Origin of the sequence: Xanthomonas sp. LF06-19 (assembly GCF_034105425.1) — a bacterium.
Classification (GTDB): Bacteria; Pseudomonadota; Gammaproteobacteria; order Xanthomonadales; family Xanthomonadaceae; genus Xanthomonas_A; species Xanthomonas_A sontii.
Window position 1 is genome coordinate 283,458 of the sequence record NZ_JAXGGH010000004.1, and the last position, 56,720, is coordinate 340,177.

The 56,720-nt window shown below is 67.7% G+C and carries 45 protein-coding genes, 5 tRNA genes and 2 pseudogenes (2 of these 52 cut by a window edge); 32 read left to right on the forward strand and 20 right to left on the reverse strand.

What is annotated here, in order from left to right:
* Positions 1-256, reverse strand: the 5' portion of a protein-coding gene (locus tag SLW55_RS10495; protein WP_152236431.1) for an Nramp family divalent metal transporter. It extends 1,094 nt beyond the left edge of the window; 256 of the gene's 1,350 nt are visible here — the first part of the coding sequence; it begins with the start codon at positions 254-256; its stop codon lies beyond the left edge, outside the window.
* 147 nt (positions 257-403) lie between these two features.
* On the opposite strand from SLW55_RS10495, the gene mntR reads away from it, so the two are divergent.
* The 3 genes from mntR (at position 404) to orn (ending at position 2,038) form a co-directional block, all read left to right on the forward strand.
* The gene (gene mntR / locus SLW55_RS10500) at positions 404-868 is read left to right on the forward strand and encodes a manganese-binding transcriptional regulator MntR (protein WP_026143893.1); all 465 of its coding nucleotides are present in this window, start codon (positions 404-406) and stop codon (positions 866-868) included.
* Positions 865-1,365 carry a tRNA adenosine(34) deaminase TadA gene (tadA, locus tag SLW55_RS10505; protein ID WP_152237567.1) on the forward strand — a complete coding sequence of 167 codons (501 nt, stop codon included), beginning with the start codon at positions 865-867 and terminating at the stop codon, positions 1,363-1,365. The genes mntR and tadA overlap by 4 nt, the downstream gene beginning before the upstream one ends.
* A 100-nt stretch (positions 1,366-1,465) precedes the next feature.
* Positions 1,466-2,038 (forward strand): oligoribonuclease, encoded by a 573-nt coding sequence (gene orn, locus SLW55_RS10510; RefSeq protein WP_017917154.1) that lies wholly within the window; start codon positions 1,466-1,468, stop codon positions 2,036-2,038.
* A gap of 98 nt (positions 2,039-2,136) precedes the next feature.
* On the opposite strand, the gene SLW55_RS10515 is transcribed toward orn, so the two are convergent.
* Together SLW55_RS10515 and ppsA are read right to left on the reverse strand one after the other, a co-directional pair.
* Positions 2,137-3,087 (reverse strand): mechanosensitive ion channel family protein, encoded by a 951-nt coding sequence (locus tag SLW55_RS10515; protein WP_152237569.1) that lies wholly within the window; start codon positions 3,085-3,087, stop codon positions 2,137-2,139.
* Positions 3,088-3,092: 5 nt separating this feature from the next.
* Positions 3,093-5,468, reverse strand: coding sequence for a phosphoenolpyruvate synthase (gene ppsA, locus SLW55_RS10520; RefSeq protein ID WP_017909495.1), 2,376 nt, complete (start codon positions 5,466-5,468; stop codon positions 3,093-3,095).
* Positions 5,469-5,613: 145 nt separating this feature from the next.
* On the opposite strand from ppsA, the gene SLW55_RS10525 reads away from it, so the two are divergent.
* From SLW55_RS10525 to SLW55_RS10540, 4 genes and pseudogenes are all read left to right on the forward strand, one after another.
* A complete protein-coding gene (locus SLW55_RS10525; RefSeq protein ID WP_010342958.1) occupies positions 5,614-6,435 on the forward strand; it encodes a pyruvate, water dikinase regulatory protein in 822 nt (273 codons plus the stop codon).
* A gap of 155 nt (positions 6,436-6,590) precedes the next feature.
* Positions 6,591-7,097 carry a DUF1249 domain-containing protein gene (locus SLW55_RS10530; protein ID WP_017909496.1) on the forward strand — a complete coding sequence of 169 codons (507 nt, stop codon included), beginning with the start codon at positions 6,591-6,593 and terminating at the stop codon, positions 7,095-7,097.
* 69 nt (positions 7,098-7,166) lie between these two features.
* Positions 7,167-7,655, forward strand: coding sequence for an 8-oxo-dGTP diphosphatase (locus SLW55_RS10535; RefSeq protein WP_017909497.1), 489 nt, complete (start codon positions 7,167-7,169; stop codon positions 7,653-7,655).
* A 172-nt stretch (positions 7,656-7,827) separates the two neighbouring features.
* A pseudogene (locus SLW55_RS10540) lies at positions 7,828-7,947 on the forward strand (7,8-dihydro-8-oxoguanine triphosphatase); the annotation flags it as partial.
* 540 nt (positions 7,948-8,487) lie between these two features.
* On the opposite strand, the gene SLW55_RS10545 reads toward SLW55_RS10540, so the two are convergent.
* Positions 8,488-9,246, reverse strand: coding sequence for a 3-hydroxybutyrate dehydrogenase (locus SLW55_RS10545; protein ID WP_043092076.1), 759 nt, complete (start codon positions 9,244-9,246; stop codon positions 8,488-8,490).
* Between the two features lie 141 nt (positions 9,247-9,387).
* On the opposite strand from SLW55_RS10545, the gene SLW55_RS10550 reads away from it, so the two are divergent.
* Genes SLW55_RS10550 through SLW55_RS10575 form a run of 6 tightly spaced genes read left to right on the forward strand, consistent with a single transcriptional unit; the run spans position 9,388 to position 13,350 of the window.
* Positions 9,388-10,002, forward strand: coding sequence for a CDP-alcohol phosphatidyltransferase family protein (locus SLW55_RS10550; protein WP_017909499.1), 615 nt, complete (start codon positions 9,388-9,390; stop codon positions 10,000-10,002).
* A gap of 45 nt (positions 10,003-10,047) precedes the next feature.
* Complete coding sequence (gene phaE, locus SLW55_RS10555; protein ID WP_320745076.1) at positions 10,048-11,169, forward strand: class III poly(R)-hydroxyalkanoic acid synthase subunit PhaE; 1,122 nt, start codon at positions 10,048-10,050, stop codon at positions 11,167-11,169.
* Positions 11,166-12,242 carry a class III poly(R)-hydroxyalkanoic acid synthase subunit PhaC gene (locus SLW55_RS10560; protein WP_267085237.1) on the forward strand — a complete coding sequence of 359 codons (1,077 nt, stop codon included), beginning with the start codon at positions 11,166-11,168 and terminating at the stop codon, positions 12,240-12,242. Before phaE ends, SLW55_RS10560 begins: the two co-directional genes overlap by 4 nt.
* A 58-nt stretch (positions 12,243-12,300) precedes the next feature.
* Complete coding sequence (locus tag SLW55_RS10565) at positions 12,301-12,669, forward strand: DUF5329 family protein (protein WP_052250737.1); 369 nt, start codon at positions 12,301-12,303, stop codon at positions 12,667-12,669.
* A gap of 28 nt (positions 12,670-12,697) precedes the next feature.
* Positions 12,698-12,898, forward strand: a complete 201-nt coding sequence (locus SLW55_RS10570; protein WP_026144177.1) for a PspC domain-containing protein — start codon at positions 12,698-12,700, stop codon at positions 12,896-12,898.
* Entirely contained in the window at positions 12,895-13,350 is a 456-nt protein-coding gene (locus SLW55_RS10575; RefSeq protein ID WP_017913022.1) for a hypothetical protein, read from the forward strand. The genes SLW55_RS10570 and SLW55_RS10575 overlap by 4 nt, the downstream gene beginning before the upstream one ends.
* Before the next feature lie 150 nt (positions 13,351-13,500).
* On the opposite strand, the gene SLW55_RS10580 is transcribed toward SLW55_RS10575, so the two are convergent.
* A complete protein-coding gene (locus SLW55_RS10580; RefSeq protein ID WP_017907885.1) occupies positions 13,501-14,712 on the reverse strand; it encodes an FAD-dependent oxidoreductase in 1,212 nt (403 codons plus the stop codon).
* 177 nt (positions 14,713-14,889) lie between these two features.
* Between SLW55_RS10580 and SLW55_RS10585 the strand changes: the two genes are divergently transcribed.
* From SLW55_RS10585 to SLW55_RS10595, 3 genes are all read left to right on the forward strand, one after another.
* On the forward strand, positions 14,890-15,105 hold the full coding sequence (locus tag SLW55_RS10585) for a hypothetical protein (protein WP_017907884.1): 216 nt from the start codon (positions 14,890-14,892) through the stop codon (positions 15,103-15,105).
* A 75-nt stretch (positions 15,106-15,180) separates the two neighbouring features.
* On the forward strand, positions 15,181-16,815 hold the full coding sequence (locus SLW55_RS10590) for a hybrid sensor histidine kinase/response regulator (RefSeq protein ID WP_152237240.1): 1,635 nt from the start codon (positions 15,181-15,183) through the stop codon (positions 16,813-16,815).
* Positions 16,816-16,911: 96 nt separating this feature from the next.
* A complete protein-coding gene (locus SLW55_RS10595) occupies positions 16,912-19,281 on the forward strand; it encodes a Tex family protein (RefSeq protein WP_295934236.1) in 2,370 nt (789 codons plus the stop codon).
* A 79-nt stretch (positions 19,282-19,360) separates the two neighbouring features.
* On the opposite strand, the gene SLW55_RS10600 is transcribed toward SLW55_RS10595, so the two are convergent.
* The 3 genes from SLW55_RS10600 to SLW55_RS10610 all read right to left on the reverse strand — a co-directional run bounded on the left by SLW55_RS10600 (position 19,361) and on the right by SLW55_RS10610 (position 23,955).
* Entirely contained in the window at positions 19,361-23,164 is a 3,804-nt protein-coding gene (locus SLW55_RS10600) for a PAS domain-containing protein (protein ID WP_320745077.1), read from the reverse strand.
* 159 nt (positions 23,165-23,323) lie between these two features.
* A complete protein-coding gene (locus SLW55_RS10605) occupies positions 23,324-23,704 on the reverse strand; it encodes a response regulator (RefSeq protein WP_320745078.1) in 381 nt (126 codons plus the stop codon).
* Positions 23,705-23,868: 164 nt separating this feature from the next.
* A tRNA-Leu gene (locus SLW55_RS10610) sits at positions 23,869-23,955 on the reverse strand.
* Positions 23,956-24,387: 432 nt separating this feature from the next.
* On the opposite strand from SLW55_RS10610, the gene SLW55_RS10615 reads away from it, so the two are divergent.
* From SLW55_RS10615 to SLW55_RS10630, 4 genes are all read left to right on the forward strand, one after another.
* A tRNA-Ala gene (locus SLW55_RS10615) sits at positions 24,388-24,463 on the forward strand.
* A 46-nt stretch (positions 24,464-24,509) separates the two neighbouring features.
* Positions 24,510-24,585: transfer RNA gene (locus tag SLW55_RS10620), tRNA-Glu, on the forward strand.
* 114 nt (positions 24,586-24,699) lie between these two features.
* Positions 24,700-24,775, forward strand: a tRNA-Ala gene (locus tag SLW55_RS10625).
* A gap of 44 nt (positions 24,776-24,819) precedes the next feature.
* Positions 24,820-24,895, forward strand: a tRNA-Glu gene (locus SLW55_RS10630).
* Positions 24,896-25,606: 711 nt separating this feature from the next.
* Here SLW55_RS10630 and SLW55_RS10635 read toward each other — a convergent pair.
* The 5 genes from SLW55_RS10635 to SLW55_RS10655 are packed head-to-tail and all read right to left on the reverse strand — an operon-like array spanning position 25,607 to position 33,993.
* On the reverse strand, positions 25,607-27,478 hold the full coding sequence (locus tag SLW55_RS10635; protein ID WP_320745079.1) for an alpha/beta hydrolase: 1,872 nt from the start codon (positions 27,476-27,478) through the stop codon (positions 25,607-25,609).
* Positions 27,475-30,549, reverse strand: coding sequence for an efflux RND transporter permease subunit (locus SLW55_RS10640; protein WP_320745080.1), 3,075 nt, complete (start codon positions 30,547-30,549; stop codon positions 27,475-27,477). The genes SLW55_RS10635 and SLW55_RS10640 overlap by 4 nt, the downstream gene beginning before the upstream one ends.
* Positions 30,546-31,664 (reverse strand): efflux RND transporter periplasmic adaptor subunit, encoded by a 1,119-nt coding sequence (locus SLW55_RS10645; protein ID WP_320745082.1) that lies wholly within the window; start codon positions 31,662-31,664, stop codon positions 30,546-30,548. Before SLW55_RS10645 ends, SLW55_RS10640 begins: the two co-directional genes overlap by 4 nt.
* 23 nt (positions 31,665-31,687) lie before the next feature.
* Positions 31,688-32,503, reverse strand: a complete 816-nt coding sequence (locus tag SLW55_RS10650) for a MipA/OmpV family protein (RefSeq protein WP_320745083.1) — start codon at positions 32,501-32,503, stop codon at positions 31,688-31,690.
* A gap of 29 nt (positions 32,504-32,532) precedes the next feature.
* Positions 32,533-33,993 carry an efflux transporter outer membrane subunit gene (locus tag SLW55_RS10655; protein WP_320745084.1) on the reverse strand — a complete coding sequence of 487 codons (1,461 nt, stop codon included), beginning with the start codon at positions 33,991-33,993 and terminating at the stop codon, positions 32,533-32,535.
* A gap of 109 nt (positions 33,994-34,102) precedes the next feature.
* On the opposite strand from SLW55_RS10655, the gene SLW55_RS10660 reads away from it, so the two are divergent.
* The 11 genes and pseudogenes from SLW55_RS10660 to SLW55_RS10710 all read left to right on the forward strand — a co-directional run bounded on the left by SLW55_RS10660 (position 34,103) and on the right by SLW55_RS10710 (position 46,479).
* The gene (locus tag SLW55_RS10660) at positions 34,103-34,792 is read left to right on the forward strand and encodes a response regulator (protein ID WP_152182643.1); all 690 of its coding nucleotides are present in this window, start codon (positions 34,103-34,105) and stop codon (positions 34,790-34,792) included.
* Positions 34,789-36,039 (forward strand): ATP-binding protein, encoded by a 1,251-nt coding sequence (locus SLW55_RS10665; protein WP_320745086.1) that lies wholly within the window; start codon positions 34,789-34,791, stop codon positions 36,037-36,039. Before SLW55_RS10660 ends, SLW55_RS10665 begins: the two co-directional genes overlap by 4 nt.
* Before the next feature lie 76 nt (positions 36,040-36,115).
* Positions 36,116-36,514: a hypothetical protein gene (locus SLW55_RS10670; RefSeq protein ID WP_320745088.1), complete on the forward strand. Its 399-nt coding sequence runs from the start codon at positions 36,116-36,118 to the stop codon at positions 36,512-36,514.
* A 225-nt stretch (positions 36,515-36,739) separates the two neighbouring features.
* A complete protein-coding gene (locus tag SLW55_RS10675; RefSeq protein WP_267123207.1) occupies positions 36,740-38,083 on the forward strand; it encodes an SWIM zinc finger family protein in 1,344 nt (447 codons plus the stop codon).
* On the forward strand, positions 38,080-39,606 hold the full coding sequence (locus SLW55_RS10680; protein ID WP_267123208.1) for a DUF5691 domain-containing protein: 1,527 nt from the start codon (positions 38,080-38,082) through the stop codon (positions 39,604-39,606). Before SLW55_RS10675 ends, SLW55_RS10680 begins: the two co-directional genes overlap by 4 nt.
* 26 nt (positions 39,607-39,632) lie before the next feature.
* Positions 39,633-40,715 carry an AAA family ATPase gene (locus SLW55_RS10685; RefSeq protein WP_320745089.1) on the forward strand — a complete coding sequence of 361 codons (1,083 nt, stop codon included), beginning with the start codon at positions 39,633-39,635 and terminating at the stop codon, positions 40,713-40,715.
* 14 nt (positions 40,716-40,729) lie between these two features.
* Positions 40,730-43,045, forward strand: a complete 2,316-nt coding sequence (locus SLW55_RS10690; protein WP_320745090.1) for a DUF5682 family protein — start codon at positions 40,730-40,732, stop codon at positions 43,043-43,045.
* Positions 43,042-44,223 carry a VWA domain-containing protein gene (locus tag SLW55_RS10695; protein WP_320745091.1) on the forward strand — a complete coding sequence of 394 codons (1,182 nt, stop codon included), beginning with the start codon at positions 43,042-43,044 and terminating at the stop codon, positions 44,221-44,223. The genes SLW55_RS10690 and SLW55_RS10695 overlap by 4 nt, the downstream gene beginning before the upstream one ends.
* Positions 44,224-44,503: 280 nt before the next feature.
* The gene (locus SLW55_RS10700) at positions 44,504-44,959 is read left to right on the forward strand and encodes a hypothetical protein (RefSeq protein ID WP_320745092.1); all 456 of its coding nucleotides are present in this window, start codon (positions 44,504-44,506) and stop codon (positions 44,957-44,959) included.
* A 35-nt stretch (positions 44,960-44,994) separates the two neighbouring features.
* Positions 44,995-45,453, forward strand: a pseudogene (locus tag SLW55_RS10705) (tyrosine-type recombinase/integrase); the annotation flags it as partial.
* A gap of 276 nt (positions 45,454-45,729) precedes the next feature.
* Positions 45,730-46,479 (forward strand): hypothetical protein, encoded by a 750-nt coding sequence (locus tag SLW55_RS10710; RefSeq protein WP_320745093.1) that lies wholly within the window; start codon positions 45,730-45,732, stop codon positions 46,477-46,479.
* Between the two features lie 63 nt (positions 46,480-46,542).
* Here SLW55_RS10710 and SLW55_RS10715 read toward each other — a convergent pair whose 3' ends face one another.
* The 3 genes from SLW55_RS10715 to SLW55_RS10725 all read right to left on the reverse strand — a co-directional run bounded on the left by SLW55_RS10715 (position 46,543) and on the right by SLW55_RS10725 (position 52,693).
* On the reverse strand, positions 46,543-49,086 hold the full coding sequence (locus SLW55_RS10715; RefSeq protein ID WP_320745094.1) for an ATP-binding protein: 2,544 nt from the start codon (positions 49,084-49,086) through the stop codon (positions 46,543-46,545).
* A gap of 160 nt (positions 49,087-49,246) precedes the next feature.
* Entirely contained in the window at positions 49,247-50,890 is a 1,644-nt protein-coding gene (locus SLW55_RS10720; protein ID WP_320745095.1) for an SEC-C domain-containing protein, read from the reverse strand.
* Positions 50,891-51,475: 585 nt separating this feature from the next.
* Positions 51,476-52,693: an FAD-dependent oxidoreductase gene (locus SLW55_RS10725; RefSeq protein ID WP_320745096.1), complete on the reverse strand. Its 1,218-nt coding sequence runs from the start codon at positions 52,691-52,693 to the stop codon at positions 51,476-51,478.
* A 134-nt stretch (positions 52,694-52,827) separates the two neighbouring features.
* Between SLW55_RS10725 and SLW55_RS10730 the strand changes: the two genes are divergently transcribed.
* Positions 52,828-53,787: a LysR family transcriptional regulator gene (locus SLW55_RS10730; RefSeq protein ID WP_320745097.1), complete on the forward strand. Its 960-nt coding sequence runs from the start codon at positions 52,828-52,830 to the stop codon at positions 53,785-53,787.
* Between the two features lie 81 nt (positions 53,788-53,868).
* Here SLW55_RS10730 and SLW55_RS10735 read toward each other — a convergent pair whose 3' ends face one another.
* The 4 genes in view from SLW55_RS10735 to SLW55_RS10750 are tightly spaced (at most 12 nt apart) and all read right to left on the reverse strand, a layout consistent with a single transcriptional unit that may run on beyond the window.
* A complete protein-coding gene (locus SLW55_RS10735; RefSeq protein WP_320745098.1) occupies positions 53,869-54,675 on the reverse strand; it encodes a hypothetical protein in 807 nt (268 codons plus the stop codon).
* A gap of 12 nt (positions 54,676-54,687) precedes the next feature.
* A complete protein-coding gene (locus tag SLW55_RS10740) occupies positions 54,688-55,338 on the reverse strand; it encodes a DUF3299 domain-containing protein (protein ID WP_320745100.1) in 651 nt (216 codons plus the stop codon).
* Positions 55,325-55,921 (reverse strand): DUF3299 domain-containing protein, encoded by a 597-nt coding sequence (locus tag SLW55_RS10745; RefSeq protein ID WP_320745101.1) that lies wholly within the window; start codon positions 55,919-55,921, stop codon positions 55,325-55,327. Before SLW55_RS10745 ends, SLW55_RS10740 begins: the two co-directional genes overlap by 14 nt.
* A 2-nt stretch (positions 55,922-55,923) precedes the next feature.
* A protein-coding gene (locus SLW55_RS10750; protein ID WP_319020001.1) for an ABC transporter permease crosses the window boundary here: on the reverse strand, positions 55,924-56,720 show its 3' portion. It continues 457 nt past the right edge of the window; 797 of the gene's 1,254 nt are visible here — the last part of the coding sequence; the start codon falls outside the window, past its right edge; its stop codon occupies positions 55,924-55,926.

The window sequence follows — 56,720 nt, forward strand, 5'->3', positions numbered from 1 at the left end:
GGTTGGACAGCAGGATCACCGACAGCAGCAGGTAGCCGAAGTGCGAACCGCCGGCGATGTCGGTCGCCCAGTTGCCCGGATCCATGTAGCCGACCGAGACCATGTAACCGGGGCCGAGGAAGGCCAGGAAGCGGCGCCAGCCCAGGCCGCTGCGCGGCACGGCCACGCTGGCATGCATCGCGCCCAGGCTGGGACGCGCCTCTCCGCGGCTGGCGTGCGCGGCAGCGGAACTCGGCAGGGGCAGGGGGGCGGCCATGGCAATGACACGTGGGGCGGGGTGCGAACGAGTATATAGCAGGTGCTATATGGATTAGCATTGGCAATTCAGATCGCTGCGATAGCCCGGATTCGGCCAGAATAGGCGGGTGGCCGGCGGGCGCCGGCACAGGACAAGGGCGTTGCGATGCAGAAAAGCGGGAAGTCGATGGCGCCGCCGGCGGTGCTGCTCGACGCCGAAGTGCAGGTCGAAAGCTTCCGCCAGGTGCGCGAGGCGCACCGCCTGGAGCTGATCGAGGACTACGTGGAGTTGATTTCCGACCTGCTCGCCGACGGTGGCGAAGCGCGGCAGGTGGATATCGCCGCGCGCCTGGGCGTGGCTCAGCCGACCGTGGCCAAGATGCTCAAGCGCCTGGTCAAGGGTGGTTGGGTGGTGCAGCGGCCCTACCGCGGCGTGTTCCTGACCGCCGAGGGCGAGGCGCTGGCCGCGGCCAGCCGGCAGCGCCACCAGACCGTGGAGCAGTTCCTGCTGGCCCTGGGCATCGACGCGGACACCGCGCGCCGCGATGCCGAGGGCATCGAGCATCATGTCAGCGAAGCGACGCTGGCGGTCTTCGCCGAGTTCGTGCGCAAGCACGGCGCGTCGCGATGAGCGTCGGCGACGACGCGCAACTGGCGCGCGACGTACATTGGATGCGCCATGCGCTGGCCCTGGCCGAGCGTGCCGAGCGCGAGTTCGACGAGATCCCGGTCGGCGCGGTGCTGGTTTCGGCCGAGGACGAGGTGCTGGGCGAGGGCTGGAACCTCAACATCGCCGAACACGATCCCAGCGCGCATGCCGAGATCGTCGCGCTGCGCCAGGCCGGCCGCCGGATCGGCAATCACCGCCTGGTCGGCAGCCGCCTGTACGTGACCCTGGAGCCGTGCGCGATGTGCGCGATGGCGGTGGTGCATGCGCGGGTGGCGGAACTGGTCTATGCCGCCACCGATCCCAAGACCGGCGCCTGCGGCAGCGTGTTCGACCTGCTCGCCGATCCGCGCCACAACCACCGCGTGCAGGTCCGCGGCGGGGTGCTGGCGGCGGAGGCGAGCACGCGCCTGACCAACTATTTCCGCGCCAAGCGCGGCAAGCCGCCGCTGGGCGCGTGAGCGGCCAGCCCCTGCCGGTCGCGCAGGCCGCGCGGTATCATTGAAGCCTGATACGACACTTCCGCGCCGGCCTCGCCGCCGCGAACGACAGGACGGTGATATGGCGCAAGCGCACGTGGCGAACGATCGGCTGATCTGGATCGATCTGGAAATGACCGGCTTGGATACCGATCGCGATTCGATCATCGAAATCGCCACGGTGGTGACCGACGCGCAACTCAACGTGCTGGCCGAGGGCCCGGAGTTCGCCATCGCCCATCCGCTGCAGACGCTGGAGGCGATGGACGAGTGGAACCGCAATCAGCACCGCCACTCCGGCCTGTGGCAGCGCGTGCTCGACAGCCGGGTCACGCTGGCCCAGGCCGAGGCCGAGACCATGGCGTTCCTGACCCAGTGGTGCAAGCCCGGCACTTCGCCGATGTGCGGCAACTCGATCTGCCAGGACCGGCGTTTCCTGCACCGGCAGATGCCGCGGCTGGAGCGCTTCTTCCACTACCGCAACCTGGACGTGTCGACGCTGAAGGAACTGGCGCGGCGCTGGGCGCCGACGGTGTCGGCCGGCCTGACCAAGACCTCCTCGCACACCGCGCTCAGCGACGTGCACGATTCCATCGACGAACTGCGTTACTACCGTCCGTTCATGGGCACGTTGGGCGGGCAGGGCGAGGGCTGATCCGCGATCAGGACGCTGTCAGAGAGCATGCGATAGATCGCCCGACGATCATCGGGCGGATACAGTCGCGCAGGGAATGCAGGCGCTGACGCCGCCGCTCAGCGCGCCAGCGGCGGTCCCGGCTTGGTCTCGCCGTCGTCGGTGACGCCCTTGGTCAACAATTCCGCGATCGGGCGCCCGTCGGCATCGTGGTGATACACGTGCAGGTCGCGCTGCGGATACGGAATGCTCAGCCCGTTCTCCAGCAACTGATTGCGGATCTGCTCCAGCGTGCTGCTCTTGGCCGCGCCGAAATCGCCGTTCTTGGCGTAGCCGAACAGCATCAGGTCCACCGTGCTCTCGCCCAGGTTGGTGACCTGCACGAACGGGGCGGGCGTCTTCAGGATGTTCGGATTGTCCTGCGCGATCTTCAGCAACAGTTCCTGCGCCTTCTTCAGGTCGTCGCCGTAGCCGACGCCGACGGTGATCTCCAGGCGCCGGTTGGGCAGGGTGCTGTAGTTGACGATCGGCGCGGTGGTGATGGTGCTGTTGGGCAGGGTCACCATGCGCTCGTCGAAGGTGCGGATGCGGGTCTGGAAGATCCGGATCTCGTCGACCACGCCTTCCTGGCCGGCCACCACCACGTGGTCGCCGTCGCGCATCGGCCGCAGCACGATCAGCATGACCCCGGAGGCGATGTTGGACAGCGAGTCCTTCAGCGCCAGGCCCACCGCCAGGCCGGCGGCGCCGAGCACGGCGAACAGCGAGGTCGGCGGCACGCCGATCTTCTGCAGCGCGGTGACCAGCACCAGCACCAGCATCAACGCGTAGGCGACGTTGCGCAGGAAGTTGCTGAGGGTGGTTTCCACCCTGGCGCGCAGCAGCGCGCTGCGCAGCCATTCGCTCAGGCGCTTGGCGACCCACATCCCGACCACCAGGATCAGGAGCGCCACGCCCCAGTTGAGCGCGTACTGCGCCCAGTCCAGCTGTCGCCAGTCGAACGGGCGCGCCGCCCGCGTCGCCGGTGCAGCGGTCGTGGCCGCCGTCAGTGCCGTCAGCCACGACTGCATCGGCATCACCCCTTGCTCTTGAGCTTGGCCAGGCGCAGCCAGGTGTCGACCACGGTGTCGGGGTTCAACGAGACCGATTCGATGCCTTCCTGCATCAGCCACTCGGCCAGATCCGGGTGATCGGACGGGCCCTGGCCGCAGATACCCACGTACTTGCCCTTGGCGCGCGCGGCCTTGATCGCCATCGACAGCATCTTCTTGACCGCCGGATTGCGCTCGTCGAACAGGTGCGCCACGATCGAGGAGTCGCGGTCCAGACCCAGGGTGAGCTGGGTCAGGTCGTTGGAGCCGATCGAGAAGCCGTCGAAGATCTCCAGGAATTCCTCGGCCAGCAGCGCGTTCGACGGCACCTCGCACATCATGATGATCTTCAGGCCGTTCTCGCCCTGGCGCAGGCCGTTGCTGGCCAGCACCTCGACGACCTTGCGGCCTTCCTCGAGGGTGCGCACGAACGGGATCATGACCCACATGTTGTCCAGGCCCATCTCGTTGCGGACCTTGAGCACCGCCTTGCATTCCAGCGCGAACGCGGCGGCGAAGCTCGGATCGACGTAGCGGCTGGCGCCGCGGAAGCCGATCATCGGGTTCTCTTCGTGCGGTTCGTAGTTGCTGCCGCCGATCAGGTTGGCGTACTCGTTGGACTTGAAGTCCGACAGGCGCACGATCACCGGGTGCGGCGCCACCGACGCGGTCAGCGTGGCGATGCCTTCGGCCAGGCGATTGACGTAGAAGCTCACCGGGTCGGCGTAGCCGGCGATCTTCTCGTCGATCTTCTTCTTGGTCGCCGCGTCCTGCTTGGCGTATTCCAGCAGCGCGTTGGGATGGATGCCGATGTGCGCGGCGATGATCATCTCCAGGCGCGCCAGGCCGATGCCGGCGTTGGGCAACTGGCCGAAGTCGAACGCGCGCTCCGGGTTGGCCACGTTCATCATGATCTTCAGCGGCGCCGGCGGCATGTTGCCCAGGTCCGTGGTGGTGCGCTCGAACGGCAGGCGCTCGCCATAGATGTAGCCGGTGTCGCCTTCGGCGCAGCTCACCGTCACTTCCTTGCCGTCCTCGACCAGCTCCATCGCGTTGCCGGTACCGACCACCGCCGGCACGCCGAGCTCGCGGGCGATGATCGCCGCGTGGCAGGTGCGGCCGCCGCGGTTGGTGACGATTGCCGAGGCGCGCTTCATCACCGGCTCCCAATCGGGATCGGTCATGTCCGCGACCAGCACGTCGCCGGGCTGTACCCGGTTCATGTCTTCCAGGCTGCGCACCACGCGGGCGACGCCGGCACCGATCTTCTGGCCGATGGCGCGACCTTCGGCGATCACCTCGCCGCGCTGCTGCAGCGCGAAGCGTTCGATCTGGGTGGCGTGGCCGCGCGACTTCACCGTCTCCGGGCGCGCCTGCACGATGAACAGCTTGCCGCTGACGCCGTCCTTCGCCCACTCGATGTCCATCGGCCGCTGGTAGTGTTGCTCGATCACCAGCGCCTGCTTGGCCAGTTCCTGCACGTCCTCGTCGTTGATCGAGAAGGTGTTGCGCAACTGCGCCGGGGTGTCCTCGATGCGCACGCGCTCGCCCGGCACGTCCGAATACACCATGCGGATCAGCTTGCTGCCCAGCGAGCGGCGCAGGATTGCCGGCTTGCCGGCCTTCAGGGTGGGCTTGTAGACGTAGAACTCGTCGGGATTGACCGCGCCCTGCACGACCATTTCGCCCAGGCCGAAGCTCGAGGTAACGAACACCACGTCGCGGAAGCCGGACTCGGTGTCCAGGGTGAACAGCACGCCGGAGGCGCCGACGCCCGAGCGCACCATCAACTGCACACCGGCCGAGAGGAACACGTCCTCGTGCTTGAAGCCGTGGTGCACGCGGTAGGCGATGGCGCGGTCGTTGTAGAGGCTGGCGAAGACTTCCTTGACCTTGTGCACCACGTCGTCGGCGCCGGTCACGTTGAGGAAGGTCTCCTGCTGGCCGGCGAAGCTGGCGTCGGGCAGATCTTCGGCGGTGGCCGAGGAGCGCACCGCGACCGCGATGTCGCCGCCACCGTTCTCGTTGCACAGCTGTGCGTAGGCGTCGCGGATCGCCTGGTCCAGCTCCGGCTGCAGCGGCGCGTCGATCACCCAGCCGCGGATTTCCTTGCCGGCGGCGGTCAGCGCGCCCACGTCTTCCACGTCCAGCGTGGCCAGTTTGTCGAAGATGCGCTGGTACAGATCGTTGTGAGCGACGAAGGCCTTGAACGCTTCGGCCGTGGTGGCGAAGCCGCCGGGCACCGACACGCCGAGCCCCGCCAGGTTGCCGATCATTTCGCCAAGGGAGGAATTCTTGCCACCGACGCGAGCCAGGTCGGCCAGGCGCAGCTCATGCAACCACAGGATGTTCTCGTTCAAGCGCGATGCTCCGTTAGGCCATCGCCCGAGGCGGGCTGAATGGCCGCGTCCGTGAGGGAAGAAGCCGATATGATGCAGTGCGCACCCGAGCCGGCACAAGCGAAGCGGGCGCATCCGTTGGGTTTCAGCCAGGAGAATGCAGGCAATGTCGACGATCAGACCGGTGTTCTACGTGTCCGATGGAACCGGTATCACCGCTGAAACCATTGGGCATAGCCTGCTCACCCAGTTCAGCGGTTTCAGCTTCGTCACCGACCGCATGTCGTTCGTCGACGATCCGGAAAAAGCCCGCGATGCCGCGCAGCGCATCCATGCCGCAGGGGAGCGCTATCAGGTCCGGCCGATCGTGGTCAACTCCTGCGTCGATCCGCAACTGAGCATGCTGCTGGCCGAGAGCGGGGCGCTGATGCTCGACGTGTTCGCGCCCTTCATCGAGCCGCTGGAGCGCGAATTGAACGCGCCGCGGCACTCGCGGGTGGGACAGGCGCATGGTCTGGTCGACTTCGAGACCTACCACCGCCGCATCAACGCGATGAACTTCGCGCTCGCGCACGACGACGGCATCGCGCTCACCTACGACGAAGCCGACGTGATCCTGGTGGCGGTGTCGCGCGCGGGCAAGACCCCGACCTGCATCTACCTGGCGCTGCATTACGGCGTGCGCGCGGCGAACTATCCGTTGACCGACGAGGACCTGGAGAGCGATCGGCTGCCACCGCGGCTGCGCGCCTATCGCAACAAGCTGTTCGGGCTGACCATCGATCCGGAGCGGCTGCAGCAGATCCGCCAGGAGCGGCGGCCGAATTCGCGTTACTCCAACGCCGAGACCTGTCGGCGCGAAGTGGCGGCGGCCGAAACCATGTTCCGCATGGAGCGGATTCCGACCCTGAGCACCACGCATACCTCGATCGAGGAGATTTCCAGCAAGGTGCTGGCGACGCTGGGACTGCAGCGCGAGATGTTCTGAGAGAGGGTGTGACTGGCCAGCGCGCGCCGGTCGGGCGGGGCCGTTCCTGGCGGCGACGGCATTTCCGCACGTCCTCGCAGGGATTTCCACGGTAGGCCGCTGGCGCCGATCCGTCAATGCTGCCACCGGCGCGATCCAGCGTGTAGGATCGGTCCATGCAGCACGCCATGACCCGCAGCGAACGCATCCCCCGGCTCAGCCGTTTCGGCTGGCTGATGGGGCTGTACGCCGAGAACTATCTGCACCTGAACCGCCTGTTCGTGCCGGCCGACCTGGCCGCCGGCAGCTACGTGTCCAGCATCGGCGACGGCCTGGACCTGCGCCTGGACGTGATCGAGCGTCACCGCTACACCGTCGAACTGCGCCTGACCTACGATCTGTGCGACCCGCTGACCGGCGAGCCGGACCCGTCGGCCTACGTGCGCCTGTACCTGGACGCGCGCCAGGCCGAGACCACGCATTGCTATGTCGGCCGCCGCTGGCAGGACGTGATGGGGCTGTACCCGCCGCCGGCGGAACTGATCAGCCACCGCATGCGCATGAACACCTTCCTCGGCAAATGGCTGGAATATCTGGCCGAGCGCGGCCACGGCGTGGCCACGCTGCGATCGGCGCCGCCGTTGCCGCGCGCGGCGCAGGACGCGGCGACGCCCGCCGTCTAGCCACAGGCTAGACGAAGCGGCGGCACGGTTACGGCATACTGCGCGCCCGTCGTCCTCTGCCTTCGTCGCATGCCTTACACCCCCATCGTCGCCACCTTGGGCTACGTGCTCTCGCCCGACCGCAGCCAGGTGCTGCTGGTCCATCGCAATGCCCGGCCCGGCGACCATCACCTGGGCAAGTACAACGGCCTGGGCGGCAAGGTGGAGGCGGACGAGGACGTCCTGGCCGGCATGCGCCGCGAGATCCTGGAGGAGGCCGGCATCACCTGCGAGGCGCTGCAGTTGCGCGGCACCATCAGCTGGCCGGGGTTCGGCAAGCACGGTGAGGACTGGCTGGGCTTCGTGTTCCTGATCGACGCCTACGCCGGCGAGCCGTTCGCCGAGAACGCCGAGGGCACGCTGGCCTGGGTGCCGATCGCGCAGATGGACACGCTGCCGCTGTGGGAGGGCGATCGCCATTTCCTGCCGCTGGTGTTCGATGGCGACCCGCGCCCGTTCCACGGAGTCATGCCATACCGCGACGGACGCATGCAGTCCTGGCGCTACTCGCGGGTCTGACGCGCTCGCGCTGCCGTAAAGCCCCTCTCCCATCGGGAGAGGGGTTGGGGTGAGGGTACGGCGCGAAAGCGACTCAAGAAGTTTGGGGGTACAGCGCGAAAGCGACGCGCGCAGTTTGGTTGCACCAGGCTCCGCCCGTACCCTCATCCGGCCCTTCGGGCCACCTTCTCCCGACGGGAGAAGGAACAGCCTGTTCCTGCCGCTGGCGTTCGACGGCGACCCACGCCCGTTCCACGGGGTCATGCCATACCGCGACGGATGCATGCAGTCCTGGCGCTACTCGCGGGTCTGACGCGCTCGCGCTGCCGTAAAGCCCCTCTCCCATCGGGAGAGGGGTTGGGGTGAGGGTATGGCGCGAAAGCGACTCGCGGAGTTTGGGGGGCGAGGGTGCGGCGCCAAGCGTCTCGCGATGTTTGATTGCACCAGGCTCCGCCCGTACCCTCATCCGGCCCTTCGGGCCACCTTCTCCCGTCGGGAGAAGGAACAGCCTCTGCCTTTCGCGCCGGGGGATGGGCGAGGGGCCGGCGCGCCGCTCGGTCGAACGCTCGCGCGGCACCGCGTCCGTCTTGTCCACAGCGGTTGTGGATCGATGCCGCACAAGCCTGTGGGCAAGCGTCGCAAGTCGCTGAAATGGCTGCCCGATTTTGCCGGGTGGCGAAAATTTCATCAGTCCCGGTCGCGCTTCTCCACAGCCGGTGTGGATGAAAGCGCACGAACGCTGTGGATAAGATGCCAGTGGCGTTGTGCCGCAACGGCCGCCGCCGCAATGGCGAAAATTTGACCAGCGTCGATCGCGCGATCCAGCAGGCGCACGTGCGCGCTTGCCGCAGCGCTACTGCGCGGTCCAGCCGCCGTCGATGGCGATCGTCTGCGCTGTGATGTTGCGCGCCGCCGGCGAGGCCAGGAACGCCACGCAGCCGGCCAGTTCGTCGTAGGCGATGAACACGCCCTTGGGCATCGGCTTGAGCATCACCTGGGCGATCACGTCGGCTTCGGAAATGCCGCGGGTGCGCGCCTGGTCGGCGATCTGCCTGTCCACCAGCGGCGTTTTCACGTAGCTGGGGCAGAGCGTGTTGATGGTGATGTCGGTGTCGGCGGTCTCCAGTGCGATCACCTTGGAGAAGCCGACCAGGCCGTGCTTGGCGGCGACGTAGGCGCTCTTGTATGGGCTGGCGACCAGCGAGTGGATGCTGCCGATGTTGACGATGCGGCCGAAGCCGCGTTCGCGCATGCCAGGCAGCACCGCCTGGGTCAGCCGGGCGACCCCGGTCAGCATCACCTCCACCAGCAGGCTCCACTTGTCCATCGGGAACTCCTGCAGCGGCGCCACATGCTGCAGCCCGGCGTTGTTGACCAGCACGTCCACCGGCCGGCTGACGGCCGCCAGCGCCGCGGCGATGCTGTCCGCACTGGCTACGTCCAGCGCCACCGCCTCGGCCGAGCCGCCGGCCTGGCGCACCTGCGCGGCGACCGTTTCGGCGGCCTGGAGATCGAGGTCGCTGACGACGATGTGGCGGCCGTCGGCGGCCAGTGCGTGGGCGATGCCGGCGCCGATGCCGCTGGCGGCGCCGGTGATCAGGACGGTCTGCATGGGGAGTACCTGCGCGGAGTGGGGGGCGATCAGCGTAGCAGCGCGCCGTGACGCCTGGCAGCGGCCGCTCGCCAGTGCGGCGGCGCCACGCTACCCTGTGCCGTCGCTCGCCGCTCACGCCGGATCCGCCACGTTATGCCGATGAAACGCCACTTCTCCATGCTGCGCGAGTTCCAGCTGGCCGACTGGTTCACCCTCGCCAACGCCTTCTGCGGCACCGGCGCGGTGTTCGCGGCGATGCGCTTCCTGCAGGACGGCCGCCGCAGCGACCTGCTGTTCGGCATGGCACTGATCCCGCTGGCATTCGTGTTCGACGCGCTGGACGGGCGGGTGGCGCGCTGGCGCAAGTCGTCCTCGACCCTGGGCCGCGAGCTGGACTCGCTCGCCGACGTGATCTCCTTCGGCGTGGCCCCGGCGGCGCTGGCCTACGCCTGCGGCATGCAGGGCGGTTGGGACTGGCTGGTGCTGAGTTTCTTCGTCTGCTGCGGGGTCAGCCGCCTGGCCCGCTACAACGTCACCGCCGAGCAGATCGCCGGCGACGGCGACAAGGTGCCGTACTTCGAGGGCACGCCGATCCCGAGCAGCCTGGGCCTGGTCATCGTGCTGGCGATCGCCGCGCACCTGGGCCATATCGGCGACGCCTTGTGGTGGGGCGAGTGGCGGTTGGGACCGTGGCTGCTGCACCCGCTGGCGCTGCTGTTCGCGCTGTCCGGCTCGCTGATGATCAGCAAGACGCTACGCATCCCCAAGCCCTGATCGCAGCGGGTTGCTATCATCGCGGGCCAGGTCTGGAGAGTGGCGATGAAGGCTAGCGGCGGTGGCGCCGGCGATTTCGAGGCGATGACGCGGCAGTACTGGGAGGCCTGGAGCGCCGCATTGCGCCAGGGCGCCGTGGCCCCCGCGTCCCCCGCGGCTGGCGATGGCGCCGGTTCCTGGCGCGAGGCGATCGCGGCCTGGAGCCAGTGGCTGCCGCGCGGCAGCGCGCCGCAGGCCGAGGACGCGCTGGCGCAGTTCCAGCAGCAGGCCGGCGACTGGCTCGGCGCGATGCAGCAGGTGGCAGCGCAGTTCGCCGGTCGCGACGCCAGCAGTGCCGACGTCGCTGACGCCTGGAAGCGACAGGTACAGGGTCAACGCGAGCAGTTGCTGCAGTGGCTGCTGGGTGCGGTGCGCGGGGCCGGCCAGGCCGGGATCGACCCCTGGCTGCAGCAGGCGGCGCAGTGGCTGCAGGACCTGCAACGCGACAGTGGCCCATGGTTGCAGATGCCCGGGTTCGGCCCGGCGCGCAACCACCAGGCGCGCTGGCGGGCGCTGGCCAAGGCCCAGCAGGACTATCAGGCGCAGTTGCAGGCCTATCTGGGGCTGCTGCAGGGCGCCATCGACCGCGCTTTCGGCCTGTTCGAGGAGAAGCTGCGCGCGCACGAGGATCCGGGCCGGCAACTGACCAACGCGCGGGCGATGTTCGATCTGTGGATCGACGCGGCCGAGGAAGCGTATGCGGCGGCCGCGCTGTCGCCGGAGTTCCGCCAGGTCTATGCCGACGTCGCGAACGCGCAGATGCGCCTGCGCGCCCTGCTGCAGCGCGAGACCGAGCAGGTGTGCGAGCAGGTGGGCCTGCCCACGCGTACCGAACTGGATGCCGCGCATCGGCGCATCGCCGACCTGGAACGCCGGCTGCGACGACTGGAGCGCGGCGAAGGGCAGGGCGCGACTGCCGCAGCCGGACCTGCACCGGTTGCCACGGCCCCGGCTGCGCCGCAGAAAAGCCCCAGAAAGACCGCGGCCAGGTCGGCCCCTGCGCGGGCGGCAGCCGCCGCGCCCAATTCCAAGTCCAAATCCAACGCCGCCACGCCAGCGAAGGCCACGCCCGCCGCCACGTCGCGGCGGGCCGGGACCACGCCGGCGGCACGCCGGAGTCGCGCATGAAGGGACCGCTGAGTTTCAGCAGCGACGATCTGGTCCAGGAGACCCTGGAGCTGCAGCGCAAGCTGCTCGAAGGTCTGCGCGTGCTGCCGGGCCTGGACACGGTGGACTACGGCGCCACCGCGCGCCAGGAAGTGTGGCGCGACGGCAAGGTGGTGCTGTACCGCTTCGTCGGCGAACGCCCGCCCACCGCCAAGGTGCCGCTGCTGATCGTCTATGCCCTGGTCAATCGCCCGTACATGGTCGACCTGCAGGCCGACCGCTCGCTGGTGCAGGGCCTGCTGGCGCTGGGCGAGGACGTCTATGTGCTGGACTGGGGTTACCCGGACCGCTCCGAGCGCTACCTGACGCTGGAGGACTACCTGCTGCGCTACATCGACGGCGCGGTGGACCATCTGCGTTCCGCCGGCGGCGGCGCGCCGGTCAACGTGCTCGGCATCTGCCAGGGCGGGACGTTCTCGCTGTGCTACGCGGCGCTGCAGCCGGAGAAGGTGCGCAACCTGGTCACCATGGTCACCCCGGTGGATTTCCACACCCCGGACAACATGCTGTCCAACTGGGCGCGCCAGGTCGACGTCGACCTGTTCGTGGACACGCTGGGCAACGTGCCGGCGGACCTGATGAACGTCAGCTACCTGATGCTCAAGCCGTTCCGGCTGAACCTGCAGAAGTACGTCGGCCTGCTCGACATCCTCGACGATCCGCGGGCGCTGGAGGACTTCCTGCGCATGGAGAAATGGATCTTCGATTCGCCGGATCTGGCCGGCGAGACCTTCCGCGAGTTCGTCAAGCAGTTCTATCAGGACAACGCGCTGATGCACGGGCGCGCGCGCATCGGTGCGCACACGGTGGACCTGGGGCGGGTCACCATGCCGGTGCTCAACGTCTATGCCGAGCAGGACCACCTGGTGCCGCCGGACGCGTCGCGGGCGCTGCGCGGCGTGGTCGGCAGCCGCGACTACGCCGAACTGAGTTTCCGCGGCGGCCATATCGGTATCTACGTCTCCGGCCGCGCCCAACGCGAAGTGCCGGCGGCGCTGCATCAGTGGCTGGCCGAGCGCGATGGCGGGCACTGAGCGCCAGCGGCGACGCGTCGTGCCGCCAGGGGCGCGTCTTGCGGGCGTCGTGTTGGCGATGGCGCTGGCCTGGCTGAGCGTGGAGTGCGGCATCGCTGCGCCTGCGGCCGCGGCCGACCGTGAAATCCGCGGACTGCTGGCGGCGTTGCAGTCCTCGCCGTGCCGGTTCCAACGCAACGGGACCTGGTACTCCGGTCGCGAGGCCGAGGCGCATCTGCAGCGCAAGTATGCGGCACTGCGTTCGCGCGACCTGGTGGACAGCGCCGAGCAGTTCATCGCGCGCGGCGCCAGCCGCAGCAGCGTCAGCGGAAGCGCCTACCGTGTCGCCTGTCCTGGCCGGCCGGAGCAGGAGGCGGCGGCCTGGTTCGAGCAACAATTGGCGGCATTGCGCCGTCACGCCGCGCCCGCGCCGGCGCGCGTAGAGTGAGCCGGCCGCCGTCGCTGGAGCCGCTGCCATGTCGCAACCCCGTTCGCTGTCGCGCTCGTTGAACGACCGCATGATCGCGGGCGTGATGGGCGGGATCGCCCACCGCTTCGGCTGGAATGCAACTCTGCTGCGGGTGCTGTACGTGGTCGGGTCGATCGTCTCGGCCGCCTTCCCCGGCATCCTGGTCTATCTGATCCTGTGGCTGCTGATTCCCAACGAAGCCGATTGACGCGGCCGCTGTCGCGGGTCTGGCGCCGTGCCGGCATCGCCGTCGGCGTTCTCTGGACCTCGCCGAACACTGTCCTGGGCATGCTCGTCGGGACCATCGCGCTGGCCTTCGGTGCGCGCCTGCGCTTCAGCCGACGCGAACTGGCGCTGGTGTTCGAACGCGTGCCGATGCGGCCACGCGGGGCGATGACGCTGGGCAACGTGATCCTGCTCAGCGCAGACGATCTGGACGTGGCCTGCGCCACCTACGAACACGCTGCCGGTCGCTGCCGGCATCCTGCGGTACGGCTCGGCGACCACGAACGTGCGCACGTGCTGCAGTACATGCTGCTCGGGCCGCTGTTCCTGCCGGTGTACCTGGCCTGCGGCGGGGTCAGCGTGCGCAATCCATTGGAACGCGCCGCCGATCGCTATGCGCTGTACGGTCGGGGTTGGTGGCCGGGGACGGGTTGAACGCGTGGCGTCCGCAAATCGCTGCTTTCGCAATGCACGACGTTGCCGCGCAGGAGCGGCTTCAGCCGCGACGCGCTTTCCCGGGAACGTCCCGGTCGCGGCTGAAGCCACTCGTACGGATGTACCAGTGGCGCTTGTTGGTGGCTCGGGTCAGTCGAGCCGGGAAAAACCGAACAGGCGCTTGAGCGGGTGCGCATGCCGCTCGATCTGGGCGCGCAGCAGGCCGGCGCCGATCATGCTGTAGGTGATGCCGTTGCCGCCGTAGGCCATGGCGAACTGCACGCGCGGGCCGTGCTGCGGGTGCGGGCCGAAGAACGGCAGGCCGTCCTCGGTCTCGGCGAAGGTGCCGGCCCAGGCGAAGGTCGGCTGCAGCTCCAGTCCCGGCATCACTTTGGCGATCTTGCGCGACAGCGTGCGCGCCTTGCTGTCCACGCGCGCGTCGCGGCGCGCCGGCACGTCCACGCTGTCGTCCTCGCCGCCGGCGACGATGCGGCCGTTGCCGGTGCTGCGCAGGTACAGATACGGCCGCGCACTTTCCCAGATCATGGTGTCGCGCAATGGGCCGAGGACGGAGGGCTCTAGCGGGTCGCTGACGAAGGCATAGCTGCTGCGGTTGCGGGCCACGCGTTGATCCAGCCAGTGTTGGTTGGCGTAGCCGGCGGCCATCACCACATGGCCGGCGCGCACCTGCGCGCCCTGATCGGTGTGCAGAGTCACGCCGCGGCCAGTGACCACGATCCGCGCGATGCGGGTGCGGTCGTAGACGCCGACGCCGCGTCGGAAGGCGCGGCCGAGCAGGCGATAGGTGAGGCGGTACGGATCCACCCGTGCCGCCTGGTGGCTGAGGATCGCGCCGTGCGCCTGCAGGCCGTAGTCCGCGTCCAGCGTCTGCGCGTCCAGCCATTCCACGTCCAGGCCGTGTCGCGCGCGCACTTCCAGCTCTTCCAGCAGCACCCGCACGTGGCGGCGTTTGCTGGCGTAGTACAGGCTGTCGTTCCAGCCGAAGTCGACATCGCGCAGCGGCCGGACCAGGTCGCGCAACTGCTCCAGCGCCTGCGCGCAGGCGCCGTAGGCGAGGGCGGCGGCAGGTTCGCCATAGCGCTTGGCCAGATCGATCAGATGGGTGTCGATCTCGTACTGCAGCAGGGCGGTGCTGGCCGCGGTGCTGCCCCAGCCGATGTCGCGCTGCTCCAGGACCGTCACGGCATGCCCGTGCGCGCTCAGTTCTTCGGCGATCAAGGCGCCGGTGATACCGCCGCCGACGACCGCGACATCGCAGCGCACGTCGTCGCGCAGCTGCGGAAAGCTCTGCATCAGGCCGTTGCGGACCGACCAGAAGGGATAACCGCTCTTGAGATCCATGACGCCCCGGCGCAGAAAGGATGTGCGACTTAGGCGCAGGTCCGGTTAAGTCCGCGTGAGCCGCCGCGGACGTCATGTTCGGGCAAACAGCCGCGATTAATCTCGGTGCAGAAGTCCCTCACATCGCGCTGTGTATGGTGCGCGCCAGTTCCACGAATTCCCTGTAGAGGAAGCGTCATGTCGGTCGTTCTGTATATCGGTGGCAGCAAGGACGGAGAGAAGGGCGTCGTGCCCTACGGTTTCCGCAAGTCCATGAAGGAAACCGAGGCAGGCCCGGAGATCTATGTCGAGCGCGTGCTGGCATTGAGCGATCGGCAGGTGCGGATCATGGCGCTGGAGTCGCTGCAGGACGATATCGTGGTAGAACGCTTGCACAGGTATTATTCGCGTTGACGCCGGCGTGCGAACCCCGGTGTGGCCGCTCGCCTAGGCGGGCCAGCGACGGTTCGCATCGACCTGCCACCGACCATGCCCGCACCAGAAACCAGCAACACCTCGGCGCCGCCGACGACCGTCGACCCGAACGCCCCCACCGACATGTCCAACCAGCGCAGCGATATTTTCTTCGCTGCGGTACAGACCACGCGCATGCCGATGATCGTGACCGATCCGCGGCAGCCGGACAATCCGATCATCTTCGTCAACCGCGCGTTCCTGGAAATGACCGGTTACGGTCGCGAGGAATTGATCGGCAATAACTGCCGCTTCCTGCAAGGGCCGGACACCGATCGCGAGACCGTACGCAGCGTCCGCGATGCGATCAAGTCGCATGACGAAGTGGCGGTGGAGATCCTCAACTACCGCAAGGACGGTTCCAGCTTCTGGAACGCGCTGTATATCTCCCCGGTGTATGACGACCGCGGCGAGCTGGTGTATTTCTTCGGTTCGCAACTGGACGTCAGCCGCCGCCGCGATGCCGAGGACGCGCTGCGCCAGGCGCAGAAGATGGAGGCGCTGGGTCAGCTCACCGGCGGCATCGCGCACGACTTCAACAACCTGCTGCAGGTCATGTCCGGGTATCTGGAACTGATCGAGCACGCGGTCGAGAGCGACCCGCTGAATCCGTCGCTGCTGCGCAAGAGCGTGGACCGCGCTCGCGATGCCGCCGGCCAGGCCGCGCGCCTGACCCAGCAGCTGCTGGCGTTCGCGCGCAAGCAGAAGCTGGAAGGACGCGTGCTCAATCTCAATGCCCTGGTGGCCGGGATGAGCGATGTGGCCGAGCGCACGCTGGGCGACGGCATCGCGTTCTCGCTGGAACTGTCGCCGGACCTGCGCAACTGCCGGATCGACCCGACCCAGGCCGAAGTGGCGCTGCTCAACATCCTGATCAATGCGCGCGATGCGATGGCCGACCAGGCGGCGCCGCGTCTGGTGATCCAGACCCGCAACGTCTCGGTGCGCGCGGACGAACCCACTACCTACGACAACCTGCTGCCCGGCCACTACGTGTGCGTGTCGATCACCGACAACGGCAGCGGCATGCCGCCGGAGGTGCTGGCGCGCGTGCTGGATCCGTTCTTCACCACCAAGGAAGAGGGCAAGGGCACCGGCCTGGGTCTGTCCATGGTCTACGGCTTCGCCAAGCAGTCCGGCGGTGCGGTGCGCCTGTATTCGGAGGAGGGCCACGGCACCACCGTGCGCCTGTACTTCCCGATCGACGACAACGTCGAGAACATGGCCCCGCGCGATTCGCGCACGCGCCGTCCGTTCGATCGCCAAGGCGACGAGACCATCCTGATCGTCGAGGACCGGCCGGACATCGCCGAACTGGCGCGGCTGTTCCTGGGCGACCAGGGCTATGCCACGCACGTGGTGTACAACGCGCGCGAGGCGCTGGAGCTGCTCGACACCGGCGTGCACGTGGACCTGCTGTATTCGGACCTGATCATGCCCGGCGGCCTCAACGGGGTGATGCTGGCGCGCGAGGCGCGGCGGCGCCGGCCCAAGATCAAGGTGCTGCTGACCACCGGCTATGCCGAGTCCTCGATCGAGCGTACCGATGCCGGCGGCAACGAGTTCGAGGTGCTGGCCAAGCCGTACAACCGCCAGGAACTGATCCGCAAGGTGCGCATGGTGCTGGACGGGCCGAACGGCGTCACCTGACGCCGCCAGCTTGGCGCGCGCCTGTCAACGGGTTCCCCGGCGGCGCGCGCACTGCGAAAATGCGGGTTTTCCGCAAGGCGGCTTCGGCCGGACGCAATGCACGACACTCAGCTCGCCCAGCAGATCGCCAACACCATCGCCGCCGAGATCGGCGCGCAGCCGGCGCAGGCGCGCGCCGCCATCGCCTTGCTCGACGAGGGTGCCAGCGTCCCGTTCATCGCACGCTACCGCAAGGAAGTCACCGGCGGGCTCGACGACACCCAGTTGCGCAACCTGGAAGTGCGCCTGACCTATCTGCGCGAACTGGAAGAGCGCCGCGCCGCGGTGCTCGCCAGCATCGCCGAGCAGGGCAAGCTCAGCGACGAACTGCGTGCGGAGATCGTCGCAGCCGACACCAAGTCGCGACTGGAAGACCTGTACCTGCCGTACAAGCCCAAGCGGCGCACGCGCGCGCAGATCGCCCGCGAGGCCGGGCTGGAACCGCTCGCCGACGGCCTGCTGGCCGATCCGAGCCAGGTGCCGGAAACCTTCGCCGCCGGCTTCGTCGATGCCGACAAGGGTGTGGCCGACGTCAAGGCCGCGCTGGAAGGCGCGCGCGCAATCCTGATGGAGCGCTGGGGCGAGGATGCCGCACTGGTCGGCGAACTGCGCACCTGGCTGGGCGAGGTGGGCGTCATCCGCGCCCGCGTGGCCGAGGGCAAGGAGCAGGAAGGCGCCAAGTACCGCGACTACTTCGATCACGCCGAAGCACTGGCCAAGATTCCTTCGCACCGGCTGCTGGCGCTGTTCCGCGCGCGCCGCGAGGAGATCGTGTATCTGGAACTGGATCCCGGCAGCGAGGCCGAAGCCGGTCACCAGTACGCCGAAGGCCGCGTCGCGCTGCGCGCCGGCATCGCCAACCAGGGCCGCCCGGGCGACCGCTGGCTGCTGGATGCCTGTCGCCTGACCTGGCGCGCCAAGCTGCACATGCACCTGCTGCTGGACCTGTTCAACCAGGCGCGCGAAAAGGCCGAGGCCGAGGCGATCGCGGTGTTCGGCGACAACCTGCAGGATCTGATGCTGGCGGCGCCGGCCGGGCCGCGCGTGACCCTGGGCCTGGACCCGGGCATCCGTACCGGCTGCAAGATCGCGGTGGTCGACGCCACCGGCAAGCTGCTGGCCACCGACACCATCTATCCGCACGAGCCGCGCCGGCAGTGGGACCAGTCGCTGCACACGCTGCGGCAGCTGTGCACGCAGCACGGCGTCGAACTGATCGCGATCGGCAACGGCACCGCCAGCCGCGAGACCGACAAGCTGGCCGCGGACCTGATCAAGCAGAACCCGCAGCTGAAGCTGGAAAAGATCGTGGTCAGTGAAGCTGGCGCCTCGGTGTATTCGGCGTCCGAGTTCGCCGCCAAGGAGTTCCCGCAGCTCGACGTGTCGCTGCGCGGCGCGGTGTCGATCGCGCGGCGCCTGCAGGATCCGCTGGCGGAACTGGTCAAGATCGAGCCCAAGGCGATCGGCGTGGGCCAGTACCAGCACGACGTCGACCAGTACCGCCTGGCGCGGGCGCTGGACGCCAGGGTGGAGGATTGCGTGAACGCGGTCGGCGTGTACGTCAACACCGCCTCGGCGGCGCTGCTGTCGCGCGTGTCCGGGCTGTCGTCGAGCGTGGCCGAGAACATCGTGCGCCACCGCGACGACAACGGCCCGTTCAAGCGCCGCAAGGACCTGCTCAAGGTGCCGCGGCTGGGCGACAAGACGTTCGAACAATGCGCCGGCTTCCTGCGCATCGCCGATGGCGAGGAGCCGCTGGACGCTTCGGCGGTGCACCCGGAAGCCTATCCGGTGGTCGAGCGCATCGTCGGTGCCACCGGCAAGCCGATCAAGGCGCTGATCGGCGATGGCGGTTTCCTGCGCGGACTCAAGCCGGACCAGTTCACCGACGAGAAGTTCGGCCTGCCGACCGTACGCGACATCCTCAAGGAACTGGAGAAGCCGGGCCGCGACCCGCGCCCGGAGTTCAAGGCGGCGCGCTTCGCCGACGGCGTGGAGGACATCAAGGACCTCAAGCCGGGCATGGTGCTGGAAGGCGTGGTCAGCAACGTCGCCGCCTTCGGCGCGTTCGTCGACATCGGCGTGCACCAGGATGGCCTGGTGCACATCTCCGCGCTCTCGGACAGCTACGTCAAGGATCCGCGCGACGTGGTCAAGGCCGGCGACATCGTCAAGGTCAAGGTGCTGGAAGTGGACGTGGCGCGCAAGCGCATCGCGCTGACCCGGCGCCTGGACGACACGCCGGCGCCGGCGCGTCCGGCCGACCGCGACCGCGACCGCGACGCACGTGGCGCCGGCGGCCCGCCGCGGCGCGAGCGCGACGGGCGTGGCAATGCGGGCGGCGGCAATGCCAAGCCGCGGCCGGCTGCCGCGGCGCCGGTCAACAGCGCGCTGGCCGACGCGTTCGCGCGCGCCAAGCGCAGCTGAGGTTCCAGCAGAAAAAATCCGGCGCGCTCGCGCCGGTGCATCCAGTGCCGGCCACACGGTGCGGCCGCGCAGCGCCGACTCAGGCCGATTCGGCGCTTTGGCTCTGGTCGGTGGCGAGCGCGGCCGGTACCGGCGCCACCAGCGATGCGGCCAGCCCGAGCAGCTTGACCGGATCCACCGGCTTGCCCAGGTGCGCGTCGAAGCCGGCCTCCAGGGCCAGCGCGCGATCCTCGCTGCGCACGTAGGCGGTCAGCGCGATGGCCGGGATGCGGCTGGCTGCGCCGGCACCACGGGCGCGGATGCTGCGGATCAGGCTGTGGCCGTCGCGGCGCGGCATGCCGACGTCGCTGACCAGCAGCGCATACTGCCGTTCGCGCAGCAGCGCTTCGGCATCGTCGGCGCAGACCGCGGCCTCGACCACGGCACCGGCTTCCTGCAGGAAGCGCTGGGTGACGCCCCGAGAATCCATGTCGTCGTCCACCACCAGCACGCGCACGCCATCCAGGCGAATGCCGTCGCGCCGCAGCATGCCGCCGGACAGCGCGGCGTCGTTGCCACGGCGGATCGGATCCAGGCTCTGCACGTCGTTGCGCGGCAGTAGCAGGGTGAAGGTCGCGCCGAGGCCGACGCCGTCGCTGCTGACCGACAACTGTCCCTGGTGCAGTTCGGCCAGCTGCTTGGCGATCGCCAGGCCCAGGCCGAGGCCGCCGGCGCTGCGCGTGCTGCTGGCGTCGGCCTGGCGGAAGCGGTCGAACACGTGCGGCAGGAACGCCGGGTCGATGCCGATGCCGGTATCGCCGACGGCGATGCGGACGTGGGTGCTGGTGCTGTCCAGGGTCACCGTGACCGTGCCGGCGCTGGGGGTGAACTTGATGGCGTTGCCGATCAGATTGGTCAGCACCTGCTGCAGCCGCACCCGATCGCCCAGATAGGGTAGGGCGGTCGCTTCGTCGGCGACCAGCACGATGTCGATGCCCTTGTTCTGCGCGCCGGGGCGCGCCGCATCGATGGTCTCGCTGAGCAGTGCGCGCAGGTCCAGCTCGCCGGCCTCCAGGCGGACCTTGCCGGACAGGATGGCGCTCATGTCCAACAGGTCGTCGATGATCTGCGCCTGCGAATGCGCGCTGCGCTCGATCACCTCCAGGCCCTTGGTCAGGTCCTTCTGGCGCACCGCATCGTCCTGCATCAGCCGCGACCAGCCCAGGATCGCGTTCAGCGGCGTGCGCAGCTCGTGGCTGAGCGTGGCCAGGAACTCGTCCTTCATACGGCTGGCGCGTTCGGCCTCGCTGCGCGCGCTCTGCTCGGCGGCGAGCAGTTGCTGCAGGCGCAGGTCGGTGCCGCGGCGCTCGATGATGATGCCGGCCAGGTGCGAGGCGGAGCGCGCAAGATCCTGTTCGTGCGGGTTGGGGTAGTGCACGAACGGGTAGTACAGCGCGACCACGCCCAGCACTTCGCCGTCGCTGGCCAGGATCGGCGTCGAGCAGCAGGCGACGATGTCCGCCTCCAGGGCGGTCGCCAGATACGCCTGCCAATGCGGGTTCACCCGCACGTCGCTGCACAGCACCTGCCGGCGCAGATAGGCGGCGCGCCCGCAGCAGCCGGTGTTGGGGTCGATCGGCAGGCGCTGCACCGCCTTGCGGAAGGCGGGCGGCATGCTCGGCGCGGCGCCTTCCAGCAGGCACTGGCGGTGCTCGTCGACCAGCATGATGGTGCAGCGCAGGCCGACATCGCTCTGCGACTCGATGCCGCGCGCGATCGCCTCCAGCACCGTGCTCAGCGGCTTGCCGGTGGTGATCATCTCCAGCGCCGCACGCTCGGCGGTGGTGGCATTCTCGATGCGCTTGCGCTCGGCGATGTCCAGCAGCGAGCCGATGAAGCCCAGGAACTGGCCGGACGAACTGAAGCGCGGCGTGGCGGTGTCCACGCACCAGCGGTACTCGCCGTCGTGGCGGCGCAGGCGGTATTCCACGGTGTAGGCGCGGCGGTCGGCGCAGGCGCGCGCCAGGGTACGGCCGACCGTGGCCAGGTCGTCGGCATGGATCATTTCCTGCCAGCCGCTGCCCAGCGCCTCCTGCTCGCTCTGCCCGGTGAACAGATACCACTGGCGGCTGATGTATTCGCAGTCGCCGTCGGCATTGGACATCCAGATCATCACCGGCGCGTTGTCGCACAGCTGGCGGAAGCGCAGTTCGCTTTCCTGCAGGCGCTGCTCGACCAGACGGCGGTCGTGGATGTCGGTGTTGGTGCCGATCCAGCGCACGATGCGGCCGCTGTCGTCGCGGATCGGCAGGGCGCGGCCGAGATGCCAGCGGTACTCGCCGTCGTGGCGGCGCAGCGGGTACTCGATCTCGTACGGCTTGCCGCTGCGCAGCGCTTCCGGCCACACCTCCATCACCCGTGCCAGGCCTTCCTCGGTGTGCACATGGCGCCAGCTGTCGTAGCCGGCCTCGCCGACCGGCAGCCCGGTGTACTCGTACCAGCGGCGGTTGAAGTAGTCGACGTGGCCGTCGGGCATGGCGGTGAACACGATCTGCGGCATCGCATCGGCCAGTTCGCTCAGGCGCGCCGCACTGCTGGTCAGTGCGCTTTGCGCGCCCGCGCGTTGCATCGATTCCCAGCAGCGCGCCGCCACCAGCCGCACCAGCTCGATCTCGGCCGAGGTCCACACGCGCGGCTGGGCGTGGTGCACGCCGATCGCGGCCACCAGGCGGCCGGCCTTGTGCAGCGGCGCGGTCAGCACGGCGCGCATGCCCAGACGACGGTAGTTCTGGTCGTCCAGGCGCATCGGCGGCTGGTGGGTCTCGGTGTCCTGCACCACCCACGGCCGGTTTTCGCGCATGCAGTCCAGCAGGTCGCTGCCGAAATCGCTGAAGCGCGAGCGCCCGGTCAGGTGCGAGGCGCCGTCGACGTAGTCGGCGCGCACGTCGAACACGTCCTCGTCGGCCTCGACGATCGCGTAGGCGCAGCGATTGGCGCCGAGGTGCTGGCCGAGCAGGGCGGCACCGGTCTCGCAGATGGCTTCGGTGCTGTGCAGGTTCTGCAGGGTGTCCTCGAGCATCAGCAGGAAGCTGTCGTGCGCCTGCGCGCGCGCCTGTTCGGTGCGGTCGATGCCATGCACCAGGATTCCGCTGACCCGGCCCTCGGCGTCGTGCATCGGCTGGTACACGCATTCCAGCGTGGTGTCCGAGGTCGCTTCGTGCGGACTACGGCACAGCTGGAAGGTCATCGACTCGTCGATGAACGGCACGCCGCTGGTGCGGACGTTGTCGAGCAGGCCAATGACGCCCTGATGCTGGATTTCGGGGATGGCCTCGGTCAGCGGCCGGCCGACCACTTCGCGCGGTCCGACCAGCTGCTGGTAGCGCCGGTTGACGGTCTCGATCACGTAATCCGGGCCGCGCAGGATCGCCAGCGCCGCCGGCGACTGCTCGAAGGCATCGGCCATCTGCGCACGTTGCGCGTCCAGCGCCTTCAGCAGCGTGTCGCGTTCGCGCGCCAGGGTGATCCGCGCCGTGTCCTCGGTGCACACGCATAGCACGCCGGCGATGCCGCCTTCGTCGTCGAACAGCGGGCTGTAGGAGAAGGTGAAATACACCTGCTCGCCATAGCCGTTGCGCATCATCGTCAACGGGATGTGTTCGTTCCAGGTCGATTCGCCACTGGCCATCACCTGGTCGGCCTGCGCCCGCACCTCGGGCCAGACGTCCGGCCATACCTCTTCCATCGGCCGCGCGAACCCTTGCGGGTGTCGCAACCCGAGGATCGGCACGTAGGCGTCGTTGTACAGGTTGAACTGGCGCTCGCCCCAGCGCACCGCCATCGGGAACCGCGAGTTCAGGCAGATCGACAGCGCCGTGAGCAGGCTCCGCGGCCAGTGCTCCATCGGGCCCAGTTCGTGCTCACGCCAATCGATGGCGCGCAGCAAGGCCCCCGTGGCGCTGCCGGCGGGAAACCGGACAGGAGGCGGCGAACAGTCCTTGACGTTGATGGCGGAGTTCCTCGAAGCGTTCCCGCCAGGCGGCGGGCTTACGACCGAGGATTCTCAGGGGCGTGCGGTCGTCTTGGCGTGAGCGTCCTGCAGCGCCTTGATCAGCTGCTCGGACAGGTAGGGCTTGGTCAGCACCACGCCGGCGGCGAAACCGGGAGGGAGCGCGTCGGCGGCCACGCCGGTGGCGAGTACGAAGGGGGTGCCACGCTCGCTCAGCGCCCGGGCGACCGGTTCGCTGGTCTCGCCGGCGGAGAGGCGGAAGTCGAGCACCGCCCGGTCCGGGCGTTCGCTATCGATCAGCGCAAGCGCCTGCTGCACGGAGGCGGCGACGCCGACCACCTCGGCACCAGCCTGGGCAAGCTGCAACTCCAGCAGCGTGGCGTTCATCTCGTCGTTCTCGACCACCAGGATACGCAGGCCCCGCAATGCCGACATCGCTTGCTCGTTAAGGTTTGGGAACAGAAAGTATAGCGGGACCGTCACTGCCACCGCCTAGACAAACGGGCGCAGGAAGATGAAGCGTTTACCTGTGATCGACGTCGACGTGCGCCGCGGCGGTCGCGCAAAAAACAAACGGCAGCCGAAGCTGCCGTCAGTCCTGGTGCCGAAGGTGGGACTCGAACCCACACGCTTTTAAGGGCGGCGGATTTTGAGTCCGCTGCGTCTACCGATTCCGCCACTTCGGCGCGGCCGCGGAGTATAGCCGACAGTTCGGCCGCGCCGCCAGCGCATCTGCATTTGCCGTCGTCGGAGGAGGCAGGGGGAATGGCAGTGGCCATGGGTACTTCCCGAGCACATCTCTATATGTGCGTCGCACGTTAGGCGAAGCATTCGGTTCCTGCCGACCGCGCAAGGGGCGCGCAAATCCAGCCGTTGTGCCGATATCGGCAATCATCGACACGAGTGGCGCAGGGCTGCAGAGGCGGGTTGGCACCGTGTGCGGCGAGTTCCGCAGGTCGCCTCCATCGTTGGACGTGAGGCGCAGACGTCGCGCAATGCAAGCGTGCGCGCGGATGCAGCCGGTCGTTGCGAGGGCGTGTGCGGCGTCGCGAACGTTCCGAAAAAAACGCTTGCGTGTGCCGATCACGATCGTTAATATTCCGCTCCTCGCAGCACGTGGGGCCATAGCTCAGCTGGGAGAGCGCTTGCATGGCATGCAAGAGGTCGCCGGTTCGATCCCGGCTGGCTCCACCAACTTTTCGGACATAGGCCGTCCGCAAAGGCGACATCGTTACACAGCGTCCCCATCGTCTAGAGGCCTAGGACATCACCCTTTCACGGTGGCGACCGGGGTTCGAATCCCCGTGGGGACGCCATTTTTCGCAGGAATTCCTCGCGCGCATCCGGGTTCGGCTCTGCCGAACGCACTGAGTGCGGGGTTTGTACATCGGAAGAAAGTCGGGTAAGATTCCGCTTCTGCCAGTACACGTGGGGCCATAGCTCAGCTGGGAGAGCGCTTGCATGGCATGCAAGAGGTCGCCGGTTCGATCCCGGCTGGCTCCACCAACTTTTCGGACATAGGCCGTCCGCAAAGCAACATCGTTATCCGCGTCCCCATCGTCTAGAGGCCTAGGACATCACCCTTTCACGGTGGCGACCGGGGTTCGAATCCCCGTGGGGACGCCACTTTTCGAAAACACCCGGCACTGCCGGGTGTTTTTTTATGCGTGTGGCGGCCGTGTGCGGCGGCGGCGAGATGCGGCAAGCATGCGCTGGAAGCCGGGTGGATCGCTGGCTTCTTCAAGCGAGCTGTGCTGCTGTTCCTTGTCTGCCTGCATCCAGGATGTGCGAGGGCGCCCGTACCCTCACCCCAACCCCTCTCCCGAGGGGAGAGGGGCTTTGGTTGCTCCCTTCTCCCTCCGGGAGAAGGTGCCCCGCAGGGGCGGATGAGGGTCCGGGCGTCGCCTCGCATGGCCAGATTGGTGCAGGCGCTGTGCGCGCCGTACCCTCACCCCACCCCCTCTCCCGAGGGGAGAGGGGCTTTGGTTGCTCCCTTCTCCCTCCGGTAGAAGTGCCCCGCAGGGGCGGATGAGGGTCCTTGCGTCGCCTCGCATGGCCAGATTGGTGCAGGCGCTGCGCCCCCCGGTACCCTCACCCCAACCCCTCTCCCGGAGGGAGAGGGGCTTTGGTTGCTCCCTTCTCTCTCCGGGATAAGGTGCCCCGCAGGGGCGGATGAGGGTCCTGGCGTCGCCTCGCATGGCCAGATTGGTGCGGGCGCTGCGCGCCCCGGACCCTCACCCCAACCCCTCTCCCGGTGGGAGAGGGGCTTTTGGTTCCTTCTCCCTTAGGGACAGTGGGGTTGGTGCTGCATCGATGAAGGGCTGACGCTGCACCAGTTCAATGCAGCAGCCGGCGGATCTGCAGGATCGCCTGCGGCGTGCGTTGCACGCTGTGTCCGGAGACGATCACCGTTTCCGAGGCGGCGCCGGGCAGGTGGGCGCTCCAGTACGGCACGATGCCGTCGCTGGACTGCGCCAGCGGCACGCGCGGATCCTCCTGCCCGATGATGGAGTGATAGGTCACCTGTGGTGAGATCGGCAACTGCGCTGCGGCGAGGATGAAAGGGTCGTGGTCGCTGAGGCTGTCGATGCTGTTGGGTAGCCCGTCGAGCATGTTCTTGCCCGCGATGTCCTGGAACTGGTCGAGCACGCGTCGTGGCAGGCCGATCACGGCGCGTGCCAGTTCGCCCACCGTGCCGGCGGCCTCGGGCGTGCCGCGCTGCGGGGTGGCCAGGAAGATCGCTTCGGAGACTTCCGGCATCGGTGCGAACTGCAGCATCGGTCCGAGCCTGGCGTGCAGTGCCTGGCGCGCCTGCGGATCCAGCGCCGCCCCGTCGAACAGGGTTCGCCACAGCCGCTCGCCGTCGCTGGAAGACACCATCAAGCGCGCCAGCACGCCGCCCATGCTGTGCCCGATCAGCACCATGTCATGTGCGGAGACGCTGCGGCGTTGCGGATCGAACTGGTCCAGCGTCTGCTCCAGGGCGTTGCGAACCTGCAGGTGGGTGTAGGGAATCGGCAGGTTGGTCGGGTAGTAGACGAACCAGATCTGATAGCGCGCGCGGACCTGCGGATCGCCGAGCAGGTCGTTGGCCAGGTTGACCCAGGCTTCCGGGCTGCTGGCCAGCCCGTGCAGCAGCACCAGCACGCGCCGGTTCGGATCGTAGGGCTGGGTCAGGAACACGTGCGGCCGGTCGATGCCGTGCCCGAGGCCGAGCAGGGTGCGCAGCGATTGCGCGGCGAAACCGGCGCGCGCCATCCACACGCCGTAGCCGGCGCTGAAATTGGCCGCCAGCGGCACGTCGACACCGCCCATCGTGACCCGATCGCCGAGCGAGGGGTCGTGGACCTCCACGTGTGCGCTGTGGCTGGCCAGCACCTGCTTGAGCGTGCGGCCATCGAAACGCAGCAACACCGTGAGGTTGGGGGTGGGCATGTCGCTGTAGACAGGAGCGGCGTCGGTGCTGCGGATGGCCTCCGCCGCCGGCTGCGGCAGGACCGCGACCATCTCTGCGCCGAAGCCATCGCGCCGATACAGGCTGCGCAGCCCATCGAAACGCAGGCCGCTGGCCGCCAGCATCGTCTCAGGCATCGGCATGTCCTGCGGGTTGCCGACGCCGCTGGCATCCAGCGTCACCGTCCAGTCGGGCAGGGCGGCGATCTGCGCGCCGGCCTCGTGCGTGGCCGGCGGATGCCGCCGGTAGCGTGCGAACAACGCGGTCACCGACTGCTGCACGGCGTAGTTGTAGTAGTCGCGCACCTGGGTCTGGCGTTCCTCGAAAGCGCGTTCGCTTGGCGTGCGTGCGCTGAAGAACAGGTAGGCGTAGGCGTAACGCGCGGTCTGCAGCCAGGCGGCCAGCGTGGCATCGCTGGCCGGGTGCTGCCTGGCGGCACGTTGCGCGGCCAGCAGCGACAGTTCCGCCGCCGTCGCCAGAGTGCGCTCCTGGTCCATGTCGGCATTGCCGAGCAACCGGTCGATGCATGGCGGCACCGTCGCCGTGCAGCGCGCCGCGTCGAGGCCGGCCACGTTCAGCGTCTGCAGCGCGGCATCGCTGGGGCGCGCGGTGCTCAGCGCGTCGCCGCGCTTGGCCTGGATGTAGCGCGCCGCATCCACGCGTTGCAGGGTGACGCTGGCACAGCCGCCGGTGCACAGCGCCATGCACAGCACGACACAGGCCAGGATCGCGCGGTGCCAGCGCCGCCGCTTCATGCCGCGACCTTCGCCGGCTTGCCGGCGCGGCGTGCGAACAGCAGGTCGTACAGCACCGGAATCACCCCCAGGGTCACCAGCGTGCCCAGGGCCAGACCGCCGATCATGGTGATGGCCATGCCGGTCCACAGCGGACCGGCGAACAGCATCAGCGGGATCAGGCCGACGATGCAGGTCAGCTTGGTCATCACGATCGGGCGCAGGCGCTTGACCGCGGCGGCGATCACCGCCTCGTGCCGGCTCAGGCCATCGGCCAGCTCGGCCTCGATCCGTTCGAGCAGCAGCACCGCGTTGTTGACGATGATGCCGGCCAGTGCGAGCAGGCCGAAGGTGGCCATGAAGCCGAACGGATAACCGGTGACCAGCAGCGCGAGGGTGGCGCCGATCAACACGAACGGAATGCTGGCGACCACGATGAACAGCTTGCGGAACGAATTGAACTGCCAGACGAACAGCAGCAGGATCGCGCCCAGCGCATGCGGCATGTATTGCAGCAGCGCCTGGTTGGCTTCGGCGGCGTCCTCCAGTTCGCCGCCCATCTCGATGCGGTAGCCCGGCGGCAGGCGCAGCGCCGCCACCTTGTCGGCCAGCGCGGCCACCACCTGGTCGGTGGTCAGGTCCGGGTTGCGGCCGGTGATGGTGATGGCGCGGCTCAGGTTGCGGCGCTGGATCGTCGAGGGTTCCGAGCTCAATTGGATGTCGGCGATCGCCGACAGCGGCAGCGGCGCGGCGCCGGAGGACGGGTAGATCGGGGTGTCGCCGGGATTGCCGCTGCGTGCACGCGGGTCGCTGTCGCCGCGCAGCACGATCGGCACGTTGCTGCCGTCGTCGTGGATCACCGAGGCGTCCACGCCGCTGTAGCGCAGTTGCAGCGCCTGCGCGATGTCCTCGCTGGTGACGCCGGCGCGGCGCGCCTTGGCCTGGTCCACCTGCACCACGTAGCGCGGAATGCGGCTGTCCCAGTCGTCGCTGACGTCCAGCGTGCCGGGCAGGGCACGCAAGGCGTCGGCGATGCCGGCGGCGATCCGGCGCAGTTGCGTTTCGTCCGGGCCGATCACCCGGTAGATCGCCACGCCGGATTCGGTCGAGCCCAGGGAGAATCGCTTGGGCTCGGCGCGTACCGCCGGGTAGGCCTGGCGCAGGTGGGAGCGCACCTTGGCGATCAGCGCGTCGATGTCGCTGCCCGGCCGCACGCTGACGGTGAAGTAGGCGATGTTGGCCGCCGGCAGCGGCGGGTTCAGCCCGAGCACGATGCGCGGACCGCCGTCGGCGACGTAGCCGATGCTGTCGACGATCTGCGGGTTCTGCCGACGGTCGGCCAGCCACTGGCTGATCGACTGCACGGTGCGCAGGGTCTCGCGCGCATCGCTGCCCGGTTGCAGGGTCACCGGCATCTGGAACTGCAGGCGGTCGGACTTGGGCAGGAAGCTGTACGGCACCGAGGCCAGCACGGTCACCGCCAGGGCCAGCAGGGCGAGCATGCTGCCCAGGAACAGCGCCTTGTGCGCCAGCAGTGCCTCGATCGTGCGCCGGTACAGCCGGTACGGCTTGGACGTGTAGCTGTCGCCATGTCCATCGGCCGGCGCGAGATGCGCGCGGGCGAAGTACATGCACAGCAGCGGGGTGATGGTGATGCTGAGCAGCCACGAGCCGAGCAGGGTCACCGCCAGCACGATCGCCAGCGAGCGCATGTATTCGTTGGTGCTGGTCTGGCCGAAGAAGAACGGCGAGAACGCCAGCACGATCACCAGTGAGGAGGTCAGCAGCGGGATCGCCAGGCTGCGGCCGGCGGCCTCGCAGGCGGCGCGGCGTTCCTCGCCGGCGGCCAGGCGCCGTTCGATGTCCTCGGCGATGACGATGCCGTTGTCCACCAGCAGGCCCAGCGCCAGGATGATCGCGGCGATGGACACGGTCTGCAGTTCCACGCCCAGCACCCGCATCGCGATCAGCGCGCCGAGGATGGTCAATGGCACGATCGCGCCGACGATCAGGCCGGTGCGCCAGCCGAGAAACAGCATCACCACCGCCATCACGATGACGATGGTCTCGCCCATCACATGATGCATCTTGCCCATCTCGCGCTCGACCACGTCGGCCTGGAAGGTGACCACGTGCTGTGCGAAACCCACCGGCAGCATCTTGGCGGTCTCGCCCAGGGTGCGGCGCAGCGCCTTGCCGACCTCGGCGACGTTGTTGCCCGGCGCCATCGACACCGCCACCACCACCGCCGGCTGGCCCTGGTAGATGGCGCCGGCTTCCGGCGGATCCACCGGCATCAGCTCGATCCGCGCCAGCTGCGCCAGCGGGATCTGCCGTGGGCCGTCGGCACCCTGCGTCGCGATCGGGGCATTGCGCAGGTCGTCGAGGTCGCGCACCTCGCCGGAGGTGGTCACGGTCATCGCCATGCCCGACGCGGCGACCAAGCCGCCGCCGGCGACCACGTTCTGCGCGCGCAGTTGCTGCGCGACCGCGGCCGGGGTGAGGCCGGCCTCGCCCAATTTGGTGCGGTCGAAGGCGACATAGACGCGTTCGTCCCGCAGACCGTGGAAGGTGACCCGCTCGACGCCCGGCACGGCGTACAGTTGCGCACGCATCTGCCGCAGCGGCCCGAGCATCTCCGCGGTATTGAAACCGGGCGCGGTGACCGCGATCGAGGCGATGGCGACGCGGCCGAAGTCGTCGTCGACCAGCGGCCCCTGCGTGCCGGCGGGCAGTTCGGCACCGGCCTCGGCCGCCTTGCTGCGCACGCGCTGCCACAGCGCCGGCAGGTCCTTGACGCTGTCCTGCGCGGTGACCTGCACGATGGCGCTGCCGGGATGGATGGTGGTGACGATCTTCTTCAGCCCGCTGACCTCGCGCAGCCGTTCCTCCAGCGGACGCGCGAGCAGGTTCTCCACGCGCTCGCTGGGCATGCCGGGGTAACCGACCTGCACGATCGCGTCGCGCACGGTCACGCTGGGTTCCTCCTGCGAGGGAAAACCGAGAAAGGTGACGATGCCGCCGATCAGGATCAGGGCGGCGCTGAACAGCGCCAGGCGGCTCGATTGCAAGGTGGCGCGGGTCAGGTTCATGGCGAGGTGGTGCCGAGGCGGGTGGTGGGACGGAACGGCACGACGTGCTGGCCGTCGTGAAGGAAGGCGGCGCCGGCGGCGACGATGCGCTCGCCCGGAGCCAGGCCACGCAGGATCTGCACGCGGCCGCCCTCGGCGTGCCCGGTGACGACCTGGCGGCGGCGCACGCTGCCGCTGTCCTGGCGGTACACGAACAGCATGGTCTGGCCGTCGGCCATGCTCGGGATCAGCGCGCTCAACGGCACGCTCGGCGCCTGATCGGCGGCGCTGTCGGGCAGGGCCAGCAGCAGCGATTCGCCGCTGCGCGGCTGCACCGCGTCGGCGCCGGTGCTGTCGAACAGCGCCTGCACGGTGGCCCCGCCGTCCACGCGTTCGGACACGCTGCGCAGGCGCAGCGGCAACGCCTGCTGCGGCGCGCTGCTGCGGTAGGCGAGCACGCTCTGGCCCGGTTGCAGTGCCGCGGCGCGATCGGCCGGCAGCGTCGCCAGCACCTGCGCGCGATCGGCGCCGTCCAGTTGCAGGACCGGCTGGCCCGCGCTCACAAGACTGTCGGGCTGCTGCAGGCGTGCCACCACGCTGCCGTCGAACGGTGCGCGCAGTTCCGATTGGCGCACCGCGCGGCGCGCCAGCGCCAGATCCGACTGCGCGCTGCGCACCTTCGCCTGCGCCGCGGCGAAGGCGCTCTTGGCCGCGGTCAGGGTCGCGGCCGAGGCGGCGCCGTCGTCGAACATGGCCTGCTGCTGGGCGAGCTGGGTCTGTTGCTGCTGCAGGTCTGCCGCGGCGATGCCGACGCCGGCCTCGGCCTGCTGCAGGCGCAGGTTGTTCGGTTCCGGGTCCAGACGTGCGAGCACCTGGCCGGCGCGCACGCGGTCGCCCACGTCCACGGCGATGGCGGCGATGCGGCCGCCGCCTTCGAAGCCGAGATCGGCGCGTTGTTGCTGGCGCACCTGGGCGAGGTAGCGGGTGCTGTCGCGCGCGGCATCGCTGCCGACGGTTTCCAGCTTGACCGCGCGCGGCGCGTCGGCGGGCGGTGCGGCCTCGCGGCCGCAGCCGGACAGCGCCAGCACGGCCAGCGGCAGGCACAGCGTGAGAAGCAGGGTGGGGCGCAGGGTCATGATCGGCGGTGTCCCGGGAACGTTCAGAAGGTGTAGGTGACGGTGGCGCCGCCGCCGGCAGCGGCGCGGCGACGCACCACCGGGCTGCCGTCGGCGGGGCCGACGTAGCGGGTGGCGTTGAGCAGCAGCGAGGCGGTCCAGTGCGGCGACAGGGTGTGATCCCATTCGGCACCGACCGAATAGGCGTACACGCGCGCATCGGCGCGGTGCGGTTGGAATCCGCTGGTCAGGCTTTGCGCCTCGGTGATGCCGAAGTACGCCTGGTTGAAGCGGCGGTCGCCGACGTGCGCGTCCAGGTCCAGGGTCACGTTGTCGGCCGCGGCCTGCAGGGTGAAGCGCGCGCCGGCGCGGTAGCGGTTGCGGCGCGCACCGTCCTTCAGCGCGAACTCCGCCTCGGCGTCCAGCGCCAGGTACGGGGTGAGCTGCTGCATGACCAGGCTGCGTGCGGTGATCGCGCCGGGCACGTCGCCCATGCCGGCCAGGCGCTTGGAGCCGGGGCGCCAACTGCTGTCGCGCTGCAGGCGGCCCAGGTCGTAGCCGAACGACTGGCTGGCGGAGAAGCCGTCCGCGTTCTGGAACTGGACGCCGGCGCCGCGCAGCGTGTCCGCGAACAGGATGCCGCGCTGTACCGAGAGCACTGGCACCGCCTGCACGCGATCGTCGGCGGAACCGGCATAGCGCGGGGTCAGCATGGCGCCGGCGCCCACGCTCACTTGGGTGCGGTCGCCGAACAGGCCGGCGCTGGGGGCCGGATCGGCGTCTGCGGCGTGCGCGACCGCCGGCAGCGCCAGCACCGCCACGGTCAGCGTGGGCGACAGAACGGACAGGAGATGTTTCATCGGAGCAACCTCGTGCGGGGGAAAGGTCATCAGGGCGCGTGCGGCAGCGGCACGCCGTAGAACGCGCGGAACAGCGCGATGCGATCGAGCAGCAGGTCCTGCCGCGCCTGCAGATGCGCCAGTTCGGCCTGCGCGGCCTGGATGTCGCCGGCCAGCAACTCGGGGCGGTCCTGCAGACCTTGCGCCACGCGCTGCTGCAGGCGCGCCACACGCTGGCGTTCGCGTTCGAGATTGGTGCGTTCGCCGCGTTCGCGCTGCTGCAGCGCCGGCAACGCATCCAGCGCATCGGCGACCTCGCGGAACGCCGCTTCCACGGTCTTCTCATAGTCGGCCACCGCGCCTTCCTTGCGCAGCTGTGCGAGATCCAGGTTGGCGCGGTTGCGGCCGCCGTCGAACAGCGGCATCACGAGTTGCGGCATGAAGCTCCAGGTGCGGCTGCCGGGCGTGAACAGGCCGTTCAATGCATCGCTGGCGGTGCCCAGCGAGGTGCTCAGGCGGATCGACGGGAAGAAGGCGGCGCGGGCGGCGCCGATGTCGGCATTGCGCGCGCGCAGTTCGGCCTCGGCCTGGCGGATGTCCGGGCGCTGCAGCAGTAACTGCGAGTCGAGGTCGCGCCAGGTGCGGCCGTCGTCCTGCCCGGCACCCGGCAGCAGGTCCTGCAAGGTGCCGGCGCCGTCCGGCGTGGCGTAGCCGGCGAGCAGTTGCAGGGCTCGGCGAGCGGCGGCGTGATCGCTGGTGGCCTGCTGCGCGCGCGCCTGCGCTTGGTCGTCGTCGTGGCGCTGGCGGTCCAGCGCATCGCGGGAGATCAGCCCGACCGCCTGCTGGCGCGTGGCGATCGCCAGCAGCGCCGCACTGCGCTCGGCGATGGTCTGCGCCTGCTGCTGGCTCTGCAGGGCAGCACGCTCCAGTGTGTAGGCGCGCAGCACCTCGGCGATCAGCGCACCGCGCGCCGCCTGGCGGCCTTCTTCGGAGGCCAGGTAACGCTGCTGCGCCGCCGCCGACAGCGAGGCCAGCTTGCCGAACAGGTCCAGTTCGAAGCCATCCACGCCGACCGCGACGGTACTCAGCTTCTGGCCATAGCGCGCCTGCATGGCCGCGTCGTCGTAGCTGCGACGCGTGCCCTGGGCATCGAGGCCCAGCTGCGGCAGCTGCTGCGCGCGTTCGATGCGGTACTGGGCGCGCGCCTGCTGCACGGTCAGCACGGCATTGCGGAAGTCCGGATCGTGGGCCAGTGCCTGGGTCAGCAGCGGGGCCAGGTCGTGCTGCGGCGAGAATGTCCGTACGAACTGCAGTTCCTGGTCGGTGAGCGCACTCTCGCCGCGATCCGGTGCGGCGGCCGCGGTCGCGTTGGTCGCGCCGAAGGTGGGCGGCAGGGCCGGTTGCGGGCGTTGGTAGACCGGCGCCAGGGAGCAGCCACCCAGGGCGAGCGAGAGCAGGCCGAGCAGGGCGCGGGTGCGACACGGGCGAAGCGGCAGGGACGGTAGAATCATGGCAGCGGTCGGGTGATCGAACTCGACTGCCAGCATCGGCGGGCATGTTCAAGCCGCCTTCTAGGAATCTTCAAGATTCCATCAAGACGCCAAACACGGGCACCGGGCAATGCACGCGAAGAAGATCCTGCTGGTCGAAGACGATGCCGACAGCGCCAGCATCCTAGAGGCCTACCTGCGCCGCGACGGCTTCGAGGTCACCATCGCCGAGGACGGGCAGAAGGCGGTGGCGGTGCATGCGCAGTGGAAGCCGGACCTGGTGCTGCTGGATGTGATGCTGCCGCGGCTCAGCGGCACCGAGGTGCTGTCCACGATCCGCCGCAGCAGCGACACGCCGGTGATCATGGTCACCGCGATGGGCGACGAACCGGAGAAGCTCGGCGCGCTGCGTTACGGCGCCGACGACTACGTGGTCAAGCCGTACAGCCCCAAGGAAGTGGTGGCGCGGGTGTATGCGGTGCTGCGCCGCGCCGGGCCGGCGCGCGCCAGCGAGGAGCCGCTGCGCCACGAGCGCCTCACCGTGGACACCGCGGCGGTGCGCGCCACGGTGCGCGATGCCGACGGCCACGAGGTGGCGCTGGAACTGACCCCGACCGAATTCAACATCCTGGCGACGCTGATGAAGACGCCGTTCAAGGCCTTCACCCGCAGCGAACTGCTGGAGATCTGCCTGCCCGACAGCGATGCGCTGGAGCGGGTGGTGGATGCGCACGTGCACAACCTGCGCAAGAAGCTGGAACACGAGCAGGTCACCGGGCTGCTGGTGACGGTGCGCGCCATCGGTTACCGCTTCCGATGAACTGGGCCTGGTTCCGCCGCAAGCGCCACGCGCCGCTGTGGCAATGGGTAGGCCTGCGCATGAGCGCGCTGGCGGTGCTGACCATCATCGCGATCGCGCTGGGCATGGTGCTGCGCTTCGCGATCTGGGACGTCTCCACCCTGAGCCGCCTGCCGCCGCAGGCGCGGCAGGAGATGCTGCAATTGCGCGAGGATCCGCACAGCAATGCGCGGCGCCTGTGGGAGCTGTTCGAAACCTATTACGACGTGGCCGACTTCCTGCCCGGGCTGGCCAGCCGCGACTGGTGGCTGCTGGCCGGCATGGTGCTGGCGTCGATCCCGGTGATCGTGGTCTGCGGCCTGCTCGCTTCGCGACCATTGTCGCGGCAGTTCTCCAACGTCGCCGAGGCGGCGCGGCGGATCAGCGATGGCGATTTCGCCGCGCGTGCGCGCGTGGTGCCCGGCGCACCGGACGAACTGGCCGGGCTGGCGACGGACTTCAATGGCATGAGTGCGCAACTGCAGCAGTACGAGCGCGAGGTGCGCGAGTCCAGCGCGATGCTGGCGCACGAACTGCGCACCCCGCTCAACGCGGCGATGGGGCGGGTGCAGGGCATGCTCGACCAGGTGTTCCCGAGCAGCGAGGAGCAGTTGCGCATGGTCCAGCGCCAGCTGGAGCAGATCAATCGCCTGGTCGGCGACCTGCACCTGCTGTCGATGGCCCGCGCCAACCAGTTGATGCTGGAGCCGCAGCGGTTCGCACTCGGCGCCCTGGTCCGCGAACGCCTGACCTGGGCGGCGCAGCCGCTGCAGGAGGCCGGCATGCAGGTGCAGGTGCGCATTCCCGAGCAGTTGCACATCAGCGCCGACCGCGACCGCCTGGGCCAGGTGCTGTCGGTGCTGATCGACAATGCGCTGCGCTACGCCGCGGCCGGCGGCGAACTGGCGCTGGAGGCGCAGGCCGATGCCGATGGCGTGCTGATCCTCGTGGCCGATCGCGGTCCCGGCGTCGACGAGGAAGCGCTGGCGCGGATGGGCGACCGTTTCTGGCGCGCCGACGATTCGCGGGCACGCCATTCCGGCGGCAGCGGACTGGGCCTTTCGATCGCCGCGGCCATCTGCCAGGCCCACGGCGGCACGCTGGAGTTCGCCAACCGCGCGGGCGGTGGACTGTGCGCGCGGGTGCGCTTGCCGCATGCGCCTGCCGGCGACGCGGATGCGCTGGTCACAGGTGCGTCCGCGGCGAACCCGCGCAAGCGCCTGGCCTGAGGCTCTTAACGACTGTGGGATGTGGCGGGGGCTTGGCCAGCGGGAGTGGCGCACAATTCGCCCCATCGCAGTGCCCATGCTCGATGTCGCGGCGAACGGCGCCTCGTCGATGAACCCGTCGACCGCGGCACGTCCACGCGCCGAACTGCGGAGCGCAGATGTGGTTCTGCATCTGGCTGTCCACGCGGCACGAACCACCGATGACCGGCTTGGCGGTAAAGTGCATCAAGGCCGACACTGCATCGGCCGCCCCATGCCGCAACCGGATCCCGCAATGCGTGTAGCCAGCACCGCCATCCCGACCGGAACCACCCCCGCCGAATGGCGCTCCATCGAGCACGCCGCCACTCGGGAACTGCAACGTCGCACCGAGGCGGCGCATACGGCGGTGATCGCGCTGCTGCAGACCCACGCCGCTGCGTTCAGCGCGAAACAGCGCGCCCAGATCCGGCGGCGGTTGGCGCGGGGCGTCTGAATCCCGCGGCTGCAGGTGCGGCAGTGCGACATGCGAGGGGTGCGTGATGCCGCAGCCAGCGAGGGCATGACAGGCGCCATCGACCGGCGTCGCATGCCCAGTTGTCAGCGCAAAGGCACACGCGGTCGGTGAGCCAACGAGGCAGCCGCCCGCGTGCCGCGTGTCCGGCGCCGACCATGTCGCTGATTGCCACACGACCTCGGCTATCATCGACCAGACGCTGAGATGAGTAAGGATATGGAAGTGCGACTCACGCGCGAGCAGGTCCTCGCGCTTGCGCCGGATGCGGCATCGGCCAAGGCGGCCGCCGGCCTGGCCACGGACGGGAAGTGGGGCCTGCTCGGCGCCGACGCCGAGGTGCTGTGGGGAGAATGCCAGGGCAGTGGCGCCAAGCCCTACCAGACCCAGGTGGACCTGGTCGCGCTGGTCAGCCGTTGCTCGTGCCCCAGCCGCAAGTTTCCGTGCAAGCACGGGCTGGCCATGCTGCTGCTGTATGCCGACGGCAACCCGCGCTGCGTGCCTGGCACCCGCCCGGCCTGGGTCGAGGAATGGATGCAGGGACGTCGCGAACGCGCGGCGCGCAAGGAGGAAGTCGCCGCCAGCAAGCCGCCGCCCGATCCGCAGGTCCAGGCCGCGGCGGCGGCCAGGCGCGAACAGGCGCGTTGGGCGCGCATGCAGGCCGGCGCGGCCGAACTGCAACGCTGGATCGCCGACCAGTTCCGCCAGGGCCTGGCCAATCTGGGCGCGGAATTCGACCAGGACGCGCGGCGCATGATGGCGCGCATGGTCGATGCGCAGGCTCCCGGCCTGGCCGCGCAGTTGGAGCGCGCCGTGGGCGAGGGCGGCCGCGATCTCGCGCAGCTCGCCGACCTCGGCGAACGCCTCGGCCTGCTGCAACTGTTGGTCCAGGCGGTGCCGCGCGCAGGGGATTTCAGCGCCGCGCGCCAGGCGGACCTGCGTGCCGCACTGGGCTGGCCGCTGGAGCGCGACACCGTGTTGCGCGAAGGCGAGGCGGTGCACGATCGTTGGCATGTGCAGGGCCAGCACCTGATCGAGCAGCCGGGCAATCTGCTGGAACGCCGGGTGTGGCTGCAGGGCCTAGACAGCGGCCGCCCCGCGCTGCTGCAGGAGTACAGCCACGGCGGGCGCGGATGGGAGCAGCATTGGCGCAACGGTCATGTGCATGCCGGCTGCCTGCATTTCCATCCGGGTACGGTGCCGTTGCGCGCCGTGCCGAGCGAACTCGATGCCGGCGTGGAGGCCGGCGCCGCGCTGCCGCGCACCGACACCCTGGACCCCGCCGCCCGTGCGCATGCGCTCAACCCATGGCTGCCGCAGGTGCCGATGCGCCTGCAGGAGGCGCAGATCGCGCACGACGGCCGCAGCGTCCGGGCGCAGCACAGCGAAGGCAGCCTGCCGCTGCAGCTGCCCGCGATGCAGGCTTGGGCGCTGCTCGCGTTCGCCGGCGGTCATCCTGTCTGCCTGATGGGCGAGTGGGACGGCGACACGCTGTGGCCGCTCAGCGCGTGGAACGCGCAGGGCGAGCGCTGGGAAAGGAGCGCGGCATGAACGAGGCCTGGTTGAAACCGGCGCTGCTGGGCATCGATCGCGCGCAACGGATTGCCCTCGATGGCGCACTCGGCGAGGTGCTCGCCGCCATCGCCACGCAGGACGACGCCGCACTGGGCTACAGCCTGCAGGTGGGCGCGTTGGCCTCCTGCCGGCGTGCGGCGCTGCGTCTCGGCGCGCCACTGCCACTACCGCCGCCCGCGCCGCACGATCCGCAAGCGTTGCCCGCAGACCATGCCTGGGTGCCGCTGTTGCGGGCGCTGTTCGCCAGCGCGCAGCCCGCAGCGTGGCTGAAACGCCTTCGCCACGAAGCCTGTCTGCAACTGGCCGCACGCGGCCAGCATCTGCCGGTCGTGGTACTGCCGCAGGCATTGGACGCAGGCGCGCGCCTGAGCGCGCTGCGGGGCGCATTGCGCCCGGTGCTGGGCGCGCGCGGCCGCTGGCTCGCAGGGCGCAATGCGGAGTGGACCTACGCCGCCGATGCGGTAGCGGCGGCGCAGACGCCTGCCGATCTGGCGCGGATCTGGGAGGAGGGCACGTTCGATGCGCGCCTGCTGGCCTTGCGGCAGTTGCGCGCGTCAGACCCCGACGGCGCGCGCCAGCGCCTGCAGGACGCGCAGAAGGAACTGTCCGCACGTGAACGCGCCGCCTGCGTCGATGCGTTACAGCCGCAGTTGTGCGAGGCCGATGCGCCGTTCCTGCAGCAACTGCTGAAGGACCGCAGCCGCGAGGTCCGCCAGTTGGCCGGGCCGATGCTGGCGCGGTTGTCGTCCACCGCACATGCGCAGTACCTGCAGGCGCAGATGTCGGCGGTGTTGCAACAGCAGCGCACCGGCCTGTTGCGCCGAGTGAGCTGGACCCTGGAGGCGCCGAGGGCGGCCGATGCCGGGTGGAACGAGGCGGCCATCGACAGCAAGCGGCCCGACAGCGACGCGCTCGGTGAGCGCGCCTGGTGGCTCTATCAACTGGCGCGGCAGTTGCCGCTCGCCTGGTGGTGCCGCACGCTGGAGAAGACCCCGCAAGAGGTGCTGGCCTGGTCCCGCACCACGGAGTGGGACGCCGCCCTGCTGCGTGCCTGGCTGGAGCAGGTGGACGCCAGCGAGCCGGCCTGGGTGGAAGCCCTGCTCGACGTGGAGCAACGGCAGCGCAGCCCGAGCGAGCTGCTGGCCCTGCTGCCGCCGGAGCGGCGCGAGGGCTACTGGCCGCCGAGTACCGCGCAACTGCAGCGGCAGGCGCTGCTCGGCGAGGTGCTGGCCGGCACCGCCCACGGCCAGCACTTGAGCGCCGCCTATTCGCAGTCGCTGGCGACAGACCTGGGCTCGCTGTTCGGCGCTCCGATGCTGCGCCACGACTATCTGCTGCGCGACGCGCTGCTGGAACTGCTCGCCGTCCTGCATCCGTCGGCATTGCCGCGGGTGCAGGTGGCCGATCCGCCCGCGGACGCCAGCGCCGCCTTGCTCGATTGCGTGCAGCAGGCCCGCCAGCTCCTGGTCCTGCGCCAGAGCCTGCACGCCGCATCCTGATCCTTACGCCTTTCACTGGAGACCTCATGAGCACCGCCGTCCTGCGCCAGCACGCCGAACACCAATACGCCGAGGAACTTGAGGAACTGCGCCGCCAGGACAACCGCCAGCGGCCCGCCAACTGGAAGCTGTCGCCCTGGGCGGTGGTGACCTACCTGCTCGGCGGCACGCTGGAGAACGGCTTCGTGGTCAGCCCCAAGTACATCGGCGACCGCCGCCTGATGGAAGTGGCCGTGGCGACCATCGCCACCGATCGCGCCCTGCTGCTGTTCGGTGTACCGGGCACCGCCAAGTCCTGGGTGTCCGAACACATGACCGCGGCGATCAGCGGCGATTCCACGCTGCTGGTGCAGGGCACCGCCGGCACCAGCGAAGAGCAGATCCGCTACGGCTGGAACTATGCGCAGCTGCTGGCCAACGGGCCCAGCGAGAAGGCGCTGGTGCCGAGTCCGCTGATGCAGGCCATGCGCCTGGGCAAGATCGCCCGCATCGAGGAGCTCACCCGCATTCCCGCCGACGTGCAGGACGCACTGATCACCGTGCTGTCGGAAAAGACCCTGCCGATCCCGGAGCTGGGCAGCGAAGTGCAGGCGGTGCGCGGCTTCAGCGTGATCGCCACCGCCAACAACCGCGACAAGGGCGTCAACGAACTGTCCAGCGCGCTGAAGCGCCGCTTCAACACCGTGATCCTGCCGGTGCCGTCCAGCGAGGAGGACGAAGTGGCGATCGTGCGCAAGCGAGTGGCCGAAATGGGCGCGGCGCTGGACCTGCCGGCCGAGCCGCCGGCGCTGCAGGAAGTGGCGCGCGTGGTGCGCATCTTCCGCGAGTTGCGCAACGGCGTCACCGAAGACGGCAAGGCCAAGCTGAAGAGCCCGACCGCCACGCTCTCCACCGCCGAGGCCATTTCCGTGATCAACAACGGCATGGCCCTGGCCGGCCATTTCGGCGACGGCGTGCTGCGTCCGGGCGACATGGCCGCCGGCATGATCGGCGCCATCGTCAAGGATCCGGTGCAGGACGCGCTGGTGTGGAAGGAATACCTGGAAACCGTGGTGAAGGAGCGCGAGGACTGGAAGGACCTGTACCGCGCGTTCCGCGAGCAGGCCTGAGCGAGCCGGCCTCGATGAGCGAAGCCATCTCCCTGTTCGGCATTCGCCACCACGGCCCCGGCTGCGCGCGCAGCCTGGTCGCCGCGTTGACGGCGTTGCAGCCGGACTGCGTGCTGATCGAAGGGCCGGCAGGTAACGAGGCATTGCTGCCGCACGTGCTAGAGGAGGGCATGCAGCCGCCGGTGGCCCTGCTGTCCTATTGCGTCGACGACCCGCAGTTAGCCGTGTTCCATCCGTATGCGGCGTACTCCCCGGAATGGCAGGCCATGCACTGGGCGCTGCGCAACGGCGTGGCGGTACGCTTCATGGACGTGCCGCCGGCCTTGACCCTGGAATGGCAGGCGCAGGCGCGCGCCGAGCGCGTGGCTGCGCCTGCAGACCAAACGTCGGAGCCGGCGGACACGCCGCCACCGGTGCAGGACGCCGCCGACGCACCCGAGGACGAGCGCGCCGAGGTGCGCCCGTCCGATCCGCTGGACTGGCTGGCGCGCGCCGCCGGCCATGCCGACGGCGAGACCTGGTGGAACCACATGGTGGAAGAGCGTGGCGATGGGCAAGGCCTGTTCGATGCCATCGCCGAGGCCATGACCGCCGTGCGGGCACACACGCCGGATCATCCCGGCCCGCGCGGCGAACACGAGGCCGTGCGCGAGGCCCACATGCGCAGCGCGCTGCGCAGTGCTGGCAAGGCCTTCGCGCGCGTCGCGGTGGTCTGCGGCGCCTGGCATGTGCCGGCGCTGCAGCCGGACGCGCTGCGCGCCAACAGCGCCACCGCGGACAGCCGCCTGCTCAAGGCCATGCCCAAGCGCAAGACGCAGAGCACCTGGGTGCCGTGGACCTATCGTCACCTGAGCATGGACAGCGGCTACGGCGCCGGCGTTGACGCGCCGGGCTGGTACGACCACCTGTGGCGCAGCAGCGGCGTTCACGACCAGCGCGCCGTCGGCTGGTATGCGCGGGTGGGGCGCCTGTTGCGCGAGCACGGACTCGATTGCTCGTCGGCGCACCTGATCGAGGCCACCCGCCTGGCCGACACGCTGGCCGCCTTGCGTGGTCATCCGGCCCCTGGCCTGGAGGACATCGCCGAAGCCAGCCGCGCGGTCATCTGCAACGGCGACGATGCGCCGATGCGGCTCATCCGCGAGCGCCTGATGATCGGCGATGCCCTGGGGCAGGTGCCCGACAGCGTGCCGGCGGTGCCGCTGCAGCGCGACCTGGAGGCGCAGCAGAAGCGCCTGCGCCTGAAACCCGAAGCGCTGGAAAAGACCCTGGATCTGGACCTGCGCAAGGACACCGACCTGGCACGCAGCCATCTGCTGCATCGGCTGCGCCTGATCGGCATCGAGTGGGGCCGGCTGGCGCGCACCGGGCAGTCCGCACGCGGCACCTTCCACGAAATCTGGCAACTGGCCTGGCAGCCGCAGTTCCTGGTGGACCTGGTGCAAGCCAGCCGCCACGGGCAGACCCTGGCCGATGCCGCGTCCAGCATGGCCATCGCGCAGGCACGCAAGGCCGAGGCGTTGCCTGCGCTGTCCGCGCTGGTGGACCAGGTACTGCTGGCCGACCTGCCGCAGGCGGTCAGCGCGATCGCGGCCGAACTCGAGGCCCGTGCCGCCACCGATGCCGACCCGCTGGCGCTGCTCGGCGCACTGCCGCCGCTGGCCAACGTGTACCGCTACGGCAATGTCCGCCAGACCGAGGGCCACCAGGTCGCGCACCTGTTCGACAGCATGCTGGCGCGTGCGGTCGTCGGCCTGACCCTGGCGCTGTCCAGCCTCGACGAGGCCCGCGCCGAGCAGGCACGCAGCATCGTCCTGGACGCCGACCGCGCCATCGGCCTGCGTGGCGACGCGGACGGCAGCGCCGACTGGCAGCAGGCCTTGCGACGCGTCGCGCTGTCGCCGGCATGCAACGCGCTGCTGCGGGGCGTGGCGCTGCGGCTGCTGTTCGACACGCAGGCGGTGCAGGCCGACACCGTGCACCTGCAACTGCAGCAGCAACTGTCGCCCGGTGCCGAACCGCTGCAGGCCGCGCAGTGGCTGGACGGCTTCCTCAACCGCAACGCCACCGTGCTGCTGCACGACGACGCCGTGTGGCAGATGATCGACGCCTGGGTCGTGGCGCTGGATGAGGCGCAACTGGTGCGCGTGCTGCCGTTGGTGCGACGCACCTTCGCCGCCTTCCAGCCGGCCGACCGCCGCGACCTGGGAACGCGCGTGCGCCAGGCGCCGATGGAGGCCCCCGTGGCCGCCGTCGCCCCGGACTGGAACCTGGCCCGCGCCGAGCGGGCCCTGCCGACGCTGCGCGAACTGCTGGGATTGACCGCATGACCGACACGACACCCACACCCGACACGGCCACCTCGCGCGCGCAGCGTTGGCGCCTGATCCTGGGGCAGGAGGCCGAATCCAGTTGCGGCGCCTTGCCCAAGCCGCTGCAGGGCATCGACCAGGCGCTGGCCGCGCTGTACGAACCCGATGGCCCAGGCGGCCTGGGGCGCCGCGGCGGGCGAGGGGCCTCCTCGCCCAACGTGGCCCGCTGGCTGGGCGACATCCGCCGCTACTTTCCGTCGTCGGTGGTGCAGGTGATGCAGCGCGACGCCCTGCAGCGCCTGGACCTCACCCAGATGCTGCTGGAAAAGGAAATGCTCGAGCAGGTGCAGCCCGACGTGCACCTGGTCGCCAACCTGATCGGCCTGAGCCGGGTCATTCCGGCGCAGACCAAGGACACCGCGCGCATGGTGGTGCGCCAGGTGGTGGAGCGCCTGCTGCGCCAGTTGGAGGAACCGATGCGCTCGGCGGTGACCGGCGCCCTGGATCGCGCCCGCCGCAACCGCCGCCCGCGCCTGGCCGAGATCGACTGGCACCGCACCATCCGCAGCAACCTGCGGCACTGGCAGCCGGAGTTGCGTACCGTGGTGCCGCAGGACCTGGTCGGTTACGGCCGCAAGGCCAGAAAGCCGCAACGCGAAGTGTTGCTGTGCATCGACCAGAGCGGCTCGATGGCCGCCTCGGTGGTGTATTCCAGCATCTTCGGCGCGGTGATGGCCTCGCTGCCGGCAGTGTCCACGCGCCTGGTCGTGTTCGACACCGAAGTGGTCGACATGAGCGAGCAACTGGACGACCCGGTAGACCTGCTGTTCGGCGTGCAACTGGGCGGCGGCACCGACATCCACCGCGCGGTGAGCTACTGCCAGGGCATCATCCGCGAACCGCACAACGCCATCCTGGTGCTGATCTCGGACCTGTACGAAGGCGGCGTCGAGGAGCGGCTGCTGGCGCGCGCCCGCGAACTGATCGAATCCGGCGTGCAGTTCATCGTGCTGCTCGCCCTCAGCGACGAAGGCACGCCGTCCTACGACCGCGCCCTGGCCGCCAAGCTGGCGGCGCTGGGCGTACCGTCGTTCGCCTGCACGCCGGATGCCTTCCCGGGCCTGATGGCCGCAGCGATCCGCCGTGATGACATCCAGCAGTGGGCCGGGGCGCAGGGGTTGGTGACGGTGCGGTGAGGTTTGTCGGTCTGATGGGGGCTGGTTGGCGGCTACTTCAGGCGCTTGATTTTTACATAAGATACATTATGCGAAATTGTCTGTGTGCCACGGACTTACGTGACGCCGCACGTAACCGGAACCAGGCCAGGAAAGCGCGTCAGCAGTCGATAGTTAAGGTTGTGGTTGTAGACCTGCGGCCTGGCGGGAACGCCCCTTCGGCCGGATGGCTGGATAAGGCGTCTACGCATGTGCAAGCCCCTGCACCCGACAATGATGGGGGTACGAAACGGGGAACGCCATGGAACGCCAAGAACCGACACTGGGAAAAGACGAGGATCTAAAAGAACTGGAATTCAGGCCCAGGAGCTATCGCGGCCCGGCTAAACACATCGCCAGCGATAGTTCGGATTTCTGGATAAGAGCGGGAGTATGCCTAATCGTGTTGATAGTTACAGCGATGTGGCTAATAGAGTGGAATGCGCGACGTCAAGCTGCCGCAATGACCGCGGAACTGATGCGACCAATGACAAAGAATGAAGAACTGCAACTGAAGGCTCAAGCGGAAAGGTTCAAAAAAAAGATAGATGAGGAAAACGCAGCAGAAATGGAGAGCCTCAGAAAAGCGCTCTGGAATACCAAGGAGGAAATTTCAGTATACAGGCCAAGACCCCTAGAGGCAGGAGAAAGATGCATGCAAGGGCGGCGATTGCAACGAATAGAAAACGGATGGAAGCAACTCAAAGATCCGTGCTGAGTGAGTTGCCCGTAGGGGTGCTGCCCCTACACCCCGCTGCCTTCGACCTGCGCGACCTGAGGCGGATCGGCGACCAGGGCTACATCTACCGGCTCGAGCACAGCAAGACCCAGCAAGCCGGCGTCACGGCCACGTCGACGCCGGACAAGCCGGTCCTGGATCGGGCCGCCCTTGCCCTGCAGAATTGGCTGGAGGCGGCTGACATCACCGAGGGGGCAATTTTTCGCCGGCTCTGGAAGCGGCGGGTCGTCCCTGCCCTGTCCCCGGCCGCCGTCGCGGAAATCGTGCAGCGGCGGGCGCAATTGGCCAGGCTAGAGGGGGATTTTGGTGGACACAGCCTGCGGTCTGGCTTCGTGACCGAAGCGAGTCGCCAGGGTGTTTCGCTGCCGGCGATCATGCAGCTGACCGAGCATCGGTCGGTGTCGAGCGTGATTGGCTACTTCCAGACAGGTGGCGCTACGACGAACCCCGCCGCTCGCCTACTGGAGGACTGATCATCGCTGAGTTCACGAGCTTGGTACGTGCGTGCTCCACCATCGCTTCATCTGCGGCATGCCACGCGCCGCGGAAGACTTGCAAGGCGAGGAGCCGAACCTAGAGGCTCGATCCGCAATTCCTTGACTTTCTTCTTCCTCCAAGCCTCGGGCGCTCGATGGTGGGCGCTGGGAAATTCTTGCCGACTATATTCTTGTGATCGATCAGTCCGTCGAAGCGACGCACGGACACACCGTCTACAGGCTGATGTGATCCATTGATGAAGGAACAATGTGATGATTCCCGACGTTTCGATCTCAATGATCCGCCGGGATTTGGGCGCCCTTCGCGACCACGTGCAACGGCTGTTTGGCGCTGAACAGAGACGGATCGTGTCAAGCTGCATCCGATCCGTCGTGGACCGTCGCGAATTCACCCGACACCACTACAACGAAGCCATGCGCGCCATCGCAGCTAAGATCGAGGGTCGGCCTGATTGCGAGGTAATGGCCGCCATGCTGGGCGCCTACCATAAGGAAACCGGTTCATTCGAAGATGCCAGGTTTGCTGCCTATCTCAACATCGTGGCCTGCGTCCACAACATGCGGGCAGTCGCCGACAATCTGGTGCACCTAGCCTACTTCGCCACCGGCATGAACCTGGACAACGCAACCTGTATCGAGGAAAGGTCGATCAGCTTGCACAAGGTCAAGGACAAGCTTCCTGCACCCGAGCTCGTTGAGGACCTGAAGATCCTGCATTTCCATGACGATTTCAGGTATTTGGTCGCTCTGGACAACCTCTGCAAGCATCGCAGCATAGTGGATGTGGGCTTTTCCGTCAGTGAAGTTGAGGCTACCCATGGCATGCGGATAAACGCCTTCTCCTATGAAGGCACCAATTACCCGCAGCGATGGGTCAAGCCGCTACTAGTTGCCGAATACCAGCGCCAAGAAATCCAGATCATGCTGGCTGGAAATCACTTGAACGACTATGTGGGTGGCCTCCGTAGCCGGCACCTGGGTCCACCAAGCCTAGAGCATTAATGCATCGGGATCGGCGCACGCACCAGCGCCGGCAATGCAGCAGCGAATCCGGAGTGCTCGGCCCTACGCAGCTTCCGGCGCATTGTCGACCAATGCTTCGCGGCGGCTGATCCGATTCCTCAACGCCCTGATCATCGCCGCGTACTTCTCGGCTTCCTTCCGATTCTTTTCATAGTAAAGGTCCTTTGTGTTGCCGGTGCGCATGGCCAACTCAATGAACTGCTCCGCCTCACGCAGAAGACGCCCACTCGATCGCGCGTAGGGTTGGCGGGCAACAGCGTGGTATCGCGCGATTGCGCGTCTCAGCATGCATAGGGCCGTGGTTTTGCCCAACTCCTCGGCCTGCGCGATTGACTTGTCGCCGTGACCGAGCCGTCCCTGCTTGTAGAGGATCAGGCCCAGCGTAAGGTGGGCATCGGCGTTCTTAGAGTCGAGCTCGACAGCCGCATGCGCTACCGGGAGCGCCGCCGCCGCATCGCGTAGAGTTCTAAAGAGGAACGATGCATACCGCTCATGCAGCGCAGCGTTCAATGGTTCGTCCTGCAGCGCAAGTTCGAAGAGCTCTCGTGCGCTCTTATAGTCCTTTTTGAAGGTCGCGATCTTCGCCGCCTTCGCGAATTCGCTCCGGAAAGCATCCGCCACTCGGTCCTGGCGATAGTTCTTGGCGATCTCAAAGCGTTCCGTGGCCAGCTTGTCGACCCGAGTCGCGGTCTTCTCTAGCTTCTCCGCCTCATGCTGGACCAAACGCTTTTTCTTCTGCCTGAAGAACTCCTTGGCTAGCTCGACGATCTCCATTTCGTACGTCTCGCCGTGGTCAACGACCGTGGCAAAGTAGGTTTCGGCCAAGCTCGCCTGGAACTCCGCATGCTGCACGCCAATCTCGCGACAAACGTCGCCTACTGACTTTCCATCGACGGGGGTGACTAACAAAACGAGAGTCATGAAGACGTCTTGGACGGTCGGCAGCATGCGCTGCCACGCATCTTCGTACAGAAACTCTAGGAGCTCATCGTTGGTTTTGCGAAGGATTTGGTCCAAGCCTTCCTGCACGCTCGATGACGATCGAGCGATGTATCGCACCAGAGTGTCGATCAGTAGCGGCTTATACATCAGCTGCTCGCAGGCGCGGCGTAACTTCGTTTCCCCCGACTGCTGGATCGCGACTGCTCCGTACACGTCACCGAGCCGCTGGATGAGCGTGAGAGCCTCGGGTTCCGAAAGTTTGGCCACCGGCACAGGCTCGGCGGCGAGCAACTCCCGCCGGCGGGACGTGATGACGACCCGCCCTATGGATCTGGCGACGTGCTTGAGGAAATCGCCCAAAGCCTCAGCGTCAGCGGTAGACGTAGCCAGCGTTTCAGTATTGTCGATGATGAGCAACACATCACCACGCAAGAAGCCTTCGGCCTTCAATTCGCCTGCCGCCTTGTCGACGAGGGCGCGGCCCTCAGCCCGATACCAGTCCCGGCCCAGGACAGGGCCGAGGCAGTACATCAGCTCCCGGACGCTGTCCTCCATCGCCTCGGCCATGCCCTTAATGTGGATGAGTCCATCTTCCGACCAGCGTGTTCGCTTGGCCGTGTAGTAGCTAATAATCGACGGCACGGGCGCCTTGATCTCTTCCTCGCCCTCGATGAGCGAATTGAAGAATTCGAGGACCAACGTGGTCTTGCCGAAGCCGCCATCACCGAACACGAGGCATGGGCGGTAGTCAGTCATTTCGTCGAACCAGTCGACAAGTTTTTCGAGTTCGCGCTTTCGTCCAACGAACGTCGACGTCTGTCGACCCGGTATGTTGTGAAGCACGAGCTTTGACCCGTCACGGGACGGGACTTCAGTCCAGTGGAACTTGTCCGGCCGCACCCCGTCAGTGGCGAAAACATTGGTCGCGGGTAGATCGACAGTCAGCACGCGAGCGTTGTGCAACGATAGCAACTGCGCATGCAGCTTCCAGACACCTCGACTGGGGCCTATCTTGGTGACGACGATCGGGTGGTCGTCAATGACAAGCGGTGTGGCGCTCCGGACCTCAATATCGCCGACGCGAAGCTGCAAGCCGGCCGGCGTGTTCCTAGGTAACACACCGGTATCGACGGCTAAGAGCCGCGTGATTAGTGCCTCGGTCTTCTCGGACCACAAAGCGGCCGTAGGTACATCGACGACACCGTGGCCCAAGCGTTGATTGCGGAATCGAACCCATTCATTCAACGCAGCCACGAGCGGCGGATCGCCGGCGTCGCTCACCTCGAACCAGCCACGGAAGTACTGGCGCGACACCAATCCGCGAATCGCCGGGACGAGGTGATCGAGGACTTCAACCGGCAAACCGTCCGAGGGCTGCCCGAAACGGTCGAGGTACCCCTCCAGCTCCGTGTCGTGCTCTGTCGCGGGCGCCGCCTGGTGGACGATCTCGATCGCGCAGATCGCGGCGCTTTGCAGCACGGATCGCAAAATCGAAGACAGGTGCGTCAGCGCAGCGACGCCGGGGCCCAGACCGCGAGCGATGGCGAGTTCAGATTGATAAAGGCTATGCATTCTGTAATCACACATGTTGGAGACGCGCGGATCGCGCGCGCGCGTCCAGTCGATACAGCGAAAGACCAACACCCCAATCGCACCATAGCGAGTTCGGACGGGGCCTACAACATGGCCGGGCCCGGTTAGCTAACGGGACGAATTTGCCGCCAACTGGCCAAAGCCGGAGTCCGCCACCGGAGATTTCGTCATTCACCCCACGCGAGCGTCGACTACGCATGTCAATTATTGGCTAGTCAGCCCGGTTCGGCGGCGGCTTCATTCTTTGGATATGCAACGGCACTTCTTGCGCTCCTGCCCGCTCCATCACTGAGGTCACCATACCTTGCAAATAGACCTCCAACAGCTCAGGCTGCGAGAGCGCGGCAAAGCGGTCGCCACATTCCCCCATGAACCGAAGGAGCTTTTCTTTGGAGGTGCAGAGGTAAGTAGCCTTCAACCTATCATAAAGTTCAATTGGATCATTGATCGGGCCCGATCTTTGGCGTATCTGCCCAAAAAAGGTCTCTGGATATCGCTTCCAAGCAGCAAATTCCTCAGGGCTGAGCTGATTGGTGTAGATCGCGCGCCCGCCTTCGTTCCGATTAATAATCAATGCGACTATCCCGTTGTCGTCCATCACGCAGGCGTCCTCCAAGGTGCCAATCACTCCATCGTCCATCTGATATCGGTGTCCAATGAGCAAGCGGTTTGACGGTAACCCAGGAATTTCCCCTTCAAATGTGGAAGGCAGGTCAATGTGTTCCTGGATCGATGCCAAGAGTGCCTCGACCTCAGGGTTGCGTGAGCGCATCTCAATCTTTTGCTGCAGAGCCAGGGACCGACCGGTCCGATAGTCATCGATCTTAAACCCCTCGACGATAGCTCCCGCATCGGGAACCTGAGTTTCGAGATGGTGATGGTCCGGATAGTTGGTGATAAACACTACGGCGGGCGGCAGCGTTGCTGCCTTGGGTTGTTCCTCGAACTTTCGAAGCATATTGATGCTGATCGTTCGCCAGTCATGTGGCCCGCCCGGAACATAGGAGTAGGCGTGCGTGTTCAGATCAACGAAGATCAGACGGTCATGTGGCGTTGCCTTCTTCAGCGCATCACTCACCAGCCCAGTAAACTTTCCAAGACGCTGCTCCCCCTGCTTCTGAGCATCCTGGTTTCGGGTCTTGCACTCGACGCCGAAGGCTTTTCCGGTCCGCGCGTAGGTTGCTGTGTACTCTACATGCCTGGAACGGCGATCGGTTTCATCTTCCCATTCGAGTTCGAACCCTGCCCGCAACAGCATAGCCGCAACACGGATCTCATAACGCACCCCGATAAACTGATCCTGGCTCTTCAAACGCCCAATCAGTGATTTCCGTAGCTCAGGGGTGCGCGTCTGATCATTGTTATGTTCCAGTGTGTAGATGTCATACGCCAGCGAAAGAAACGCGCTAACCGCACCGGTCATCGGCGTTCGGCGTGTTTCGCCTGGCGCCAGATTGGCAGCTTTGGACGCAAGCAGCATCCTTTCATGCCACTGAATGACAGGATGACGTTCGCTCTGTTCCATCTGGGTCTGGGCTTCGACCCAGTCCCGCCCCAGTACATCGAAGATATAGCTATACAGGAAGTCCTGAAATGTTGGCCATGCGCCTTGAAATAGACGATGGCCCACAGCGACGGTTCGCCTACCGGCTGTCTGGGGCGCGATGATAGGACGACCTAGGCCTTGCTGTCGCTGCTGTTGTAACAAATTTATCTCGGCCTTGCGCTGAGCATCCGCGGCGCCTCGCGAGATCATCTCTTCATAGTTGACATTGGGGCCGCCGTGGCAGCGCTTGAACTTCTTGCCGCTTCCGCACGGGCAGAGTTCGTTCCTGCTTGGCTTAGTTCTGCCCATGTTTGGCTCTTTCTCCATTCTTCCTTGACGGCGGCCTACTCCAGCCGCTCACCACTTCCTTCAATGGTCGTGCGGAGGTAGAAGCAATCGCTTTGATGTGCCTCATTAGCACTTTACAGCCTACGCACCGGGCCGGGAACAGCCCTACTCTACCCCCGATAAATTTCCCTAATCGCCTCACGGCCGCTCAAGATATCGGTATAAGCCGAACCTAAAAGCCGGGTTTGCTAGCCCCAATTTACTTCTCTTCATCTAAGCGTGGGCGTACATATCGGAGATCCTGTCTACGAGAAGCACCAAGTTGCTGATAGTTAGCTCGGGCTTGTGTGAGGCTGAGATTGCCATTCGGACCGCCTAGTACCTCATCAGCATCATCGTCATCTTGGCCATCATCCTCCCAGAAGCAAACGGCGCAAATCTCAAATGCCGCTCGCTCGGACAGCGTCTTGTAGCCACAGCAGGGGCAGCGCAGTGGGAGGTCTTTGATCAGCATGACGTGGCTACCCAGTGAAATGGATCCCCGGATCCAGTGGAAATGCGCCCTGCAGCGGAGATGCCACGCGACGCTTGGATCGAGACTACCTTTTATAGGCGATACAGACTGCCAGCGCCGCTCGCCTGCGCAGCGTCTGTGCAGTCAGCCATCGGCAACCCCTGCGACCATCCCGCCGCCATGGCCTGCGCATCACGCAATGGATCGGACGCCCTGGCGCGCTCATTGCGGAGACGGCAGGTTTCGGGGTCTTGAGCGAACAGGCCGCGTGCGAACAGTCTGCCCTGCTCTGCCAGCTTGGTGGTCTTGGGTCCACGGATTGCGGCAAAGCGCGGCAATGCTTGATCCAGCGCGCCGTCTGCCTCTTCGAGGCACCGCGCCAGATGCCAGGCGTCTTCCAACGCCTGACATGCGCCCTGGCCCGAGGTCGGCAGTGGCGCGTGCGCCGCATCGCCGACGAGCAGCACGTTCGCTCGGCTCCATGTGTGCAGCGGATCCACGTCGTGCACAGCAATCAGTTGGATGGCCTGCGCCGGCGTGGCTTCGATGAGGCGGGCGACCGGCTCCGGCCATCTTGCAAACAGATCCATCAGTTCCTTGCGCATCTCCGCCGCTGGCGTCGCCTCCGGCAATGGCCGCGCCTGCGCGGCGGCCCAGTACACCAGATCCGTCCGGATCGGGACGCAGCCGAAACGATCACCAGCCCCCCAGCAGTCATGAATCGCCATGTCGCTCAGCAACGCGCCATTCCCTTGCGCAACGCCGATCCAGTTCACGAATCCTTGGTAGATGGGCGTGTTGTCCCCGGCGACGAACTTGCGCGCCACCGAGCCCATGCGGCCATCCGCGCCAATGAGCAGATCCGGACAGATGCTCTTCCCGTTCTCGAACCGCGCCACGGCCTTGCCGCCGGCATCCAGGTCGATCGCGATGGCTCGATGCCCGAACTCCACCTGGATACCAGCGCGTGCCACGTGGTCGAGCAGTACCGCCTGCAGGTCGCGGCGCAGGATCGTGTGGGTCGGGTAGCCCATGAGTTGGTCCAGCAGGGTGATGTCCAGGCCTCCCAGCGCGCTACCCGCTGCGTCTTTGCGGTGTACCGACACTGGCCGACCGCCCACTGCCCCGACATCCTCCAACAATCCGAGCTCCTGCAACACAAAGCCCGCGTTGGGCCAAAGCGTCACGCCAGCGCCCATGGTGGCCGGCCCGTTCCGGCGTTCATAGACGCAGACGGTGTGCCCCTGCTTGTGCAACGCGAGGGCCGCGCTCAAGCCTGCGATGCCGCCACCCAGTATTCCGATTTCCATGCCGATGCATCCCGATTCAATTGGTCCAGGCGTGCCCCTGAAGGGCAGCCGTTGGACGGGAGTGCATCTTGGACCTCGCCAATTCCGTCAACTAGCATGCGAAAATGGTGGGGTTTCATACCCCAGTTGGGATAATGGTGCGCAGCGACCTCGACCTCAATGCAGTCCGCGTCTATGTGGCCGTCGTCGACGCGCAGAGCTTTTCCGGGGCCGGGCGCCTGCTGGCGTTGCCGTCGTCCAACGTCAGCCGTCACGTCGCGGCGCTGGAGCGCAGGCTGGGCGTGCGCTTGCTGGAACGCAGCACGCGCCATCTGCGCATGACGGAAGCCGGAAAGCTGGTGTATGCGCGCGCCAAGCCGGTCCTCGACGCCTTGCTGGCCACGGAGGAGGAGCTTGGCGTAGTCCAGCGCGAATTGAAGGGGCCCCTCAGGATGTGCATGCCCAACGAAGCGCCCAGGTTGCTCGCGCCGATCCTCGCGGAATTCTGCAGTCTCCATCCGGGCATCGAGTTGGAATGCGACACCCGCCTGACCGGCCTGGAGGTGTTGCGCGAGGACATGGATCTCTCCATCGTCTTCCACCGGGGGCGTCAGGACGACAGCGCGTTCATCACCCGCGAACTGGCGACCTTACCCAGCATCGTGGTCGCGTCCCCCGTGCTCCTGGCCCAAACCGGAATGCCGCGCCATGTGCGCGAACTCAAGTCCCTGCCGTGCATCACCACCGTGAGCGCACTGAAGGGGCAGCCCTGGCAGTTTCTCGATCCTGCGGGTGAGGTCGTGAAGGTACCGGTGCGCAGCCGCTATCGCGTCAACAGCGGGGAACTCGCGGTGGCCGGCGCGCGCCAGGGTCTCGGCTTTGCGATCGTTGCGGCCTACCCGTGCCAGGAAGATCTTGCCGCAGGCAGGTTGCAGGAAGTGCCCCTGGATCTACGCCCTGCCCCGCTGCAATTGCTTGGTGCCTACAGTCACCGTCACTCGGTCACTGCGCGGGTTCGGGCGTTGCTGGAGTTCATCCAGGTGCGGTTGCAGGGGTTTGGTGGGCCATCCCAGGTGACCGCCAAATCAACAACGCGGCGTGGGAAGCGTGCCTGATCAGTTGCTGCGCGAACTGCTGTCCTGCCCAGCTCCTGCTGTTTGCAGCCGTTGACTTTCGCGGTACAGAAGCAACCATGCTCAGCGACAGGACTCCGGCAACTTCTCCAGCAAGCCTGCCACCACCGGCGTCAGCCGGTTCGCGACCTCCGGCGGAATCGCCTCACCAGCCCCCTGCCCGCCTTCGCTGCGGGCTTGCTCGCAGGCCTTGAGGATCCGCGGGCGCATGCCGGACCAGAGCGCCCTGCACTGCCAGCCATCCCGGCCCAGCGGCAGCACAGCGTAGGCGATCGACTGGCATTCCTGCGCGGCACGGGCGCCCAACGGTTGGCCGGCGTACTCGTGCGGCACGGTGTCCAGCGTCGGTTGGTAATAGCTGTCGGGGAACGCGGCCGCGTAGCGTTCGGGGTCCAGCTGCAGCGGCAGGCCGGTCGCCGTCAGGTCGAGCGCGCGGCCGCACGGTGCGGCGGCGGCGATGCGCTGGATCGCCTGGTAGATCGGCTGGTCCAGGTCGGGTTCGCGTGCCGTCACCTCGGACGTTGCGGCCAGCACCGGCAGGCGGGCGCGGTTGGCCATCTTCGCCAGTTCACCAGAATGAGCCGGTGCGCAGCGTTCGCGGACGCTGGCGGCGATCAGGAATGTGGCGTCGCGCGCGAATGCTGGATCGCTGTGCAGCAGTGTGGTGATGCGCTTGTCGGCTGCATCTTCGGACAATGGCGCGACATGAAATGCGGGCACAGTTGGCGGGTGGATCGCCGCGGTCGCAGCAGCACGCGGTGTCGGTGCCACGTGCCCATGCTTGCGCAATGCCAACAGCACGCCACCGGCAACGACGACGCCACAGGTGGCGATCGCGATCGCCCAAAGCATCGGCGACTTCAGGTGCATCGACCCGCGTCCTCAGCCCTGCACCGGGGTGATCGTGGCGTCCTCTGCCTCGTAGGTGGCATTGGCGATATCGGCCTTGAAGTCTGCCAGATGCAGCCGCCCCTGCAGGTGGAACGGGTCCCACAGCTCGGGTACGTCGATCGGCTTGCGCAGCACCACGTGCAGGATCTGGTTCGGTGGCGGTGGCGGCACGTGGATGCATGCGCCATAGAACGGCACGAACAGCAGTTCGCTGACCTTGCCCTGGTCGTCGCTTTCCAGCGGCACCACGTAGCCGTCCAGGGCGAAACGTTTGCCTTCCAGGCCCTTCACCACTTGCGACGAACCGAACTGGGCGGCGCGCTGGGTGCCAGAGTGGTCGATCGGCATGCCGTTGACCACGGACGGGCCATCGTCGACGGGCGCCGCCTGGTCCATCACCGCGGCGTCGCCGCGCCAGGCCGTGCCGATCCGCGGCGGCGGGCGCTGGTAGATGTCGTTGGCCGGCGCCAGTTGTTCCCAGCGTTCCACTGTGCCCGGGACGGCGTCGGCTGCTGCGGTCGCGTGCGTCGCTGCCGGTGATGGTGTCGGCGTGGCGTCCGGCTGCTTCCCGCCATCACCTTGGCAGCCCGCCAGCAGGCACAGCACCGCGGCCAGCAGGAAATGGCAATCAGCTTTTTTCATAAGGATGCAGGTGGGCCTGCTCCATCGTGTAGGCGGTGCCGGCGAGTTCGCCGTGCAGAGTTTCCGCGCGCAGTTGGCCGCTCAGGTAGAACGGGCTGTACATGTCGGGCGGGTCGATCGGAGTGTCCAGGCGCACATGCACGATCTGGTTCGGCGGCGGCGGTGGCACGTGGATGCAGGCACCGTAGTACGGCACGAACAGGAACTCGCGCACGCGGCCGGCGTCGTCGCTGTCCAGCGGCACCACGTAGCCCGGCAGGCGTACCTTGCGCGCCAGCACGGCAGCCACGGTGTTGTAGGTACCGGTCTGCGGCATCGCACGCTTGCCGGTGTGGTCGACCGCTGGTTCTTCGCTGTTTTCCAGCGCCTTCAGTTCGGCCGGCGGCAGCATCGCGCTCCAGTCCAGTTCGCGATAGCCGTCGGCATCGGGCTCGCCCAGTGGCGGATTGATCGCGGCGTCGTTGGCTGGTGCTGGCTGCGCCGCCGCTGTCGCCTGCGCTTTTTCCGGGATGGGGGGGTGTTGCTGGCGGCCACAGCCGCACAGCAGTGCGAGCGCCAGCAAGGGAAGGATCCAGCGGGTCATGCTCACAGCTCCGGCGACAGGCCATCGGCCAGGGTGCGGCGATAAGCCAGCAGGGCCGGTACGATGCCGGCGAGCACGCCGGCCAGCAGCACGCAGCCGAGCCAGCCCCATTCCGCCGCGCTGGGTGCGATGCGGTTGATCGCCAGGCCGAAATGATCGAGCACCCAGCCACGCGCCAGCCAGCTGGCCGCGGTCACCGCCAGCAGCGCAAGTGTGCACGACACCACGGTGACCAAGCCGGCCTCGAACAGCAGCAGCCAGGCGATGTCGCGCGGCCGTGCGCCGACCGCGCGCAGGATCGCCATCTCGCGCCGGCGCTCCTGCAGCGTGGCCACCAGCAGCGCGACCATCGACACCAGGCCGAGCAGCACCACCAGCGAGGCGATCATCCGCAAGGCGCCTTCGGCCGTGCCCAGCGTGCCCCACAACTGTTGCAGGGTGACGCCCGGCATGATCGCCAGCATCGCTTCCTCGGGGTACTCGTTGATCCGCCGCTGGACCGAGAAGGTGGCGATGCGGGTCTTGAGGCCGAGCATGAAGGCGGTGATGGTGTCCGGGGTCAGGTCCATCGCCCGCGCCTGCGCGGCGCTGACGTGGTGGCCCGGCAGCCGCACGCCGGAATGCCAGTCGATATGGATCGCCTCGATCGCCTGCAGCGACACAAGCACGCTGGAATCCACCGGCGTGCCGGTGCGGCGCAGGATGCCGACGATCCGGAACGGCTTGTCGGCATGGTTGGCCAGGCTGATGCGCCCGGTGCCATGGGTCAGCACGATCTCGTCGCCGAGGTGGCGGCCGA

Excerpts from the sequence above, each read along its gene's own strand:
- mntR (WP_026143893.1), top strand. The coding sequence starts at position 404 with ATGCAGAAAAGCGGGAAGTCGATGGCGCCGCCGGCGGTGCTGCTCGAC.
- tadA (WP_152237567.1), top strand. The coding sequence starts at position 865 with ATGAGCGTCGGCGACGACGCGCAACTGGCGCGCGACGTACATTGGATG.
- orn (WP_017917154.1), top strand. The coding sequence starts at position 1,466 with ATGGCGCAAGCGCACGTGGCGAACGATCGGCTGATCTGGATCGATCTG.
- SLW55_RS10515 (WP_152237569.1), bottom strand. The coding sequence starts at position 3,087 with ATGCAGTCGTGGCTGACGGCACTGACGGCGGCCACGACCGCTGCACCG.
- SLW55_RS10525 (WP_010342958.1), top strand. The coding sequence starts at position 5,614 with ATGTCGACGATCAGACCGGTGTTCTACGTGTCCGATGGAACCGGTATC.
- SLW55_RS10530 (WP_017909496.1), top strand. The coding sequence starts at position 6,591 with ATGCAGCACGCCATGACCCGCAGCGAACGCATCCCCCGGCTCAGCCGT.
- SLW55_RS10535 (WP_017909497.1), top strand. The coding sequence starts at position 7,167 with ATGCCTTACACCCCCATCGTCGCCACCTTGGGCTACGTGCTCTCGCCC.
- SLW55_RS10545 (WP_043092076.1), bottom strand. The coding sequence starts at position 9,246 with ATGCAGACCGTCCTGATCACCGGCGCCGCCAGCGGCATCGGCGCCGGC.
- SLW55_RS10550 (WP_017909499.1), top strand. The coding sequence starts at position 9,388 with ATGAAACGCCACTTCTCCATGCTGCGCGAGTTCCAGCTGGCCGACTGG.
- phaE (WP_320745076.1), top strand. The coding sequence starts at position 10,048 with ATGAAGGCTAGCGGCGGTGGCGCCGGCGATTTCGAGGCGATGACGCGG.
- SLW55_RS10560 (WP_267085237.1), top strand. The coding sequence starts at position 11,166 with ATGAAGGGACCGCTGAGTTTCAGCAGCGACGATCTGGTCCAGGAGACC.
- SLW55_RS10565 (WP_052250737.1), top strand. The coding sequence starts at position 12,301 with ATGGCGCTGGCCTGGCTGAGCGTGGAGTGCGGCATCGCTGCGCCTGCG.
- SLW55_RS10570 (WP_026144177.1), top strand. The coding sequence starts at position 12,698 with ATGTCGCAACCCCGTTCGCTGTCGCGCTCGTTGAACGACCGCATGATC.
- SLW55_RS10580 (WP_017907885.1), bottom strand. The coding sequence starts at position 14,712 with ATGGATCTCAAGAGCGGTTATCCCTTCTGGTCGGTCCGCAACGGCCTG.
- SLW55_RS10585 (WP_017907884.1), top strand. The coding sequence starts at position 14,890 with ATGTCGGTCGTTCTGTATATCGGTGGCAGCAAGGACGGAGAGAAGGGC.
- SLW55_RS10590 (WP_152237240.1), top strand. The coding sequence starts at position 15,181 with ATGCCCGCACCAGAAACCAGCAACACCTCGGCGCCGCCGACGACCGTC.
- SLW55_RS10595 (WP_295934236.1), top strand. The coding sequence starts at position 16,912 with ATGCACGACACTCAGCTCGCCCAGCAGATCGCCAACACCATCGCCGCC.
- SLW55_RS10600 (WP_320745077.1), bottom strand. The coding sequence starts at position 23,164 with ATGGAGCACTGGCCGCGGAGCCTGCTCACGGCGCTGTCGATCTGCCTG.
- SLW55_RS10605 (WP_320745078.1), bottom strand. The coding sequence starts at position 23,704 with ATGTCGGCATTGCGGGGCCTGCGTATCCTGGTGGTCGAGAACGACGAG.
- SLW55_RS10635 (WP_320745079.1), bottom strand. The coding sequence starts at position 27,478 with ATGAAGCGGCGGCGCTGGCACCGCGCGATCCTGGCCTGTGTCGTGCTG.
- SLW55_RS10640 (WP_320745080.1), bottom strand. The coding sequence starts at position 30,549 with ATGAACCTGACCCGCGCCACCTTGCAATCGAGCCGCCTGGCGCTGTTC.
- SLW55_RS10645 (WP_320745082.1), bottom strand. The coding sequence starts at position 31,664 with ATGACCCTGCGCCCCACCCTGCTTCTCACGCTGTGCCTGCCGCTGGCC.
- SLW55_RS10650 (WP_320745083.1), bottom strand. The coding sequence starts at position 32,503 with ATGAAACATCTCCTGTCCGTTCTGTCGCCCACGCTGACCGTGGCGGTG.
- SLW55_RS10655 (WP_320745084.1), bottom strand. The coding sequence starts at position 33,993 with ATGATTCTACCGTCCCTGCCGCTTCGCCCGTGTCGCACCCGCGCCCTG.
- SLW55_RS10660 (WP_152182643.1), top strand. The coding sequence starts at position 34,103 with ATGCACGCGAAGAAGATCCTGCTGGTCGAAGACGATGCCGACAGCGCC.
- SLW55_RS10665 (WP_320745086.1), top strand. The coding sequence starts at position 34,789 with ATGAACTGGGCCTGGTTCCGCCGCAAGCGCCACGCGCCGCTGTGGCAA.
- SLW55_RS10670 (WP_320745088.1), top strand. The coding sequence starts at position 36,116 with ATGCTCGATGTCGCGGCGAACGGCGCCTCGTCGATGAACCCGTCGACC.
- SLW55_RS10675 (WP_267123207.1), top strand. The coding sequence starts at position 36,740 with ATGAGTAAGGATATGGAAGTGCGACTCACGCGCGAGCAGGTCCTCGCG.
- SLW55_RS10680 (WP_267123208.1), top strand. The coding sequence starts at position 38,080 with ATGAACGAGGCCTGGTTGAAACCGGCGCTGCTGGGCATCGATCGCGCG.
- SLW55_RS10685 (WP_320745089.1), top strand. The coding sequence starts at position 39,633 with ATGAGCACCGCCGTCCTGCGCCAGCACGCCGAACACCAATACGCCGAG.
- SLW55_RS10690 (WP_320745090.1), top strand. The coding sequence starts at position 40,730 with ATGAGCGAAGCCATCTCCCTGTTCGGCATTCGCCACCACGGCCCCGGC.
- SLW55_RS10695 (WP_320745091.1), top strand. The coding sequence starts at position 43,042 with ATGACCGACACGACACCCACACCCGACACGGCCACCTCGCGCGCGCAG.
- SLW55_RS10700 (WP_320745092.1), top strand. The coding sequence starts at position 44,504 with ATGGAACGCCAAGAACCGACACTGGGAAAAGACGAGGATCTAAAAGAA.
- SLW55_RS10710 (WP_320745093.1), top strand. The coding sequence starts at position 45,730 with ATGATTCCCGACGTTTCGATCTCAATGATCCGCCGGGATTTGGGCGCC.
- SLW55_RS10720 (WP_320745095.1), bottom strand. The coding sequence starts at position 50,890 with ATGGGCAGAACTAAGCCAAGCAGGAACGAACTCTGCCCGTGCGGAAGC.
- SLW55_RS10725 (WP_320745096.1), bottom strand. The coding sequence starts at position 52,693 with ATGGAAATCGGAATACTGGGTGGCGGCATCGCAGGCTTGAGCGCGGCC.
- SLW55_RS10730 (WP_320745097.1), top strand. The coding sequence starts at position 52,828 with ATGGTGCGCAGCGACCTCGACCTCAATGCAGTCCGCGTCTATGTGGCC.
- SLW55_RS10735 (WP_320745098.1), bottom strand. The coding sequence starts at position 54,675 with ATGCACCTGAAGTCGCCGATGCTTTGGGCGATCGCGATCGCCACCTGT.
- SLW55_RS10740 (WP_320745100.1), bottom strand. The coding sequence starts at position 55,338 with ATGAAAAAAGCTGATTGCCATTTCCTGCTGGCCGCGGTGCTGTGCCTG.
- SLW55_RS10745 (WP_320745101.1), bottom strand. The coding sequence starts at position 55,921 with ATGACCCGCTGGATCCTTCCCTTGCTGGCGCTCGCACTGCTGTGCGGC.